The sequence below is a fragment of the Cupriavidus sp. NPDC089707 genome (genome assembly GCF_044748965.1).
Taxonomy (GTDB): domain Bacteria; phylum Pseudomonadota; class Gammaproteobacteria; order Burkholderiales; family Burkholderiaceae; genus Cupriavidus.
This window is the reverse complement of record NZ_JBIVHB010000025.1, coordinates 1-57,671: the sequence shown is the minus strand read 5'-3', so window position 1 is coordinate 57,671 and position 57,671 is coordinate 1. Positions and strand designations below refer to the sequence as shown.

Sequence of the window (57,671 nt, the reverse complement as noted above, 5' to 3'; positions counted from 1 at the left end):
CACGCCCTACTAGAGAGTATCCGGAAAGCCTCCGCGGGACTAATGCTTACCGAGTTGCTGGCACAGCATCCCGACGTTGCACGGCGGACAGCACAACGCTGGATCAGCCAATGGATCGATGATCGACAGATCATGGCGATCGGCGAAGGTCGCGCCCGTCGTTATTTCGCTGCGAAAGCGACCGAGTTTGCCGCGGCCTCCCCGGAGGAAGACCGCTTCCCGGGTTACATCCCGCTTTCCGCCGATAGCCGCGACATCGTGGCGTATATCGATCAGCCTCCGGAGGCGCGCAAGCCTGTGGGGTACCAACGCGACTTCCTTGACGCCTATCAGCCCAATGTCACACGGTACCTGTCGGAATCGCTTCGGCGTCAGTTACACAAGATGGGCAAGACGGCGCAGGCTGATGCGCCCGCTGGAACCTACAGCAGGGCCATCCTGAACCGGCTACTGATCGACCTGTCATGGGCATCGAGTCAATTGGAGGGCAACACCTATTCCCGCCTCGACACCCGGGAGCTGATCGAGCACGGGAAGGCGGCGCAAGGCAAGGCGGCCATCGAAACACAGATGATTCTCAACCACAAGACTGCCATCGAACTGCTGGTGGAGAACATCGGTACGGTAGGTTTCGACCGCTATACCTTGATGAACCTGCATAGTGCCTTGTCGGAAAACCTGTTGCCCAACCCTGCCGATGAAGGCCGTATTCGACAGCACGCCGTAGACATTGGCAGAAGTGTTTACCGACCCCTGTCAGCAGCACAGCAAATTGAGGAAGCACTAGATGTCCTGCTCGGAAAAGTGAATCAGATTGCCGATCCCTTCGAACAGTCATTCTTCGTGCTGGTGCACCTACCCTATCTGCAGCCATTCGCGGACGTGAACAAACGAACCTCGCGCCTGGTGGCCAATCTGCCGCTGTTCCGCGAAAACCTTTGTCCGCTCACATTCCTGGATGTACCGGAGCAAGCTTATAGTCGCGCCATCCTCGGCATGTATGAAATGACCCGCGTCGAATTGCTGCGCGATCTCTACGTTTGGGCTTACGAGCGCTCAACGCAAGAGTACCTGGCCATCAAGCAGGATCTGGCGGAACCCGATCCGCTACGCCTTGCTTGGCGTGATGTGATCAAACAAACGATCCGTGACGTCGTGCTGCAACCCGATCATGATGCGCTATCCGTGATTCGGCAGGCCGTCATGGCAAGAGTGCAAGAGGCTGATCGTGACAACGTGCAAGGGCTGATTGTAGACGAGCTCCGGCGCCTGCACGAGGGCGTACTGGCCCGATACGGCTTGCGACCCTCGGAGCTCGTAGCTTGGAAGGCATCGCAGTTGGCGGCGCCACCCAAGTAATTGCTTGCCGCCGCAGCGAGAATTACTGGCTGGGAAGTCCACGCTCAATGAGTGCTGCGCGCGCGTGGGCCCGAGTGGGAAGCGCAGGCCGATGTCCTGACCAGCGGCTCGGCCTACTGGCTGCGCCACACCGCCGGCTCGCACATGACCGACCGGCAGGTGGACCTGCGCTATGTCAGGGATAATTTCGGGCATGCGTCCATCTCGACGACGAGCGCGTACCTGCACAGCGAAGAGGATGCGCGGCACGAGGCCACGCAGGCGAGTCACCGGATCGGTTGGGGCATCCGCAAGAAGGTGGATTCCTGATTCAATGCAGATCCCGCTCGCGCTATTCTGGGCTGCGCCGACTATGGCAGCATGCACGGCGCATCGTCGTCCCGCTGAAAGGCGCTCGACGCGCTGGCGACTGCCACGACGGGGAAATCGGCCGCCGCATGGTTGAGTGTGGACAAGGCGAACAGAACCGCACGGGCTCGGGGCAAACCTTGCCCAGCGGCTATCGACTGAGCTTTCAAGGAGGTTCGAGCTTCTCGGACCACAACCTGGAACAGATGCGTCTGTTCCATCAGGATTAGTCCGTCGACGACATTTCGCAGGCACTGTCTGCGAAATTCACTGGCCACCCGTCTCCGCAGACATCACCTGCCATTTCCCACTGGTAACGAAATTGCCGCCCCCTGTCCGCGCTGGGCAAAACCTTCCCGTGCTGCAATGAGAAGGGCGGGAAAACAAGAAGCGGGGAAACCCCATGCCCCTCTTGTTCAGATGCTGTTTTTGGTGCAAAATTACATCAATTTTGAGGCACGGAGGTTACTATGCGCACCACTGTCACCATCGACGATGCCCTCTACGAACAGGCGCTAGAGGCGGCCGACCCTAGCATGGACAAATCAGATCTCTTTCGTGAGGCGATCAAGACTTTCGTCCGGGTACAAGCGGCCAAGCGGCTCGCGGCACTGGGTGGCGCCGCTCCAGAGATGCAAAGTGTGCCACGTCGCCGCACAGAGTCTGAAACGAAATGAGCATCCTCGTCGACACTTCCGTATGGGTGGATCATTTTAAGCACCGCAACGACGCACTGGTCGCTCTGATCGTGTCGGATCAAGCACTGACCCACCCCATGGTCTTGGTTGAATTGGCCTGTGGGACACCGCCAGCACCGCGTGCTCGGACACTCGGCGACATCGGACTGTTGCAACCTGCAAAGCAGGCGAGCCTCACCGAGGTGATGGCGTTCATCGAGCGCGAGAAATTGTATGGGCTGGGTTGCGGCCTGGTTGACGTCTCACTGCTGGCTTCCACTTTGATCACACCAGGCGCACAGCTATGGACAATGGATAGGCGTCTCGACGATTTGTCAGGGCGATTTGGTGTGGCGCATCGACCCAAGCTTCACTGAGTCGACGCCTTAGTACGGATGTTCGAGCAGTCGCTGCATATGATCGCTGCCTTGTCGGAGGAACAGCGCCGTGCTCTGCGCACGCCTTGATGAAGTGCGTCGTGTCAGCCAAAACTTCGGCTACGGCGTGGCCGATGACATGGATGCATTGCTTGCCGAGCCCAGGGTTGATGGCTGATCACGATACATTCGCCGCACTGCAAGCCGAAAACGCTCGCCTGGTCGCGCTACTGGAGGCGCATGGCATCGATTGGCGCTTGCCGCCAACGCCTGCGCCTTGCGTGCAGGAAGCCGAACCGTCGCGCCTTTCCACGGGCGAGAAAGTAGCACTGTTCCGTCGGCTATTCCGCGGCCGCACGGATGCCTATCCGATCCGATGGGAGAGCAAGTCCACCGGCAAGTCTGGCTATACGCCAGCTTGTGCCAATGAATGGCGCACCGGCGTCTGCGAAAAACCGCGCATCAAGTGCGCCGACTGCGGCAACCGATTGCTGGTCCCACTCTCGGACCAGGTCATCTACGACCATTTGGCCGGCCAGCACACAGTGGGCGTCTATCCGCTGCTGGAAGATGACACCTGTTATTTCCTCGCCGCCGATTTCGATGAGGCCGAGTGGGGGGAGGATGCCCGTGCCTTCGTGCAGTCGTGCGGTGAACTGGGTGTGCCGGTCGCGCTGGAGATTTCCCGTTCCGGCCAGGGCGCGCACGCATGGGTCTTCTTCGCGGGCAAGGTCTCGGCACGCGATGCGCGCCGCCTCGGCACAGCCATAATCAGCGACACCTGCTCGCGCACCCGGCAACTCAAACTCGCATCCTATGACCGCCTCTTTCCCAACCAGGACACGATGCCCAAAGGCGGCTTCGGCAATTTGATTGCCCTGCCGCTGCAGAAGCATCCGCGTGAGCACGGTTGCAGCGTGTTCGTCGACGCCGGTCTTCGTCCCTATCCCGACCAGTGGGCGTTTCTGACGTCCATCCAGCCGATGGCACCGCAGGACATCGAGCCAACGATCCTTCGCGCCACCGGTGATGTCCACCCGTTGGACGTCACGTTCATCGGCGACGAGGATTTGGCTACGCCTTGGAAGCGCGAAGCGCTCGCAGCAAAGACGCTGGCTGGTACTCTGCCTGAGTCGCTAACCGTGACACTGGCCAACCTGATCTATTTTGAGAAGGCGCAACTGCCGCAGCCACTGGCCAACCGCCTGATCCGTTTGGCGGCATTCCAGAACCCCGAGTTCTACCGTGCGCAAGCGATGCGGATGTCGGTGTGGGACAAGCCGCGCGTGATCGGCAACGCCGAGAACTATCCGCAGCACATTGCCCTGCCGCGCGGCTGTCTCGACGCCGCGCAAGCGCTGCTGCGCGACAACGGCATCCGCTGTGATCTGCACGACGAGCGCTGCCCGGGTGAACCCATCGATATCAGTTTCGTCGGCACGCTTCGCCTCGACCAAGAGGCCGCCATTGCCGGGATGTTGCAGCACGATACTGGCGTGCTGTGCGCACCGACCGCCTTCGGCAAGACGGTCACGGCGGCCGCGATGATTGCTCGTCGCGGCGTCAACACTCTGGTTCTGGTGCATCGCACCGAACTGCTCAAGCAATGGCAGGAGCGCCTGCAAGCCTTCTTGGGCATCCGCAAGGGCGACATCGGCACCATCGGGGGCGGCAAGGTCAAGCCTTCCGGCAAGATCGACATCGCGGTGATGCAATCCCTGTCGCGCCAAGGCGAGGTCAACGCGCTGGTCGAAAACTACGGCCATGTCATCGTCGATGAATGCCACCACGTCGGGGCCGTGTCGTTTGACGCCATTCTGAAACGGACTAAAGCAAAGTACGTGCTTGGGTTGACCGCCACCCCGATCCGCCGCGATGGCCAGCAGCCTATTATCTTCATGCAATGCGGGCCGATCCGGTACACCGCGGCAAAGGCGACCAACTCGCCTCAAGCCTTGGTAGTCATACCGCGGACGCGCCTTTCGCGAATTGAACTGCCACCCGAGTCGGGAATTCAGGATGTATTCCGGCATCTGGCCAACGATCAGGCTCGCACCGATGCCGTCGCGGCGGAAGCGCATGAAGCCTTCAAGCACGGCCGCAAAATCCTGGTGCTGACCGAACGCACCGAACATCTCGACGCCATCCGGGCCGCGTTGGAGGGGAAGATTTCCGCATTGTTCGTGCTACACGGTCGGATGTCCAAGAACCAACGCGCCGCATTGATCGCGACCCTCGATGTCCTGCCAGCCAACACACCTCACGTCTTGCTGGCGACAGGCAAGCTGGTTGGAGAAGGATTTGATCACCCTCCTCTTGACACCTTGGTGCTAGCAATGCCCGTGTCTTGGAGGGGAACTCTGCAACAATACGCCGGCCGGCTGCACCGGGAACACGCCGATAAGACTGACGTCCGGATCATCGATTTCATCGACAGCGGCCATCCGGCATTGCTGCGGATGTGGGACAAGCGCCAACGCGGGTACCGGGCCATGGGATATCGGATTGCCGTAGAGGCCGAGATGGAATGAACTGCCTGCGCTACGCCGACTAGCAGGTGGGGCCATGTTTGGTGCGCGACAACTTCACGATAGCAAAATTTCGTCCGAGCCTGCACTCACATCAGCCCGGCGGAGGCGACCCTCCGCCTGCTGGCTTCATGGCTTGTGGGTGTTCCAGCTTGGCGATTAATTGAACTTTCATTTGCATGGCGTATTCCGAAGGAAGGCTAGCGTAAGCTTTGTCTCGGCTCAGCGACACGCTCTCCCGGGCTATGCGGACATCAAATGACAAGATGACTGATTCGGCACCCCCGAACGCCGACGCGGGACGACCCACCCGCTGATCACGCAGAGCGCCTTGTTCTGTGCCACAGTTGTCCTACCGGACCAGGCTGGAGACTGTGATGGGAAACCGGCTCGCCTCAGAAACGTCGCCTTACCTCCGACAACACGCAGGGAATCCGGTCGACTGGTATCCCTGGTGCGAAGAGGCGTTTCGCCGCGCACGCGACGATGACAAGCCGGTCCTGCTTTCCGTCGGCTACGCCACATGCCATTGGTGCCACGTCATGGCGCACGAATCGTTCGAGAATCCCCGGATCGCCGGCCTGATGAACGAGCGTTTCATCAGCATCAAGGTTGACCGGCAGGAGCGTCCCGATCTCGACGACATTTACCAGAAAGTCCCCCAGATGATGGGACAGGTCGGCGGCTGGCCGCTCACGGTATTCCTGACGCCGCAAGGAGAGCCATTCTTCGGTGGCACCTACTTTCCGCCGGATGACCGCTACGGCCGCCCTGGATTCGAGCGTGTGTTGCTGAGCCTGAGCGAAGCCTGGAGGCATCGCCGCCAGGAACTGCGCGACACCATCGAGCAGTTTCGGCAGGGGTTCCGGCAGCTAGACGACGCGGACCTGAGCCGTGAAGCCGAGGAAGTCGAGGACCTGCCCGCGCAGACAGCCCTTGCCCTCGCCCGAAACACGGATCCGGCCCATGGCGGGTTGGGCGGAGCGCCCAAGTTTCCCAACGCAAGCGCTTACGATCTCGTGCTGCGCATCTATCAACGAACTGGTGAACCCGCGCTGCTTGAAGCGCTGGAGCGCACGCTCGACGGCATGGCGGCCGGCGGCATCCATGACCAGCTCGGCGGTGGGTTCGCCCGCTACAGCGTCGACGAACGCTGGACCGTGCCCCACTTCGAAAAGATGCTTTACGACAATGGCCAGCTCGTCGCACTGTACGCCAACGCCTACCGCCTGACCGGCAAGCCAGCCTGGCGCCGTGTATTCGAAGGAACCATCGCGTACATCCTGCGCGACATGACGCACCCCGATGGCAGCTTCTATGCTGGCGAAGATGCCGACAGCGAAGGCGAGGAAGGCCGCTTTTATGTCTGGACAGCGGCCGAGGTGAAGGCAGTCCTGGGCGAAGTCGAGGGGGCCCTGGCATGTCGCGCCTACGGCGTGACCGACGGCGGGAACTTTGAACCCGGCAGATCGGTGCTCCAGCGTGCGGTCACGCTGTCCCCCCTGGAGGAGGCGCGGCTCGAAGGCTGGCGCGAGCGGCTGTTGGCAGCACGCGCCCAGCGCGTGCGCCCCGGCCGTGACGACAACATTCTCACCGGCTGGAACGCCCTCATGATCCAGGGACTCTGCGCGGCTTACCAGGCAACGGGCAACGGGGCACACCTCGCCGCCGCAAGGCGTGCGGCCAGCTTTATCCAGGACAGACTCGCCCTGCCGGACGGCGGCGTGTACCGGTCCTGGAAGGACGGCACAGCCAAGGTGCCAGGGTTCCTGGAAGACTATGCCTTCCTGGTCAACGCTCTGATCGACCTCTACGAGTCCTGCTTCGACAAGCGATACCTCGATCGCGCAGTCGAACTCGTCGCATTCATCCTCGACAAGTTCTGGGAAGACGGGCTGTATTTCACGCCCCATGATGGCGAGCTATTGGTGCACAGGCCTCGCGCGCCGTACGACAGCGCCTGGCCGTCGGGCATTTCAGCCAGCGTGTTCGCCTTCTTGCGCTTGCTGGAACTCACCGGCCAGGATCGCTACCGTGACCTCGCCGAGCACGAATTCCAGCGATACCGGGCGGCCGCCACTGCGGCCCCGGCCGGCTTCGTGCACCTCCTGGCCGCCAGAGACTTCACACAGCGCGGCCCGTTCGGGATCATTCTTGCCGGCGATAAGGCGGCTGCCGCCGCCTTGGTTGAAAGCGTTCACCGCACCTACCTTCCGGCGCGCGTCCTGGCATTCGCCGAAGACGTTCCAGTCGGCCAGGGGCGGCACCCGGTCGACGGCCAGCCGGCAGCCTACGTGTGCCGGCATCGCACCTGTACCGCACCGGTAACCAGTGGCAAGGCGCTTCTTGAACGCTGCGTGGCGTGACTGCGGGCCCGCTGCTTTTACTCGCAAGTTCGATGTAGTCTAACGAATGCTGAACATCAATCGCCCTGACGTTGCCTTCCAGCATCGGTCGAAAAGCTACTTGCGGACGAAATCCGGATAGAAATCAGAGCTTCTGGACCGTGTGATTGGTCTCGCATATGGTGAGCACCAGTCGCACGATCTCTGATCCTCAACACTTGTCGCTCAAACCCCGACTACAAATGTCGGTTCCGACGGTAGCAGTTTCCCAGGATTCATCAGATTTTTTGGATCGAGCGCACGCTTGACCTGCCACATCAGTTCCAACTCCTCCTGCGACTTGTACCTGTCGAGGCTGTCGCGTTTGGCTGCGCCAATGCCGTGTTCCGCTGAAATCGAACCGTTCTCCGCGTGCACCAGGTCGTCGACAAGGTTGGACACCGCCATGTGCCACCGCGCCAGGAATGCCCCGGCATCGCGACACGCAGGGCGCAGTGGGTTGAAGTGCACATTGCCATCTCCCATATGCCCGTAGATGACCATGCGCATGGCGGGCTCCAGCGCCAGTACTGCGGCGGATGCCTTATTAATGAACTGCGCGATGCGGGACAGGGGCACCGATATATCGCACTTGATGCTGCCGCCGGCGTAGCCCTGGGCGTCCGAGATCTCCTCGCGGATGCGCCAGAACCGTTGCGCGTCGGCCAGGCTCGCAGCGACTGCGGCATCGGCCACCCAGCCATTGCCGAGACCGCACTCCAGGATCTCCATCATCGCGGCGTCCAAGTGCTCCGCTTCGCCCGCCGACGCCAGCTCGATCAGCACCATCCAGTCATGCCGCCCCGGCAGAAGCGATGGGGCGTTGCCATGGTGGGCAAGTACCAGGTCCAGCGCCGGGGCGGAAATCAGCTCGAAGGCGGTAACAGCCTGGCCTGACAGCGTGCGCGCTTCGCCCAGCAGCCTGACGGCGGCGTCCGGGCTTGCCACGGCGACGAATGCTGTCGCGGTCGAGCGCGGCTGCGGCACCAGTTTCAGCACCGCGCCGGTGATGATGCCCAGAGTACCTTCGGCGCCGACAAACAGCTGCTTCAGGTCGTAGCCTGTGTTGTCCTTGCGCAAGCCCTTCAGCGACGAAAGGACGCGGCCGTCCGGCAGCACCACCTCAAGGCCAAGCACCAGGTCACGCATGCTGCCATAGCGGAGCACCGCGGTGCCGCCGGCATTAGTCGACAGGTTGCCGCCGATCTGGCACGACCCCTCGGAGCCGATGCGCAGCGGGAACAGCCGCTTGCGCCCCTCGGCCGCCGCGCGGGCTGCGGACAGTGTGACGCCGGCTTCCACGGTCATCGTGTCGTTGACCGTGTCGACGGCAAGCACGCGGTTCATCCTGCGCAGGCTGATCACCACCGTGGTCCCGCTGTCGTCGGGCACTGCACCACCCATCAGCGAGGTATTGCCTCCTTGCGGCACCATCGGAATGCCATGCCCGTGGCACCAAGCCACTACCTGGCTCACCTGCCCGGTGGTGGCGGGCATGACGACCACCGGCGATTTGCCGCGATAGATGCCGCGGTAGTCCGTGACGAACGGTGCCGTGTCGGCGTCCGTGATCAGGCAGCCGTTGCTGCCGACGATGGCGCTGAGTGCCTGCACTAAGGCGGTCTGGGTCTCCACTGCGTTCAGTCTCCGTCGCAAAATAAAAAAAATTAGAACTTGTGGCGAACGCCCACGGCGACACCGCACATGCCCTTCTGCCCCACGGTGGGAAAGTAGCCGTTCGCGAAGCCGATCGGCGACGTATCGAAGTTGAGGCCGGCATTGCGTGCGTAGGCCGCGGTCAGGTAGATATCGGTGCGCTTGCTCAGGTCGTAATCGGCGATGAAGTTCACTTGCCACGGGTTGGGCGGCTCGATCGCCGGTGCCGCGGCCGACAGGCGCACGAGCCTGAGCCTGGCATAGGCATAGCCGAGGGTCAGGCCCAGCGCGGGCGCTGCCTGGTAGTTCACGCCGGCCCAGTAGTAGTCGTCGCGCAAGAGCGTCGTGCCATCGCCGGCGTCGGCACTGCCCCAGCGGTAGCCCGCCATGACCTTGACCGGCCCGGTGGTGTAGCTGAGCGCCCCGGCCGCCTTGCGTGCCTTGCCGGGCTGCCCGGCGACCGCTGCCGGGTTCCACTGGTCGTAGCCCAGCGCGGCGCCGAAGCCATTGGCCAAGTAAGCAACACCCGCGCCCCAGGCGGTGTTGTCACGCAGGTTGCCCGGCGTTTCGCCATTGCCGCCACTGGCCAGCGGCGTGCCGGCGATGGATCCCACGCCAGTACCGAATGAATAGTGCGCCGTCGCCGTGACGGGGCCAAAGGTGCCCGTGTACTTGAGCATGTTGTCTTCGCGGTAGTTCGGGCCAAGCTGCCAGGCGATCGGCTCGTACAGCACCGAATACCGGTTGGGCGAAAAATTGGCCAGGACATCGAACAGCGTGGTGTACTGGCGACCAAAGCTCAGCCGGCCAAGCTCGCTCTGCAAGCCCGCGTAGGCCTGGCGCCCGAACAAGCGGCCCGCGATCATGACGCCGGTGTCGAGACCGAAGCCGCTCTCCAGCACGAACAAGGCGCTCAGTCCGCCGCCCAGGTCCTCAGTCCCGCGCAGACCCCAGCGCGCTCCCGATAGTCCGCCGGTGGTCGGCATCGAGATACGCTTGCCGCCGGGCTGGTACGACAGCTGGTTGCCCACCACCGTAGGGATGCCGCGCCCCATCCGGTTGACATACTCGACCGGCATGTCGGCCACGCCATACAGCGTAACACCGGACGACTGCGCGATTGCGTGGCTGCAGAGCAGGCTCAGGATGGCAAGGTACGACCGTCTCATGGCAAATCATCTCCTTGGTCTTTGTTTTTTTTCTGTTCGCACGCGCAGCATCGGCCCGGCAGCGCGGGCATGACGCTGTGAGCAAACTGCTGCACGGAGCGTTTCCTGCGGTGTGAAGGTGGCTGGAAGCTATCCGGCCGAGCTGGCTGACAGCGTTTGCTTGACGAGCTGGGGAGAGCCGGCGCCGTTCGGGCTGCCTCCGCTCTCCGCGTTGTGGGCGTGCGCCAGCTGATGCAGGCCGAAGGCGAGATCGGTGCCGCTGCGGTATCCCATCAGGTCATCGCACTGGTTGATGGCCTTTTTGGCCAGCGCCAGGCCCAGCCGCGGGCGCTGGGCGATGCGCCGGGCCAGTGCCAGCGATGCGTCGAACAACTGCTCGCGCGGCACCAGCCGGCTCACCATGCCAAGGCGGTAGGCTTCGGCGGCCGAGAGCCGCTCCGCGGTGAAGAGAAACTCCTTGGCCCTGCGGCTGCCCAGCTCCCACGGGTGCCCGAACAGCTCCACGCCGGGAATGCCGAAATCCACCGCGGCATCGGCGAAATAGGCATCCTCGCTGGCGACGATCAGGTCGCAGGACCATGCCAACATGAGGCCGCCCATGATGCAGGCGCCTTGCACCGCGGCGATGGTAGGCTTGGGCAGGTCGCGCCAGCGCCGGCACAGGCCGACATAGAGCTCGCTCTCGCGGGCGAACCGGTTTTCCACGCCGGCCTTGCCGACGTGGTCCCACCACAGCGACTTGCGCTCAAACGAGACATGCCGGTCCGCCGTCTTGCCAAGGTCGTGCCCCGAGGAAAAGTGCGGGCCGTTGCCCCGCACGATCGCCACCGCGAGGTCGTCGTCGTAGGCGAAGCGCTCCAGCGCCCGATCCAGGTCATAGAGCAGCGCACCATTCTGTGCGTTGCGCACTTCCGGGCGATTGAGGGTAATGACGCCGACCGGGCCGATCGTCTCGAACAGAACGATTTCCGTGCTCGCTTTGGTTTCCATGATGTTCATCGTCCTTGTGCATGCGATTGGCCAGCTGCGACGTGCCGTAGGACCTCGTCGTTGTGCTCGCCCAGTGCCGGCGGTGCGGTAAAGTGCTCGGCTGCCCCGGTCTTGATGGGATTCCCGACCATGCGCGTGACCCTGCCGCCGGGCTCCTGCACTTCCACCACCATGTTGCGGCGCTTGACGGTCGGGAATGCAAAGGCTTCGTCGACGCTCTGAACCAGGGCAGCAGGCACGTCGTGGGTGCCGAACCGGTCGATCCAGTAGGCCGACGGATGCCGTGCGAATTGCGCGAGCAGGATCGCCTCGAGCTCGTCGCGGTTGCGCTGGCGCAGCGCAAGATCCGCGAAGCGGGGATCCAGCGCCAGCTCGGGCAGGTGCAAGGCTTCGCAATATGCCTTCCACCAGTGCGGCAGCGCGCTCGGCGTCGCGTAGACATAGCGGCCGTCGGCACAGACGAACGCCTGGCTGGGCGGCAGCGTGGCATGGCGTGTGCCCATGCGCGTATAGACCGTGCCGTGGGTGAGATAGTCCTGCGCCTGCCAGACCAGCAAGCTCAGCTGCGCGTCGAAAAGAGCGACTTCGACATGGCGGGGCTTGCCATCGGCGTTGCGTCCGTGCAGACCGGCCAGGATCGCTATCGCGGCCCACAGGCCCGCGCCGGTGTCGCCGATCTGGACACCCACGCGCGCCGGCGGGCCGTCGCGCTCGCCGGTCAGGCTCATGATGCCGCTCAGGGCCTGGACCAACGTATCCACGGCGGGGCGGCCGGCATATTCGCCTTCCCTCTCGAAGCCGAAGATCGAGCACAGCACGACGTCCGGCTTGCGTTCGCGCAAGGCGGCGTAGCCAATGCCGAGCCGGTCCAGCACGCCCGGGCGGAAGTTCTCGCACACCACATCGGCGCTTTCCACCAGCGCAAGGAAGGCCTCCCTGCCCTCCTCTGACTTGAGGTCCAGCACGACACTCCTCTTGTTGCGGTTGACGCTGAAGTAGAACGTGCCGACGCCTTCGTCATGGAACGGCGGAATCTGGCGTGTGGGATCGCCGCCGGGTGGTTCGATCTTGATGATGTCCGCACCGAGGTCGCCAAGGATCATGGTGGCGAATGGCCCGGAAAGAAAGTGCGTCAGGTCCAGCACGCGCAAGCCGCGCAGCGGCGGGGTAGCCGTGGTTTCGGTATCAGGCGTTCGCATGGGTCACACCCGCTTCAGGTGTGCGAGCGTGATCTCGCCATCCAGCAGGCGCCGGTTCGCAGGCACCTGCTCGGTCAGCCAGCGCACGCGTTCGGCATGCTCCGCGTTGCCGCGTGGCACGGTCTCGTCGACGCCAGCCTTGATATAGGCCACGGCGTGCGGATCGGCCTCGGCAATCTCCCTGGCCCAGGCCAACGCCACCGACTGCGCCTGACCTGGTTCGACTACGCTGTTCACAAGTCCCGCGCGATACATGTCTTCGGCACGCTGCACGCGGCCGAGCAACAGGATCTCCATGGCGAGCTTGTGGGGCACTTTTGCCGCCAGCCCGACTGCGAAACCGCGGGTCAGGCCAATGCGCGCTTCGGGGTAGCGGAACCTGGCCGACGATGCGGCGATGCACAGGTCGACCTGCTGCAACATGATCATGCCGGCACCGATGCACCAGCCTTCGACCGCCGCGATGACGGGCTTGCGGATGGGGACCGCCAGGTTGGGCGCCCAGTTGGCATTCACCGGGGGATCGCCGACATCGATGCCCGCCGTGAAGTCCTCCGCTTCGCCGGCGATCACCGCCACACGGTCCCCGCTCTCGCCGAAGCGCAGCCACGCCTGCTCGAGTCCGATCGCGACGGACCGGTTCACCGCGTTCTTTTTCCCGGGGCGCCGGATCGTGATCCGGGCCACGCCTTGCACCGATTCATAAGACACCGCTCCGTCGGACAAAGTCTCTCTCCTCATTGGTTGTAATGGATACATCGTACACATTTGGTATCCCATTTGCAAACAACTAGGAAAGCAGAATTGCGGCGGCCAGATTCTCGTTTGCACCTATAAATCCAGAAAAACCTGTAAAACATTCGATAAATGTGCAAAGCATCGTCGCCATGTGCTGCTTCAGCCAACTTCACACAACGGAATAGCACCTGATGGAATCCCTTAATTGAATCCCAAAATTTTATTATGTATCCTAAAACAAAAGCCGGGCAAAGGGAGAGGCACATGGCCACGGCGCACGCCACCCCCGGCTTCCGATATCACCCCGTATTGGAAGGACAACCTCCCGTTAGCCAGTTAGCCGGCAAGTTGAAGTTGCAGCACCAGAACGCGTGCCTGCGCGCGTGTCACAACCGGCCGTCCGCCCGGACCGCCGAAGATCGAAACCTCAGGGAACGTCATGCTCAATCCAACGCAACTAATGTCACCTGCCACACCGCTACGCTCGAACTACCGCTATACGGTACTGGCGCTGCTGCTCGTGGTCTACGCACTGAATTTCGTCGACCGGCAGATCATCGGTATCCTGGCTATCCCCATCAAGCGCGAGCTGGGGCTGACCGACACCCAGCTTGGCGCGCTCGGCGGCGTAGCGTTCGCGCTGTTCTACGCCGCACTCGGCATCCCGGTGGCCTGGCTGGCGGATCGAAAAAGCCGGAGCTGGATCGTGACGATCTCGCTCACGCTGTGGAGCCTGTTCACCGCCCTTTGCGGCACGGCGACCGGCTTCTGGCAGCTCTTCCTCTACCGGATGGGCGTCGGCGTCGGCGAAGCCGGTGGCGTCGCGCCTTCCTTTGCCCTGATCACCGATTACTTTCCCAGGCACCAGCGGGCCCGGGCCTTTGCTGTCTATTCGTTCGGGATTCCGATCGGCTCGGCGACGGGCATCATGCTCGGCGGCTGGATCGCGAATGCCGTCGACTGGCGCACGGCATTCGTGGTGGTAGGCCTGGCCGGCGTCGTGTTTGCGCCGATCTTCCGCATGGCGGTGCGCGAACCCGCGCGCGGCGGCCAGGACGAGAGCATGCCCGCGCCCCAGCCCGCCCAGCCCGGCGCCGGATTCAGCCAGATCGTCAGGTTGCTGGCCGGCAAGCGCAGCTTCTGGCTGATTGCCTTTGCCTCCTCGTTCGCTTCCATGGTGAACTACGGCCTGCTCTTCTGGCTGCCGGCATTCTTCGGCAGGAGCTTCGGGCTCGACCTGGTACAGATCTCGATGTTCTACGGGTCGCTCGTGCTGGCCGGCGGCCTGATCGGCATCTGGTGCGGCGGCTGGCTTGGCGACCGCTTTGGCGCCGCCAACCCGGCCGCCTATGTCTTGCTGCCGGCCTGTGCGTTCGTCCTGGTGGTGCCGCTCTACGCGATTGGATTGCTCAGCCAGTCGCTGACAGTGGCCTTCATCCTGCTGTTGCCGCCGAGCGCGCTGGCCTATCTCTGGATCGGCCCGGTCATCACCTCGATCCAGCACCTGGTGCCGCCGGATATGCGTGCCACGGCGTCGGCCTGTTTCCTCTTCATCAACAACCTGATCGGCATCGGGTTCGGCAGCCTGCTGTTCGGCTTCCTCGCCGACGTGCTTGGCGCCCAGTTCGGCTCGCAGTCGCTGAAGTACTCGATCCTGTTCGGACTGAGCATCTATCTCCTGGCCGCCGCCTTGTTCGTCCTGGCTTCGCGCCATATCCGCCGGGACAGTCACGGCTGAGTGGCCGCGCCGGGTGGCGTCATTGCACCAATCGGCATAGGGGGTAGCCGTGAAGGCTACGCCCCTGCCACATACATGGACGCCCCCGTTTTGTCAGGCCTTCATTGGCGATGGGTCGATGATTGAGATTGCGGCCATACATCCGGACTGTTGAGAAGGCCACTATGGCGCCTTTGTCCCTGATGGAATCTGCTGATCGGGCTCTAATCACCACCTCGCGCTCGAAGCGCCTGTGACAGGGCAGAGTATTCCGATCCCGGCCCAACCAATCTTGCCATCACGTCGTGACTGCCCGAGCAACCTCCTGGGGGGAACGTTCTTTTACTAGACCGATCGGATTACGCGACGTCTCTAAGACGACGCGTAATCCCGCCGGAACGCACGGTCTTGTGTGAGCAGTGCCCAGGCGATTCGCGCATTCCTGTTGGCCACGGCCACCACGGCGATGTTCTTGTGGCGTCTTGCCAACAGGCGACGGAGCCAGCCCGAGAACGCGTCGTTCTTGTTGGTGGCGTAACGAACGACGGCTCGTGCTCCGTGGACCATCAGCGTGCGCAAGTACGTGTCACCGCGCTTGGTAATACCGAGCAGCAGCGGCTTGCCTCCGCTCGAATGCTGCCTCGGCACCAAGCCTAGCCATGCCGCCAATTGCCGAGCGTTGCTGAAGCACTTGCCATCCCCGATCGAAGCAACAAGCGCACTGGCCGTGATCGGGCCGATCCCGGGAATCTCTGCCAGCCTCCGGCTGGAGTCATTCACGTGATGCCAAGCTTGATCTGCATCTCGAGCTCTTCGACCTGTCGATCGAGTTCCTTTAGATGATCGATCAAGCGCTGTACCAACAAACGGAACGAGCCTGGCAGTTCATTTGTGGCGTCTTCGACGAGCTGCGGCACATGTTGGGCAATGCTCGTGATACCCCGTGGGATCACGAGACCGAATTCCCCGAGCAGCCCGCGGATCTGATTCGCCTGCGCAGTGCGGGCGCGCACGAACCCCTGACGGGCGCGGTGTAGCGCAAGAACCGCTTGCTGGTCGACGTTCTTGATGGGAACGAACCGCATATTCGGCCGCGCCACGGCTTCGCAAATCGCTTCCGCATCGGCCATGTCGTTCTTATTCGTCTTCACATAGGGCTTGACGAACTGGGGAGCCATGAGTCGCACCGTGTGGCCGAGCGCCTGCAGCTTGCGTGCCCAGAAGTGGGCCCCAACCGCAGGCTTCCATGCCGACCAGACTCGGCGGAAGGTTTGCAAAGAACGTCGCCATCTGATGTCGCTTTAGCTGCTTCTTCAATACGGACTTGCCGTGCTCGTTCACGCCGTGGACCTGGAAGATATTCTTGGCGAGGTCAATGCCCACTGTAGTAACGTTCATGGTGACGCCTCCTTCGATGATGGTTGTGCTTCGACGCACTTACCACTTTGGCACATCGATGCCGTTTCGGACGGGGGCGTCCATTCCATTACCACCCGGCATGCGGGTCCGCACCGGGCGGTTCGAGAAGTTGAGGTCAAGACAGGCGAGGCACGCCCAGTCGGTCGAAGTAGCTGATAGTAAGCACGGTCTTGAGAAGCCTGTCACTATTGCGCCACCAGCGGCGGCTATTGGCCGCTACCTGTTTCGCGACCGAGGCAGGCGCCCCGAGCTTCAGCAATTCCCGATATTGGTGGTACCGCGCTTCCAGTGCTTGAGCTGGATCGCCCGTAGCCTGTGACGCAGCCATTCATCGAGCTTTCGCCAGATCTTCGGCGTTTGTGCCAGTCGGAAGTACCCTTTCCTCCCCAGCAGGTAGGTACGTAATTTCCCCACAACCTCCGGCATGCCGCGCCCGCCTGAACGGCGGGTCAGTTCCCGGATGCGCTGCTTGAACGCCGCCAGCGGTTTCGCCGCCACCTTGCGTTTGATTTCGCCCCCACGCGCCACCCACAGACTGTAACCGAGGAACTTGCGACCGAAGACGCTACCGACCGCGCTTTTGCCTTCATTGACCATCAGGTGCAATTTGGCATAGCAGCGGCGCAGCAGCGCCATCACCCGCTCACCCGCCCGCACGCTGCGAACATACACGTTCGCATCGTCGGCGTAACGCGCAAAGCAATGGCCGCGTCGTTCCAACTCCTTGCCCACCTCGTCGAGCAAGACGTTAGCCAGCAGCGGCGACAGTACGCCGCTTACAACGTTGCATACTTTTCACTCCGTCGTCTGAATCATTCGAATTTTCGCTGTCAAGAGTCCCAGGCTCTGGGTCAACCCTGAACACAACGACGATTTCATCCTTGTGGATTTCGACGCGCTTGACCAGACCCAATACGATCCTGCGCTTCGTACACCCATCGCGTCGCCATCTCCAACAACCGGTTGCTGCGCTTCGATGGCGATTCGGTCCTGTTCCGGTGGAAGGACTCTACCGAAACGGCGCCAAGCACAAGACAATGACGCTTACGGCCGACGAGTTCATGCGCCGATTCCTGCTGCATGTGCTGCCCGACGGCTTCAAACACATTCGCAGTTACGGGTGGCTCGCCAATCGCCATCGGGCAGCCCGCCTCGCCACCTGCCGCCGGCTGCTCGGGATCGTCACCCCTGCTGACGATGCACCTTCCTCGCCAGAAGACTACCGTGACTGTTACCTACGGCTCACCGGCAGGTCGCTACGTGATTGCCCCGTCTGTGGCAAGGGTCGCATGGTGTGCATCGAAACCTTTCTGCCAGGCGCGCTGCCCCCGTGCCACGCCACCCGCCCATCATGCGTGCTGATCTGCAACCTCATGCCTCGAGCACATGGCCCACGTTCCCTGGTGGCCACGTGCCCAGGCCTGTGCCTCCAGCGCGGACAGGTAGCGGCCTAAAGGGTCGAACCCCTGCGGGATCCCCAGGCGTTCGCCGCCTGGCTTGCGCCTGCCGCACAAGCGGAGTGGGTGGTCTACCTTGGCCCGCTCGCCCTGATCGGCACCGCCTTCTATGCGATTCGTGTTCCTCGGCTCATGATATATGCTCCACGCTTCCTCTCCACACTCGGTCACCCTCATGCAGTTGCGCTTCACTTCGCTCACTGTGGCCAGCTTGCGGGAGGACTTGCACCTCCAGGAGTGCGCCCATGCTGGGCGCACCAAAGCAAAACCGGCGCTCGTTCTGAGCGCCGGTTTTTTTATGCCGCAGAATCACGCCGGGACTGGCGTCATCGGTGGTGCGTCATGGAAGACGAACCAGCATCTTGCCCAGATTGCGTCCGGAGAACAGCGCCAGAAAGGCTTCGGGTGCGCACTCGAGCCCGTCCATCACGGTCTCGCGCCCCACCACATCGCCATTGGCCACCCACCGCCCCATCGCCGCGCGAAATTCGTCGAGGCGATGGCTGAAGTCGCTAACAATGAAGCCCTCGATGCGGATGCGATGGGAAATCACGCGAAATAGATTGCGCAACGCAACCGTCTCCGTGCCGTTGTACATATCGATCATGCCGCATACCGCAACCCTGGCGCCCTGCCTCGCAACGCCGAGCGCCGCATCGAGATGATCGCCGCCCACGTTGTCGAAATAGACATCGATACCCTTGGTCGCCGCGGCGGCGAGCTTCTCCTGAAGATCGCCTGGGGCTTTGTAGTCAATCACGGCATCCGCGCCGAGCGACTTCACATAGGCGCACTTCTCCGGCCCGCCGGCCGAAGCGACCACGGTCATCCCCATCAGCCGCGCGATCTGCACCACGGTCGAGCCCACGGCGCCCGCCGCGGCGGAGACGAACAAGGTTTCGCCAGGCTTGGCGGCAGCCACGGCAAGCAGGCCGAAATACGCGGTGGCCCCTATCATGCCCAGCGTATTGAGGTATGCCTGGGGTGGGACGCCGCCATGGCTCAGTTTCACGAACGCCTGCGCGGGCGCCACAAGCTCATCGCGCCAGCCGAACCGATGCGACACGAGATCGCCCGGCACCAGACCTTCCGCCTTCGATTCCAGCACCTCGCCAATCGCGGCACCGTCCAGCGGCGCGTCGAGCGCAAAGGGAGGCACATAGCTCTCGACGTCGTTCATGCGCCCGCGCATATACGGGTCCACCGACAGCCACCGGTTTCGGACCCTGACCGTGCCGCTGGTCAGCGGCGCCAGCTCGGCTGGCCGCAGCGCAAAATTGTCCAGGCTCGGCATACCCGCCGGCCGCGATTTCAGGTACCACGCTCTTGCCATCTCTGCTCCTTGGAATGAATGGGGGGCGAGCGCGCCAGCGCCCGCCATTGCCGTCTCGCTCAGGCTGCCGTGGTGATGAACTTGTTCACCAGATAGGGCTCGACAGCATCCGGCCCGCCCTCCTCGCCGTAGCCGGAATCGCGCACGCCGCCAAACGGCACTTCCGGCAAGCCCAGGCCGCTGTGGTTGATGGTGGTCATGCCCGCCTCCACCTGGGTCCCCACCGCATGGGCAATCGCTGTCGAGCGCGTATAGGCATATGAGGCGAGACCGTAGGGCAGGCGGTTGGCTTCGGCGATGGCCTCATCCAGCGTGGCGAAGCGATTGAAGATCACGACCGGCCCGAAGGGTTCCTCGTTCATGATGCGTGCCGTGGTGGGGACGTTGGCCAGCACGGTAGGCGGGAAGAAGTTGCCCTCGCCGCCCAGGCGGCTGCCGCCAGTGATCAGCTCGGCGCCATGCGCAACGGCGTCCTGCACCAGCGCCTCGAGCGCCGGCGCGCGCCGCGCATTGGCGAGCGGGCCAATCTGCGTGTCGGGGGCGAGTCCATTGCCGAGGCGCAGCGCGCGCGCAGCGGCGACAAAACCATCGAAGAAGCGATCGGCGACCCTGTCCTGCACCAGGAAGCGCGTGGGTGACGCGCACACCTGCCCGGCGTTGCGAAACTTGGTGGTGATCAGGATATCGATGGCCTTGTCGATATCGGCGTCATCGAAGATCAGCACCGGGGCATGCCCTCCCAGTTCCATGGTGGCGCGCTTCATGTGCAGGCCGGCCAGCGCAGCCAGGTGCTTGCCCACCGCCGTCGAGCCGGTAAAGGAGATCTTGCGGATGACCGGATGGGGAATCAGGTACTCCGAGATCTCGGCGGGAATGCCATAGACCAGGTTGATCACCCCGGCCGGCACCCCTGCGTCCACGAAAGCCTGCACCAGGGCGGCCGGCGACGCCGGCGTTTCCTCCGGTGCCTTGACGATCACGGAGCAGCCTGCAGCCAGTGCGGCGGCCAGCTTGCGTGCCACCTGGTTGACCGGGAAGTTCCAGGGGGTCAGCGCGAGGACCGGGCCCACCGGCAGCTTCACGGTCAGCTGCATGACCTGGGCCGACCGCGAGGGAATGACGCGCCCGAATGTGCGCCGGGCCTCCTCGGCCAGCCAATCCGTCATGTCGGCCGATGCGCCGATCTCCACCGCGGCCTGCGCCAGCGGCTTGCCCTGTTCGCGCGTCAGCAGCCAGGCGATCTGCGGCGTGCGCTCGCGCAAGAGCGCCGCAGCCTTGCGCAGGATCTCGGCGCGCTCGACCGGGGCCAACGCGCGCCAGATCCTGAAGCCTTTTTCCGCGGCGGTCGCAGCCGCCTCCAGGTCTGCGCGCGTTGCCCGCGCCACCGAGCCGATGGTCCCGCCCGTGGCCGGGTCGAGCACGGCAATGGTGGCGCCGTCGGCGGCATCCCGCCATTCTCCGTCGATCAGGAGCCGGACATCCGGATAGCTTCGTTCAAATTCCGAAACGCTCATTTGGCAATCTCCGGCGGCGCGCGGGCCGGTGCCCCGCGCCGCAAATGGGAATACGTGGAAATGGGGCCGGCGTCCGCCGCGCATGCGTGGGCGCGACGCCGGTATTCATGACAAAGCGCGATGGAGCGCCGCGCAGGCGGCGTCGAACTCCGCCCGTGCCCGCCGACTCACGTTGCGCATGCGCAGGAAGCCGTGCACCAGGTCGCCCGCCAGGCGGTACTCGCACGGCACGCCAGCGGCGGCGAGCCTGGCCGCGTATTCGGCGCCCTCATCGAGCAGCGGGTCGAAGCCGGCGCCGGCCACGAAGGCCGGCGGCATGCCGGCCAGGCTCCCCGCGCGCAGCGGTGCCGCATAAACATCAGGGGTCTCCCATGCCTCGCCGAGGTAATGGCGCAGGAACCAGATCATGGTTTCCCGCCCCAGGATGGGCGCGTCCGCGTTGCGCCGGTACGAGGGCCGCTCCACGTCCACATCCAGCGCCGGGTAGAGCAGGCACTGGAAGCAGAACGGCATGGCGCCGCCCCAGTCGCGATACTGCAGGCACAGCGCGGCGGCAAGGTTCCCGCCAGCGCTATCGCCGCCGATGGCGATGCGCCCGGGATCGAGACCGAGGCCGTCCAGATTGGCGCGCAACCACTCGGCCGCCGCCTCGCCGTCCAGCAGCGCGGTGGGATAGCGATGCTCCGGCGCCAGCGCGTACTCGACCGAGATCACTGTGCAGGGCGTGCTGGCGGCAATGTCGGCGGCAATGTCGTCGTAGCTGTCGACACTGCCGACCATCCATCCGCCGCCATGGAAGAACAGCAGCGCGCGGCGCCGGCATGGTGCCGGTGCGTCCGGCCGGTAGATGCGCAGGCGCACGGTGCGCCCGGCGTGCGTCGCGCTCCGGTCCTCCACGGCCATGCCGGGTGGGCGTGGGCCGATGCCGGCACCGGACAACTCGAGGGCCGCCCGGAAAGCCTGTGGCTGCATCTGGTGGATGACCTGCGGCAGTGCCGCTTCGAAACGCGCCAGGAAGGGCCGGATCTCTTCGTCCAGCGCCAGCTCGCTGGTCGCGGCCAGCCCGGCAGCGGGCCCGGAAACTGCCCCGCCGGCCGTCATGGCGTCAGTACGGCGCGGCCAATCAGCTTGCCGCCATGCAGTTCCGACAAGGCTTCGTTGACGCGTGCCAGGCGCACGGTGGTCACGGGAATGGCCGGAATATTCTTCTCCCGCACCAAATCCAGCAGTTCCTGCGTTTCGCGCAGGTTGCCCACATAGCTGCCCTGGATCGTGATCGCTTTGATCGCGATCAGCGGCAAGGCCCAGGGTGCGCCACCGCCAAACAGGCCGACCGTCACCAGCTTGCCGCCCTTGCGCAGGCATTCGAAGCCCAGCGTCGCGGTGTCGGGGTTACCGACAAAGTCGATCGCCGCGCTGGCCGGACCGCCTGCCGCCGCGATCACCTGCTGCACCGCATCCGGCGCGGCGGCATCCACCGTGGCCAGCGCCCCCGCCCGGGCCGCGGCCTCCCGCTTCCTGGGATCGATATCGACCACGATGGCGCCCTTTCCGCCCATGGCCTGCAGCAGCGACAGCGCCATCAGGCCCAGTCCGCCGGCGCCGAGGATCACGATTGGCGAGTCGAACACATCCTGCACCTTTTTCAGGGCGCCATACGCTGTTACCCCCGAGCAGGCATAGGGCGCGGCCGCGACCGGGTCGAGCCCCTTCAGGTCCAGCAGGTAGCGGGCATGCGGCACCATGACATGATCGGCATAGCCGCCCGCCTTTTGCACGCCGATATAGGCCGGCTGCAGGCACATATGCTCATCGCCCGCCCGGCACACCGCGCACTCGCCGCAGCCGATCCACGGATAGACCAGGCGCACGTCACCGACCTTGGCACCCACGGCGTCGGGGCCGACCGCCACCACCTCCCCGGCGGTCTCGTGGCCCATGGTGATCGGCAGCTTCATGCCACGATCCGCGAACGACAGCTTCTTGCGCCCGTGGCCCAGTTCATAGGCGCCTTCCCAGATATGCAGGTCGCTGTGGCAGATGCCCGCGCCGACGACCCTGAGCAATACCTGCGTGCCTTGCGGGGCCGGCGTCGCGGTATGCACCTCGACCAGCGGCGCGCCGAAGTCGGTAACCTGATAGCTCTTCATGGCGTTCAATCCTTGAGGTAGAGGGAGTCGATATCGAAGGACGCTGCCGCTGGCGACGATGCCCCGGCCGCGGTCGCGTGGTCGTCATCGGGACGCCCGAAGCGGAAGCCTGGATAGCCGTGCGCCTCGATGCGTTCGCACAGCTGTCGATAGCGTCCGACGCCGCCGGCATAGGGCATGAACAGACGGGGCTTGCCGGGGATATTTGCCCCCATGTACCAGGAGGTTCCCTTCGGGAAGAGCGTCGCATTGGCGAGCGTGTTCAGATGCTCGACCCACGCCTGCTCGGCGGCCGGAGTCACCTCGATGGTGTCGGCACCGGTCTCGCGCATCGTCGCGATGCAGTTGCCGATCCAGTCCACGTGCTGCTCGATCGACGTCATCATGTTGCTCAGCACCGAGGGGCTGCCCACCGACGCGACCAGGAACAGATTGGGATAGCCTGTGCTCGACAAGCCTAGGTAGGTGCGCGGCCCGGCCGCCCAGTGCTGGCGCAGCGGCAGCCCGCCCCGTCCGACGATGTCGATGGCATGGATGGCGCCGGTCATGGCGTCAAAGCCCGTGGCAAAGACAATGGCATCGACCTCGTAGGCGGCATTGCGCGTCACCACGCCGGACGGCGCGATCTCGACTATCGGCGCAGCCTGCAGGTCGACCAGCGTCACGTTGTCGCGGTTGAAAGTCTCGTAGTAGCCCGTGTCCACGCAGGGACGCTTGGCGGCAAGGGGATAGCCCTTCGGCACCAGGCATTCGGCGATGGCGGGATCGCGCACGATGCCGCGGATCTTGCGCCGCACGAACTCCGCGGCGGTCTCGTTCGCTGCGGTGTTGACGCGCAGGTCCATGAACGTCGATGCGAAGTTGAGCCCACCCTCGTGCCACTTGCGCTCGTATTCCGCCTCGCGCTCGTGCGGCGGCACCTGCAGCGCGCTGACGGTCGAGTCGATGCGGTTCACGCCTCCCGAGTTGTAGCGGGCAGTGCGGCGGCGCTCGGCATAGCCGGTCTTGATGTCACGGTCCTGCTTGTCCGTGATCGGCCGGTTCCGCGCCGGCAGGCTGAAGTTCGGGGTGCGCTGGAACACGTAAAGGTGCTCGGCCTGCTGTGCGATCAGCGGAATCGACTGGATCGCCGACGAGCCGGTGCCGATCACGGCAACGCGCTTGCCGGTGAAATCGACACCCCCGTGCGGCCAGTCGCCGGTGTGGTAGCTGGGTCCCGCGAAGGTGTCGCGCCCCTGGATGTCGGGTACGTTGCCGACCGAAAGGCAGCCAGTGGCTAGGATGAAATAGCGCGCCGAGACAAGCTGCCCTTTGTCCGTCAGCACCTGCCAGCGCCGCGCCGCCTCATCGTAGCTGGCGCTCAGCACCTGGGTGTCGAACTGGATACCGCACCGCAGATCGAAGCGGTCTGCGACATGGTTGACATATTCCAGGATCTCGGGCTGCGTGGCGAAACGCTCGGACCAGCGCCAGGCCTGCTGCAGCGCGTCGGAGAACGAGAACGAATAGTCGGCGCTTTCGATATCGCAGCGGGCGCCGGGGTACCGGTTCCAGTACCACGTCCCGCCGACATCGGCGCCACGCTCGAAGGCCATGACATCGAGGCCCAGGCCGCGCAGCTTGTGCAAGGCGTACAGCCCGGAAAATCCGGCGCCGACGATCACCACATCTTTCTCGAACCGGTCGCTGACGGCGGGCAGCGCCTCTCGCTTGCGGAGCAGGCTCATCGGTCGCCTCCTGCTTGCGTCCCCCACAAGCCCGACGCCGTCGGGCCTCCCGTGCGCCAGTGCGCTGCCGCGGCCACGCCGCCTACCGCCCATCGATGATTCATATCCTTTGTCTCCTTTGCTGCGAGGTTGGTGGAATCGGCCGGACCCGGGTGGTGGCCACCCGAGCCAGGCTCCTGTACCCCTTATTTATTTTTAGGATACCGTAAATTAATTTGGTATTCAACGCTAACATGCTCCGGGGAAACCATGGTGACCGACCAGCCACGCCTCTCCCTGGCGCAAGCGACGTTTCCGCCAGCGAACAACGGAGACGTCACTTGTCGCGCCCCGGATAATTTCGATAAAATTCCATACCACTTCAATAAACTGTATCCCGGCCAGGCAACCCACCGCCCGCCGGACCTCATCAGGAAGGCCACCACTAATGTCGTCGCTGTTGCCCACCGAAGCGTCCCAGCTGCGCGAGAAAACGTATGAGGAGCTGCAACGCCTGCTGCTCTCCGGAGAGTTTCCCGTGGGGACACCGCTCACCGAAATGAAGCTGGCGGACCGTCTCGGCGTCAGCCGCACGCCCGTGCGCGAAGCGCTGACGCGGCTGGCGGACGATGGCCTGGTCGAAACCCGGCCGAGCGGCACGCGCGTGGTCGCCGACCTGGGCAAGAAAGTCGCGGAAGTGCTGCAGATCCGCGTGCAGCTGGAACCCTTCGCGGCCGGTCTCGCCGCGCATCGCGTCAACACCGACGACCTGAACGCGCTGGCCGCCATCCAGGACCGCATCGAGATATTGATGAAAGACTGGGACAGCAATGTAGAAGCGCTGCTGGCCCTCAATCGCCAGTTCCACCGGCAGATCGTGAGTCATTGCGGCAACACCAGCCTGATCGACGTGCTCGACCGCCTGAGCCCGTTTGCCGTGTTCCCGAGAACGCTCACGCTCTACACCGAAGCCCAACGCATTCAGGCATTTGCCGAGCACCGGGACATCCTCGATGCGCTGTGGAAGCGCGACCAGGCCGGCACGGAAGCCATCACGCGCACGCACCTGATGCGTGGCGCTGCCGCCATCAAGAAGGCCATAGGCTGACGCCATCCTGGCGGCACCGGCTTGCCGCCCCGCCACCAGGATGCGCGTCGCGCCGGGCATTGCGGGCGCGCCTACTCCCCGACCTTGCGGGCCTGACGGAATGCGGCCACGATCTCGCCCAGTACCTCGGGGTCCTCGACAGTCGCGGGGATCGACCAGTCCTCCTCATCCGCGATGCGCTTCATGGTGCTACGCAGGATCTTTCCGGACCGTGTCTTGGGCAGCCGCGGCACGACCACGACGCGCTTGAACGTGGCGACCGGTCCGATGCGCTCGCGCACCAGCGCGACCAGCCCCTGCTCGACGGCGTCCGGCGTGCCTGCTGCATTGGCCTTGAGCACCACCACGCCCCACGGCATTTCACCCTTGAGCGCATCGCGCACGCCGATCACCGCGCACTCCGCCACGGCTGCGTGCGACGCGATGACTTCCTCCATGGCGCCCGTCGACAAGCGATGGCCAGCCACGTTGATGACGTCGTCCGTGCGCCCCATCACAAAGACATAGCCGTCCTCGTCGATAAAGCCAGCGTCAGCCGTGTTGTAGTATCCCGGGAACGTGCCGAGGTAGGCATCGCGAAAGCGCGCGTCCGCACGCCACAGCGTCGGCAGATTACCCGGCGGCAAAGGCAGCTTTATGGCGATGGTACCCATGCAGTTTGGCCCCAGCCGGTGGCCGTCGGCGTCCAGGATATGGAGCGTGTACCCCGGCATCGGCACGGTGGGAGACCCCGCCTTCACTGGCAAACGATCGCCGGCGACGGGATTGCCGACTATGCACCAGCCGGTCTCGGTCTGCCACCAATGGTCGATGACAGGCACCCCCAACTGCCGTTGCGCCCACTGCACCGTTTCCGGATCTGCACGCTCCCCGGCCAGGAACAAGGCACGCAATGAGTACAGGTCGTAGTGCTCGCGCTGGTTGCCATCGGGATCTTCCCGCCGGATGACACGCAACGCGGTCGGTGCGGTGAACAGTGCCGCCACGCCATATTCAGCGATGACGCGCCAGAAGGCGCCCGCGTCGGGGGTGCCAACCGGCTTGCCCTCATACAGCACCGTGGTGCAGCCGTTGAGCAAGGGGCCGTAGACAATATAGGAGTGCCCGACCACCCAGCCGACGTCGGAGGCACACCAGAACGTCTCGCCGGGGCGCACGCCGTAGAGATGTTGCATCGTCCATTGCAGGGCCACGAGATAGCCGCCGCTGTCGCGCACGACGCCCTTTGGGCTGCCGGTCGTGCCTGACGTGTACAGGATATAGAGCGGATCGGTCGCCAGCATTGGCTCGCACGCGGACCCGCCACCAGCACGTTTGATGGCCTCGGTCATAACCGCCCAGTCGTGATCGCGGCCGTCCGTCAGCTCGGCGATGGACTGGGGTCGCTGCAGTATCACGCAGGCCTCAGGCACATGGCTTGCGTGCCGGATCGCCTCATCGAGCAGGGGCTTGTAGGGCACAATCCGGCGCGTCTCGATTCCACAACTGGCACTCAGCACCACGCGGGGGGCTGCGTCATCGATCCTGACCGCGAGTTCCTTCGCGGAAAACCCGCCGAAGACGACCGAATGCACGGCCCCGATGCGCGCGCACGCAAGCATGGCGATCACCGCTTCCGGGATCATGGGCATGTAGATCAGCACGCGATCGCCCTTGCGCACACCCAGGGCCTGCAGCATGGCGCCTGCGGCGGAAACTTCGTCCTTCAGTTGCGCATAGCTGATGCTGCGTTTTTCCCCGGCGACCGGGCTGTCATAGACAATGGCAGCCTGTGCGCCACGCGTGGCGACATGCCTGTCCACGGCGTTGTAGCAAGCATTGCACCAGCCATCGACGAACCAGCGCCCATACACGCCAGCGCGGGCATCAAAGATGCGCGTGGGTGCCCGGGCCCAGTCGATGGCGTTCGCGGCGTCAGCCCAGAAGGCTTCCGGATGCGCAAGGGAATGGCGATATATCTGGGTGTAAGGATGCGTGTCGATAGCCGGGGTCACTGCGGTCTCCATGGTTAGCCTGCCGGTCTGTGGTGGGCGATGCCTGCGCGCGGGTCAGGCGCCACGCGCCAGCCAGCGCGACGCCACATCGCCCACGCGATTGAGAGCCAGCACGCTGGCGGTGATGGCCAGGCCCGGAGCCACGATCTGCCAGCCGCTGTGCGACATCGAGCGGTAGGCGCGCGCCAGCATCTGCCCCCAACTCGCCTCCGGCGGCTGCACGCCGAGGCCGAGGAAGCTGAGCCCGGCTTCAGCCAGGAAGGCGAAGGAAAGCATCAGGAACCACTGCACCAGGATCGGCCGCAGGCTGTTCGGCAGCAGGTGACGGACCACGATGGCGGCCTCCCCCATTCCCATCAGCCTTGCCGCCTCGACGTAGGATTGCTGGCGTATCAGGATGACCTGCGCGCGCAACAGCCGCGCCAGGCGCGGGGAGTACACCAGACCGATGGCACACATCGCATGTCCGAGGCCCGGCCCAATGATGCCGACCACCGCCAGCGCAAGAATGGTCGCCGGGAACGCCAGCATCGCATCGACGATGCGCATCAGGACGGCATCCACGGCACCGCCCATGCCGCCGGCCACCAGCCCGACCGGCAGCCCGATCAACAGCGCGACGGCGCCGGCCGCGCAAGCACCGGACATCGAAGTGCGTGCGCCATACATCAGGCGGCTGAGGATGTCGCGACCAACATCGTCGGTCCCGAGCGGATAGGTCCACGATGGCGTCCGCAGGATGTTCGCCAAGTCCTGCGCATAGGGATCGTGGGGCGCGAGCACCGGCGCCGCAGCCGCCACCGCGGCCAGCAGGATGACGAATCCGAGCGCCATCCAATGGCCCCAGCCGAGCAGGGCGGGCACCCCGTCGCGCGTGCGGCCAGGTCGGAAAAAGGGTCGGGAGACTACGGCATCGGCTTTGGGCATGTCATCGGGTCCGGGGATCGAGGAAGCTGTAGAGCACGTCGATGAACAGGTTCGTGAGGAGGACCAGTACCGCGAGCGCCAACACGACGCCCTGCACCACCGGGATGTCCCGGTTCTGGACAGCGGCTACCGCGAGGCTTCCTATCCCCGGTATGGCAAAAAGGATTTCGACCACGACGCTTGCGCCCAGCAGGTGCTGGAAGATGAGGCCGACCACGGTCGACAGCGGTATCGCCGCATTGCGCAAGGCGTGCTTCAGGACGATGGTGCGCTCGGGCAGGCCACGCGATCGCAGCGCGGCGGTATGCTGCGATTCCAGCGCCGCGATCACCGCCGACCGGGTATGGATCATCAGTTCGCCGGCACCGGCGCAACCCAGCGCCAGCATCGGCAGCATCAGGGCATGGAGGAAGCCGGCGAATCCTTCCGCAGGCGGCCGGAATCCGGTGGCGGGAAACCACTTCAGCCCGATCGAAAACACCAGCACGAGAAACAGGCCGAGCACGAAGCCTGGCACCGAGATCATGACGGCCGCCGCCGCACTGACGATGCGGTCTGGCAGCCGCCCGGCAAACGCTCCCGCGAGGATCCCGCCGGCGAGCCCGACGCCACAGCTCACCAGCATCGCGGCACCGACCAGCAGCAGCGTGACCGGCAAGCGCTGCGCCACCGACAGCGCAACGGATTGGCCGTCGAACAGAGAATGCCCCAAGTCGCCTTGCACCACAGTGCGCAGCCAGACGGCGTATTGCTGCCACGCCGGCAGGTCCAGCCCGAGGTCGCGGCGGATCTGCTCGACCAGTTGGGGGGTGGCCGACTCACCGGCGATGACCACCGCCGGATCGCCGGGAATCAGCCGGCTCAGTCCGAATACCAGCAAGCTGAGCACGAGCAGGAGCGGCGCCATCGCCGTCAGCCTGCGCAGGATCGTACCGGTCATGGGGTCTCCCGGCAGGATCGGGCTACGTGGACAATCTGCTTGTGCATGCCAGCCTCAACGGGAAAGGGAGACACCATCGAACCGCGGCTTGGACAGCAGGTTGGGCACGAAGCCATGTACCCGCTTGTCGTAGGCGACGATGCCTGCCTGGAAGTACAAGGGAATGTTGAATGCCTCCTCGAAGAGGATGCGGTTCACCGTGGCGTAGGCCTTGGCGCGCCGGGCCAGATCGGTCGTCGATTCGCCCTGCGCCATGGCGGCCAGCAGCGCGGGCGATGCATGCTTGCCGACGTTGGTGAAGCCGTTGCGGGCGAACTGGCTGGCATACGTCATGGCGGGATCGATGCGGCCGGTCCAACGGTTGTTCAGCACCGGCACTTCGCCATTGAGATAGCGGCTGATGGCCTGCGCGGTTTCGCTCGGCAGCAATTCGACCCGGACATTAATCTTCGCCAGCTGTGCCTGGATGACCTCGGCACGGCGTTCGTTGATGGCTCCGGCCTCGAACGCCATCTTGAAGGCAAAGCCGTCGGGCAGGCCCGCTTCGGCGAGCAGGCGCCGGGCCTGCCCGACATCGTATGGCGGCTGGTTCGCGATTTCCGGCGTATAGGCCCACTCGCTTGATGGCATCGGCGACCAGGCCGGTTCGCCGTGCCCTTGCTGTACCGCCGCGATCAGGGCATGGCGGTCGATGGCCATGCTAAGCGCGCGGCGCACCTTGACCTGGTCGAACGGCGGCTTCGCCATGTTGATGTACATCTCAAAGTAAGCCAGCGACTTGGAGACGACGGTCTGCAGGTTGCCCTGCTGTTGCAGCGTCGGCAGGGAGGCCGGGTCGACGTCGTAGATCAGGTCGACATCGCCGGAGCGCAGTGCATTCAGCCGGGTCTCGGGATCCGGCATCAGGCGGAAGAGGATGCCATCGAGCCGGGGCTCGCCCGCTACATGGTATTTGTCGAACTTCGCCACCCGGATCCGGTCGCCCGACACCCACTCCACGAAGCGGTAAGGACCGGCCCCGACCGGATTTCGTGCAAACCCACGTGGATCACGCTCCAGTGCGGTCGGGGACACCATCATCCCGGCACGGTCCGCCAGGGCCATCAACACGCTGGCGGAGGGATATTTCAGGTGCAGCGTGACCTCGTGCGCGCCGCTGGCCTCCACCGACGACACGGCCGCGAGGTCGGCAGCAATGGTGGCCTTGCCGGACACCAGCCGGTCGAGGTTGAACTTCACCGCCGCGCTATCCAGCGGTGTGCCGTCCTGGAAGGTTGCGCCTTCCACCAGCGCGAGCCGCAGCGTCGTCCCATCCACCCATCGCCATGAAGCTGCCAGGCCGGGGGTTGGCTGCAGCGTTTCGGGATCAAAGTTGAGCAGGGTGGCGAAGATCGTCCACAGGATGACGTGCTCGCTGCCTTCAGTGCCGTTGTGCGGATCGAGCGTGCCGGGGTTCTGCGCGCGGAACGCGACCCGCAGCGTGTTCCCGGCCGCAGCATCGGTTGCGGCATCGGTGGCGGTCTTGCCACAGGCAGACAACAAGGCGGCCAGGCACAGGGCGCACGCGGCCAGGTAGCCGGAAAAGCGGAAGGCGGAAGATTGGCTCATTGGAAATCGGTACGACTGGTATGGGGTGGCAAAGGTGATGACGGACGCGCGACAGGGGTCTCGGGATCAAGTCCCTGCGCTATCTGTCGGATCGGTACGGCGAGGCGTTCTGAGAAGTGGCAGGCCACCATGCCGTCGCCATCGGCCGGGCGCAGCAGCGGCCGCTCTTCCGCGCAGCGCGCCTCGGCAAACGGGCAGCGCGTGCGGAACTGGCATCCGCTTGGCGGCCGCAGCGGGCTTGGCAGCTCGCCGCGCAAGCGGTAGCGCGGGCTGGCTTCGCCAGCCAGATAGCCTTGCGGCGATGCGCCCAGCAACGCAGCCGTGTAGGGGTGGCGCGGACGCGTCATGAGGCGTTGCGCCGGCCCCCGCTCCAGGACCGTCCCCAGGTAGAGCACGATCACCTGATCTGCCAGGTTCGAGACGAAGGCGAGGTCGTGCGAAACCAGCAGGCACGAGGCGCCTGCTTCCCGTGTCAGCGCCGCCAGCTGCATGCCGACACCCGCCTGCACGGAGACATCGAGCGCCGAGGTCGGTTCGTCGGCCACCAGCACGGCCGGGTCGCCCAGCAGCGCCCGCGCGATGGCGACCCGCTGGTTCTGCCCGCCGGACATCTGCCCTGGGCGCTGGTCCCAGACCCGCTCGGGCAGTCCCACCGCGCGGATCAACTGCCGCGCGCGCGGTACGCGCCGCGATATCGTCACGCCCCCACCCCGCCAGCAAGGACTGGCGCACGGTAAAGCGCGGGTCGAGCGAGCCGGCTGGGTCCTGCCAGATCATCTGCAGGCGGCGCGAGCGGCGCAGTGCCAGTCGCGCGCGCCGGCCGATGCGGCACAGATCCATGCCGCCGAGCAGGATCTGTCCGCCATCAGGCGCTACCAGGCCCATGATGGCTCTGGCGATCGTCGATTTTCCCGAGCCGGATTCGCCCACCAGGCCGACGATGCTGCCCGGCTCGATCGTGAACGACACGCCGTTCACGGCGCGCACGCGGGACGCGGCCTGCCACGGCAAGGTCTTGCGCGCGGGGAAGCTGACGTGGAGATCGCAGACCTCCAGACGGTTTTCAGTTCGCTGGTTCATCGTCTTGTCGCGCTTGCGGGCGCCGCGGAATCGCATCGATCAGGCTGCGGGTGTAGGGATGGGTGGGGTTGCCGATCACCGCGCGGGTCGGACCCGCCTCAACGGCTCTGCCCGCATGCATCACGATGACGCGATCGCACAGCTCCGCCACCGCGCTCAGGTCGTGCGAGATAAAGATCAGCGAGGCACCGCGCTGGCGCCGCAGCTCGCCCAGCAAGGACAGGATCTGCGCCTGGATCGACACGTCAAGCGCACTGGTCGGCTCATCGGCAATCAGCAGCTCCGGCTCACACGCCAGCGAGAGCGCGATCATCACGCGCTGTGCCATGCCGCCCGATAAGGTGTGGGGAAACTCGCGCAGTCGCGTCTCCGGTTCCGGAATACCGACGGCATCGAGCAGCGCCACGGCGCGCTCCACCGCGGCGGCCGTCCCGAGACGCTGCCGCCACCGCAGCGTCTCCACCAGCTGCGAGCCGATCGTGAAGACCGGATCCAGTGCGGCCTTCGGGTTCTGGAAGATGTAGGAAACAGGCGCGCGCAGCGCTGCGAGGGTATTGCGGTCGCCTGCAAGCAGCGAGTGACCCTGCAGGCGGATATCGCCAGACACACGCGCCGAGGGTGGCAGCAAGCCGGCAATGGCCTTGGCGGTGACGGATTTGCCGCTTCCGATTTCTCCCACGATGCCCACCGATTCACCACGTGCGACGTCGAAGTCGATGCCCTTCACGGCGCTGTCCTGCGGCTCCTTGCCCGTTCGGGGGAACGTCACGGCCAGATCTTTGACGCGCAACCAGATTGTCATGCGCCGCACTCCGCCCCAGCGAAAACTGGGCCGGCGTAGTCACGCCTGACGCCGAACCACGGCTTGCCCGTGTACCACGTGGGCCTGCCTGCATAACAAAGTTGATGCACCGAATTCAACATGTGCCGCTCCTGCCAGTCTCCTTTCCAGCGAAGTATTCACTTTATTCTTTTGGTATCCCATTTTCAACATCGGGATACTACTTAGTCAAAGCAAGGCCTCTGAAAGCTCATAGTCTTGTCTCGCGACATCGATTGGCCCAGCCGAATTGCGTTCCGCCTCCCACCGCCTGGGCAGCAGGACAAATCGTCCTTTGGCTTCGGGATTCCTGAATCGCACGCAGGGACCAAGGGTTATCAGACCCCTGGCCCTGCCCGGTGCTTCATGACAGGTTGCCCCGCAAGCGGCTCAAAGATAGCCCTTGCCATCCAAGTAGGCCATGCGCCACTTCACGATATTGACCCGCTCGAAAAGCCCTGCATTGGCAAAAGGGTCTTGAGCGATGAACTGTTCGGCCGCCTTACGAGTGTCGACATCGATGAGATAGACGCCGCCACCAGCGTTGCTGCCGTCTTCGTTCAGTTTTGCGCCACACGCGAGCAATTTGGCCTTGTGTTCATCCAGGAAGCGTAAATGCTCTGCGCGCAGTTGCTCGCGGATGTGTTGGTGAGCCGGTTTATCGAAGCTTTCAATGAAATACGGCACGGTTCCTACTCCTATCAAATAGCCTGAACTTGGCTTCGTATCTGCTATTGCGGGACCGGTTTGAAAAAATGATCCCGTCGTCAGCGGATTAAATTCCTAAAACACATTGCCTTTCACATCGCCAGCCATTGCCGCCGCACACAGAGCCGATGACTGCGTGAGGATGTGATCCGCGAAGAAATGCGCGGTAGCGATCTTGGCGTCGCGGAAAGCGGGATCCTCGGCGCGCTTGGCGTCGGCGGCCAGCATCGCGCGGCCGAACTGCCAGCCGGACAGCACAATGCCGCACAGCTTCAGGTAAGGCACGCTGCCGGCAAAGACGGCGTTCGGGTCGGACTTGGCATTGGCCACCACAAATTCGACGACGGCTTCCAGCGCGGCACGGCCCTTGGCCAGTTGCGCCTGCACCGCGGTGAACGCCGCACCGCCGTGCTTGCCCAGCGCAGCTTCAGTCTCGGCGATCTGGGCGCAGATCGCGCGCGCCACGGCGCCGCCGTCGCGCACGGTCTTGCGGCCGATCAGGTCGTTGGCCTGGATCGCGGTGGTGCCTTCGTAGATCGGCAGGATGCGGGCGTCGCGGTAGTGCTGCGCCGCGCCGGTCTCCTCGATAAAGCCCATGCCGCCATGCACCTGCACGCCCAGGCTGGTAACGTCGATCGACAGCTCGGTGCTCCAGCCCTTCACCACCGGCACCAGGAACTCATAAAAGGCCTGGTTCTGCTTGCGCACGGCCTCGTCGGGATGCTGGTGCGCCGCGTCGCTGGCGGCCGCGGCCACGTAGGCCACGGCGCGTGCGCCCTCGGTCAGCCCGCGCATGGTCATCAGCATGCGCTTGACGTCGGGGTGGTGGATGATGGTCACCGCGTCGCGCGCCGAGCCATCGACCGGGCGGCTCTGCACGCGTTCGCGCGCATAGGCCACCGCCTGCTGGTACGCGCGCTCGGACACCGCGATGCCCTGCATGCCGACCGAGAAGCGTGCCGAGTTCATCATGATGAACATGTATTCGAGGCCACGGTTCTCTTCGCCGACCAGCGTGCCGATGGCGCCGCCATGGTCACCGAACTGCAGCACGGCCGTGGGGCTGGCCTTGATGCCCAGCTTGTGCTCGATCGACACGCAATGCACGTCGTTGCGCGCACCGGTGCTGCCGTCGGCGTTGACCATGAACTTTGGCACGATGAACAGCGAGATGCCCTTGACGCCCTCCGGCGCATTGGGCGTGCGGGCCAGCACGAGATGGACGATATTCTTCGCCATGTCGTGTTCGCCGTACGTGATGAAGATCTTGGTGCCGAACACCTTGTAGGTGCCATCGCCCTGCGGCTCGGCGCGGGTGCGCACCGCGGCCAGGTCCGAACCGGCTTGCGGCTCGGTCAGGTTCATGGTCCCGGTCCACTCGCCCGAAATCAGCTTGGGCAGGAAGGTGGCCTTCTGCGCATCCGAGCCGGCCGTCAGCAGCGCCTCGATGGCACCATCGGTCAGCATCGGACAAAGCGCGAACGACAGGTTCGCCGAATGCAGCATCTCGTGGCAAGCGGTGGCGATCAGCTTGGCCAGGCCCTGGCCGCCAAACTCCTGCGGATGCAGCACGCCCTGCCAGCCGCCCTCGCCGAACTGGCGGAATGCTTCCTTGAAGCCGGGCGTGGTGGTGACCACACCATCCTTCCAGCGGCTCGGATCCAAGTCGCCGACGCGATTTAGTGGGGCCACCATTTGTTCGCTGAACCTGGCAGCCTCCTCCAGGACCGCGGACGCGGTTTCCCTTGAGGCCTCTTCAAACCCAGCCAGCTTGTTGAGATCGTCAAGGCCGGCGAGTGCGTCCATGACAAAGAGCATTTCGTTGAGAGGAGCACGGTACGTCATTGGTGAGCGTCCTTTAGATGAGCAAATCGGCAGCGAGTGCGAGCGAGTCAGGCCCTGATCGCGCCCCTGAACCAACGAGCACATCGCACATAGAGTACTGGCGCTCCCGACATCTTCATGGCAGCGGATGCGCAGGGCACTTCCGAATGGCTTCGTAGCGCATCGCGTAGTGCCACCCCAGGTCAGCCATCGGCCCGGCTTTGCGGCCGGTTTCAACGGCATCGGCGGCCGCCGCGTTGCCTTGCCGGGCACGCTCAGCGATCCCGAACATGATGGCCGCCAGGCGGAACAGGTTGTAGGCGATATAGAAATCCCAATGCTCGATGCCCGGGGTACCGTTGGCATCGAGATACCACTGCATATACGTGTCCTCGCCCGGGATGCCGAGGCCAGCGAGGTCTAGGCCGGCGACGCCGCGCCACAGCGACGACGGGATGTGCCAGCTCAGGCAGTGGTAGGCGAAGTCGACCAGTGGATGCCCCAGCGCAGACAACTCCCAGTCCAGCACCCCAATGACCTTCGGTTCGGTCGGGTGGAAGACCAGGTTGTCGAGGCGGAAGTCGCCGTGGACGAGGCGGGTCTCTTCGAGCGCCGGGATGTTTCGCGGTAGCCAGTTCATCAGGGCTTGCATGGCGGAGTGGTCCGCGGCGCCGGTTGCGCGGCACTGACGCGTCCACCCGGCAATCTGACGCGCCAGGTAATCCCCGCTCGGGCTGTAGTCGGCAAGTCCGGCCGCGTGGACATCGACGCGATGCAGCGCCGCGATCACGCGATTCATTTCCGCGTAGATCGCGCTGCGCTCCTCGCGCTGCATGCCTGGCAGCGACTGGTCCACCAGCACCCTGCCATCCAGGTACTCCATCAGGTAGAACGGGCTGCCAACTACGGACAGGTCTTCGCTATAGAGGTACACGCTGGGGACGGGCACGTCGCTGCCCTCCAGTGCGCGCATCACCCGATACTCCCGGTCGATGGCATGCGCATTGGCCTGGACCTGCCCGGCCGGCTTCATGCGCAGGACATAGCGCTGCCTGCCAGACGAGATCAGGAACGTCGGATTGGACTGGCCGCCGGTCAGGCGGGTGGCAGTGAGCAATGCCTGGTCAATCAGCCCGCGCGCATGCAGCAGCCTTGCCAGCGCATCCCAGTCGCGCTGATTCGTTTCGTTCATCGGTCTCTCCTTCTAGCTTGTGTGCGGGATCGCGTGCCGCCAGCCCGATGCCGCATCACAGCGTGCTGACGAGATGCCCGCCGTCGACGGGCAGCACGGCACCGGTGATGTAGGCGGAAGCCTCTGACGCCAGCAGCAGCAATGCGCCGTTCAGCTCGGAGGGCTGTCCCAGGCGCCGCTGGGGGATCCGCCGGATCATGGCTTGCCCGCCGTCGGTCTCGAAGAAATCGCGGTTGATGTCGGTGGCGAAATACCCCGGAGCCAGGGCGTTGACGCGGATGCCATGCCGAGCCCATTCCAGAGCGAGCGCCCGCGTCAGCTGGATCAGCCCGGCTTTCGCGGCGGTGTACGCGGCAACCTGTTGCGCGACCCGCAGCCCGAGAATGGAAGCGATATTGACAATGCTGCCGCGCCGGTCCGCATCACGCATCTGCTGGGCGGCGTACTGCGCGACGCGCCAGGCGCCGCTCAGGTTGGTATCGATCACCCGCGCCCAATCCTGCTCGGTCGTTTCCAGCGCGGGTCCGGTGGTGGCAATGCCGGCACTGTTGATGACAATCTCGACGGTGCCCAGCGCCTGCTCAGCCTCGAAGAATGCGCCAGAGACAGAATCGGCGTCGCACACATCCAGCGGCACCACGCATCCCTTGCCGCCCGCTGCGCGGATCTCCGCCAGCATGCGCTCGCCTTCTGCCAGCCGCCTGCCTGCGAGCGCCACTCGGCAGCCCGCGTTGGCCAGTGTCAGCGCGAAGTGGCGGCCAAGCCCGCCGAATGCGCCGGTCACAAGTGCCACTTTGCCGTCGAGATCCGAGAAGACAGGAGCGGGACGAGCGTCCGGTAGAGGGGCGGAATGAGGGGCGGAAGCCATATTTGCAGTCTCCTTCGACGCGGTTGTCGGAGCGGAGATCTTCCGTGACGTGGCATCGTCGGCCGCTTCCGATGGGCAGGCAAAGGTTAAGCCACCGCGGACGAAACGCCAGCCACCCGAACGGGGAGGCCACCAGCGCGCCGCGAGGCGTCGCGAGCGGTGGCACCCCCCCCGCGGGCCACCCTCGCAAGGCCTGGCAGCTCCCCTATCGGGGGGCTGGAAAGCCGTGCGTTGGCGCTTACGCTGCGAGGCATCCGGCGCCCCTGGCACGAGCATGCGCGACAAGATTCCCATGCTCGCGTGAGGGACCGCCGCCACAGCGATCAAGGAGTCTCTCCGTGTCACGGCCTACCCCTATTTCACGCACGCCATCCGCATACGCTTATCCGCTACTGATTAAGCAGCTCCTGCACGCGCCGCTGGCGATCAACCCGGAGCAGGAAATCGTTTACCGCACCCAGGTCCGGCACAGCTACTGGACCATGCGTCACCGCGTCGGCCAACTGGCCAGTGGCATGCAGTCACTGGGCATCGAGGCCGGCGATACAGTGGCGGTGATGGACTGGGACAGCCATCGCTACCTCGAAGCCTACTTCAGCATCCCCATGATGGGAGCGGTGCTGATGACGGTCAATGTGCGGCTCTCGCCCGAGCAGATCGCCTATACACTGAATCACGCGGGCGTCAAGCTGCTGATCGTCCATGCCGATTTCCTGCCCGTGCTTGAATCGATCCGCGCTCAGCTTGAAACCGTCGAGCACTTTGTCCTGATCGGGGAGGACGCCCTCGCGATCGAGAGCGCGCCGTTGCCCGACGGCTTCGCAGCCGAGTACGAAGCGCTGCTGGCCACATCGCCGCCTGACTACGCCTTTCCTGACTTCGACGAGAACGCGCGCGCGACGACCTTCTACACTACCGGCACCACCGGCTTGCCTAAAGGCGTGTACTTCAGCCATCGGCAGATCGTGCTCCATACGCTTGCGACCATGGCGGCGCTGACCGGCGCCCCCAGCCAGGGGCGCGTGCATCGGGACGATGTCTACATGCCGCTGACGCCAATGTTCCATGTGCACGCCTGGGGGATGCCCTACGTGGCAACTGCCCTCGGCATCAGGCAGGTCTATCCGGGGCGCTACGCTGCCGATCACCTCCTTCGGCTGATCCGGAGCGAGCGCGTCACGTTCTCCCACGGCGTCCCCACGCTGCTGCACATGATCCTGTCGCATCCGGAGTCGGCCGGGGTCGACCTGAGCGGCCTGAAGATCATCGTGGGCGGGTCAGCACTGCCGCGCGGCCTGGCCCAGGCCGCCATCGACCGCGGCATCGACGTATTCACCGGCTACGGCATGTCGGAGACCTGTCCCATCCTCACGCTGGCGCAGGTCAAGACGACGCTGCTTGGCGATGCCGCCACCGAGCTTGATGTGCGTACCAAAACTGGCTTGCCCATTCCCCTGGTAGACCTGCGCATCGTCGATGACGACATGCGCGACATCGCGCACGACGGCAAGGCCAGCGGCGAAATCGTGGTCCGTGCGCCGTGGCTCACGCAAGGCTATCTTGGCGACGCCGCGGCGTCTGAGCACCTGTGGGCCGGTGGCTACCTCCATACCAACGACATCGGCTCGATCGACAGCGATGGCTACCTGCAGGTCACGGACCGCATCAAGGATGTCATCAAGAGCGGCGGCGAGTGGGTGTCGTCGCTGGAGCTCGAAGACCTGATCTCGCGCCATGCCGCCGTCAGCGAGGTGGCCGTGATCGGCATCAAGGATGCGCGCTGGGGTGAACGCCCCCTGCCGCTGATCGTGCTCCGGCCTGGACAGTCGGCCGAAGCCGCCGACATCCAGGAGCATCTGCGCGACTTCGTCCGCCGCGGCGCGATCTCAAAGTACGCGGTGCCGGAACGGGTGCTGTTTGTCGACGCGATCGAGAAGACCAGTGTCGGCAAGATCAACAAGCGCCTGCTGCGCGAGCAGTACCAGGCCGCCTAAAGAAAATCTGCTTCAGGAGACAAGCCATGCAAGATTCCACCCATACCGAGCGCATCCGGCGCCATCCCAGGTTCCGCGAACTGGTCCGCCGTCGTTCCCGCCTGTCGCGCGGGCTGCTCGTCCTGGTCCTGGCGCCCTATCTTGCCCTGATGATTGCCGTTGCGATGCAGCCGCAGCGCCTCGCTCAGCCGCTTCATGCCGGCACCTGGCTCAATTTTGGCATCGTCCTTGCTGTCGGGATCGTGGTGCTGGGGTGGCTCTGCACGTGGTTCTATGTGCACCGGGCGAACGGCACGCTTGAGACGATGGTGCGGCAGATTGTGTCGGAGGCCGCCCAATGAATCTCCAGGCCATTGCAATGTTCCTGCTCTTTGTCGCACTGACACTGGGCATCACGTACTGGGCCTCGTTGCGGACCCGGACCGCCAACGACTTCTTTACCGCCGGCGGCGGCATCACCGGCATGCAGAACGGCCTGGCCGTGGCTGGCGACTATATGTCGGCCGCCACCCTGCTCGGCGTGGTCAGCCTGGTCTATGCGCGCGGCTTCGACGGGCTCCTGTATATCGTCGGGTTCTTTATCGGCTGGCCGGTCATGCTGTTCCTGATGGCCGAACGGCTGCGCAATCTCGGCAAGTTCACCTTCGTGGACATCATCTCGGACCGGCTCGATCCGGTCAGCACGCGCTGCATCGCAGCGGCCAGCAGCCTGGTGGTCGTGATGCTCTACCTGATCGTGCAGATGGTGGGCGCCGGCGAACTGGTGCAGCTGCTGTTCGGCATCGACTATGCCTATGCCGTGGTCGGGGTCGGTGCGTTGATGATGATCTATGTGACCGTGGGCGGCATGCTCGCCACCACCTGGGTCCAGATCATCAAGGCGGTGCTGCTGCTGTTCGGTGGCTCGCTGCTGATGCTGCTGTCCCTGGCGCACTTCGGCTTCAGCTTCGAAACCCTGGCCGCCCGGGCAGTCGCGGTACACCGCAGCGGCCCGGCCCTGCTCGCGCCCGGCACGCTGTTCGCCGATCCGGTCTCGGCGTTCTCGCTGTGCGTGGCCACCGTCCTCGGCCTGTCGGGACTGCCGCATATCCTTATGCGCTTCTTTACGGTGCCGAATGCGTGCGAGGCACGCAAGAGCGTGCTGGTGGCCAGCACCTGCATTGGCTATATGTTCCTCGCCATGTTCGCCATCGGCCTCGCGGCGATCGTGATTGTCGGCACCGATGCCCGTTTCTTTGAAGCCGGCCAGGTCGGCGGGAAACTGCTCGGCGGCGGCAACATGGTCGCCATGCACCTTGCCAGCGCGACCGGCGGCAACCTCTTTCTGGGGTTCTTGGCGGCCGTCGCCTTTGCCACAATCCTCGCCGTGGTCTCGGGATTGACGCTGGCAGGCGCGTCCGCGATCTCGCACGACATCTACGCCAATGTGCTGCGCCGCGGCACCGCGACCGAGGCGGCGGAGATCGCCGTGACCAAGCGGGCCACGCTGGTCATCGGCGTGGTCGCGGTGCTGCTCGGCATCGGCTTCAGGGGGCAGAACCTCGCGTTCCTGGTCGCGCTTGCCTTCAATGTGGCGGCCTCCGCGAATTTCCCGGTGCTGGTGCTCTCGATGTACTGGCGGGGCCTGACCAGCCGCGGCGCGGTATGGGGCGTGGCGGCGGGCCTGGTGTCCTCGGTCGCGCTGGTGATCCTTTCGCCTGCCGTCTGGAAGAACGTGCTGGGGCATCCCGAGGCAGTCTTTCCGTACGATCACCCGGCGCTGTTCACGGTCCCGTTTGCGTTCCTGGTCACGTATCTGTGCTCTCGCTTCGACAAGAGCTCGAGGGCGCAGGCCGAGCGCCAGGCTTTCGATGCGCGCCTGGTGCGCGCACAGACTGGCCATGGGGCATCGGCAGCATCGAGCCACTAACGGCCAGCGCACGGTTATGCGCGGGCCAGGCCTACGCCACGGCATCCGACAACGCGGCATACAACGCCGCGTTGTCCCAGTAGGCGCGCATGAATGCGATCCTGGCATCTTGGTCCACGCGGGCGATGAAGACGTGTGGCAGCGAGAAGGAGCGTCCTTGGTTCGCGATCCCCAACACATCCTTGGCCTGCGTTCCGGTAATGGTGACTTCGGCAATGACGGTGCGCTGGTCGTCGGCGGCATAGATCGCGGTGACGGAATTACCCAGATCCGGGAAGCCATCGATCAGCGCGCTCCAGATCGTTATCCCGGTTTCGCCGGCCGGCCCCTCCAGCATCATGGGGACATAGTCGATCCGCGCCCCTGCGGAAAACAGTGCCAGCATGCCGTTCAGGTCATGCTCACGATAACGCGCGAAAAACGCCTGGACGGTCTCGGTCTGGCTCATCATGGATCTCCTGGGAAATTGGTCATGGCGAGGGCTCGCCAGCACCGCCCGCGGTGAGTCGCGGCGCGCGTGCCTGCCCTCCCGTCCATCATCTCCCTTCGCCAATCCCTGTCAATGCCCCTCCCCGAACGGGGGGCTGTGAACGTGTGGCTGTCCCAGCCTCGGTAGCCGGGACGATATGACCGTTGCCTCGCTCGCGCAGCTAGCGCAGGCGCTCAAAGGCAAGCGCGATCTCTTCAATCGCAGCGCGTATCCGGGCGCTGTGGCGCAGATCCTTGTGGGTCACCAGCCACACCTCGTATGGCGCGTCGCGGCTGCGTTCCGGCCATAGCCGGATCAGGCCGTCGCCCTCGCCCATGTAGACGGGGATCTCGCCGAGGCCCAGTCCCGCCCTGATGGCGGTGCGCAGCATCAGGCTGGAGTTGACTGCCGCCACGATGCGCCCGCCCGAGATTGGCTCTCCCACCAGCATTGGTTCCCGTGAGGCCAGCACGTAAGGCTGATACACCACCAGGTCGTGGCCAGCGAAGGCCGTCCCCGCCTGGGGTTCTCCGTGTGCCCTCAGATAGCCAGGCGACGCATACAGGCCCATCGGCCACTGCGCCAGGCGCCGCGCGATCAGGTCGGGATTGTCGGGCCTGGCCGTGCGGATCGCGATATCGGCTTCCCGCCTGGCCAGGTTCAGCATCTGGGTCGACGCATGAATCTGCACCGCGACGGCCGGATACTTGGCGTGCAGCCCCACAAGGGCAGGCATCAGGAAATCCATGGCCAGAGAATCTGTCGTGGTAATCCTCACCTCCCCCGCAAGGCGATCGTCGAGGCCTTGCGTCAGCCTTTGAAAGTCATTAGCCGACTGCTCCATGCGTTGCGCCGCGTCGAGCACGCTCTCGCCCGCCATGGTCAGCACATAGCCGCCGGACGTGCGCAGGAATAGGGTAGCCCCGACCACGCTTTCCAGTGCCGCAAGACGTCGGCCGACGGTGGCCTGGTCCACGTCCAGCACACGCGCCGCCGCGCGCAGCGTCCCTTCCCGATACAACGCGAGAAATACCCGCGCGTCGTCCCAGTTCATATTGCCCTCAATATATCTTCTATACGCCCTATAAAAGCCCGATGCGATTCTGCATGGCAGGCATGAAAACCTGCATCACATCATCAAACTGCTGCTGCCTATACTCCCTCAACCGCGACGGCAATCCCCATGACGAACGTCCTCGCCGGCATTAAAAAGCTAATCAGGAAAATCCATGCATTCGCCTTCGCATCATCTCCCCGATACCATGACGGCCATCGAAATCACGCATCCCGGCGGCCCGGAAGTACTGGTTCCCACGCGACGTCCGGTGCCCACGCCTGGCCCGGGCGAACTGCTGATCCGCCACCTGGCGGCGGGCATCAATGGCCCCGACGTGTTTCAGCGCAAAGGCCTGTACGATCCCCCTCCCGGCGCCTCCGATATCCCGGGCCTCGAGGTTGCTGGAGAGGTGGCAGCAATTGGCCCAGGCGTCACCAGATTCAAGGTCGGCGACCTCGTCTGCGCCCTGATTCCGGGGGGTGGGTACGCCGAGTATAGTGTCGCCAACGAGCACAATACGTTGCACCTGCCCGAGGGCTTGGAGCTGGTGGAAGCCGCCGCGATGCCCGAGACGTTCATGACCGTCTGGCTGAACCTGTTCCAGCGGGGCAAATTCACCAGGGGCGACACCGTCCTGATCCATGGCGGCGCCTCCGGGATCGGTACCACGGCCACCATGCTCAGCAAGGCTTTTGGGGCGGCCAAGATCATCACCACCGTTGCCTCGGACGTGCAACGCGACGCCAGCCTGGCCCTCGGCGCTGATTACGCGGTCAATTACCTGGAAGAGGATTTTGTCGAAGCCGTCATGCGCGTCACCGATGGCAAGGGTGTCGATGTCGTTGTCGATATCATCGCCGGCGATTATGTCCCCCGGAATTACGCCGCTGCGGCCATTAACGGGCGCATCGTGCAGATTGGCGTGATCAAGGGCGTTGCCAAGGAAGTCGACCTGTTCCCGATGTTGACCAAGCGCCTCACCCATATCGGCTCGACCTTGCGCTCGCGCACGCCTGAGGAAAAGGCCGAGATCATCCGCGAGCTCGAGGCGCAGGTCTGGCCGCTGATGGCATCGGGGGCGATCAAGCCGGTGATCTACCAGATCTTTGCGCTGGAGCAGGCGCGAGCAGCCCATGAGCTGATGGACTCCGGCACCCACATCGGCAAGATCATGCTGAAAATGGGCCAGTAACTGCAACACCAAGGCGGCCCGGGCCGGGCACTGACGATGCCATCCGTGCCCGGCCTGCGACACCGAGGCAGGCCCGCGCCACGCCCGCGCTGGGGTGGATGGCAGAACAAGGTGGTCACGGCCGCGACCGCTGCAAGCAGAATCAGTGCTCCGCCGATCCAGTACGTTGCCGTCATCAGTCCGAGCCGCTGCGTCAGGATGCCGGCAATGATTGCCGGGACACTCAGCGCCAGATAGCCAATCACGAAGGATGCGGCCATCAGGGCCGATCGTTCCTCGGGCGCCGCCAGCGGCGCTACCGCACGCAGGGCACTCACCCGCAAGACCCGCCCCAAACCCAAATCCGGCGATGGTCTTGCTGGCGAAGAAGATGCCGACGCCCCGCAGTCCGGCCCCTAGCAAGGTCACGCCGAGGCCAGTCATCAGGCACAACGCCCCCGCCATCATCGACTGCCGTGCCGTCCGGGAACGTCCGGCCAGCACCGCGGCCGCCGCGCTGATGCTCAGCACGAAGACCAGCAAGGCGCCCGTCAACGGTGCCTGCGAGCCCGTGACGCTAGGGGCGAGCGTTAGCCCGAGGGAGAGATAGAAGCCGTTCATCGACCAGACTGCGACTTTGATCGACGAGGACAAGATGAGCGCCATCCTAGCCTGAGCCGGGACACGAATGGTTAGCCGCAACGACTCCAGCGCGCCGGCACAGCGCGGTATGGTCTCCGGCAAGCGCAGCACCAGGCCGCCTGCAGCAGCGTGATCCCAAGCGGCACGGCGTATGCCGAACGTAGCGGGAACGGCAGATACTGCATGAGAATGCCACTGAGCAGCGCGCCCGGCGGTGGCAACGCCCTAGATGATGCGCGCCAGCATTAGGGTAGCGACACTGTTGGCAACAAGGAACAGCAGGATCGCCACGGCCTGCAGCGCCATCGCAGCGAGAATGACCGGACGCCGGTCGAGATAGAACAGTGCGTCGGTGGTCAGCAAGGCAGCCAGCAGGCTCAGCGCGTAGACGCCGAAGATAACCGTCAGCAAAATGACGAAGAACCCCCATTGCTCGCGGTAGAGTGCATAGATCGGGGTCGGCACACTCGCTGCCGCCATGAACGTAACCAGGATCGGGCCCTGTAGGGTGAATGCGCGCCCTGAGCCCATGCGGCCGGCAGAACGCAGGTATGGCTGGGAAGGACATGAGAGGGAATGATTGTTCGCGATCGGGCTTCGCGCCCGCAGCTAAGTCCGCGTCGCGCTTCGTTCCGTGACCCTGGGCAGGTCCCGGCCGAGACCGCTGCGGACAGCCTGGATGCGGGAATTCACTTTCAGCTTCTCAAAGATATTCTTCAGGTGCCACTTCACCGTTTCCGGGGCGACGCGGATGGCCCGGGCGATTTCCTTGTTGGACAGCCCTCTGGCCACGTAGTCCAGGATTTCCACCTCGCGGGCGCTCAGCCTGCTGGCAGCCAGTGGCTCCGCCAGGTATTCCTCGGAGGCACCGCGCACGACATCCGCCGCGCTGGCCGGCGCATCCAAGCCGGCGCATAGCCCGTCCACATACCAAGGCTCGACCTCGGCCGGCAGCGCCTCCTGCTGTCGCAGGTCGTCAAGGATGTCCCGGGCCACCGGCCCGGCGTCGAGAAACACGCGCTGCAGGCCGTTCTTCTGGCCATACTCAACCGCAGCCTGCATCGCCTGCACGGCCTGCGCGCGCTGTCCGGCACTTTGTAGCGCGACAGCAAGCGCTACAGAGACCTGGGTGCCAAGATACTGCATGCCCGCGGCACGCAGTTCTGCATGCACGCCCTGCAGAATTGGCACGGCTTCCGCAGGCCGGCCACGTGCGACCAGCAGACGGCAATGCGCCACCTGGAAGCGCTGCCAGGTTTCTAGATAGCTGCCCTGCAAGGTAGCTGGCAGCTGCCCTGCCAGCGCTTCCAGCTCGTGGCCAATCCGCGTGGCGCGGCCCAGGTCGCCGGAGCGGATACTGATCCGGATCGCCTCGGCCTTGCACGCGACCTCCATGCGCAGCCATTGGCGGCTCCTGGCAACGGCTTCCGCGTCTTCCACGATCCGGTAGGCTTCGTCTTGCTTTCCAGCCAGCAGCCGCAGCCGCGCCAGCGTCACGCAGAAACCAACCAGGGGACCCAGCGAGCAGGACTGCAGCGCCATCTCGAGCCGCCCTTCCAGCAGATCCGCAACCCGATCCAGATCATTCCATTCATAGTGGATGGCAGCCAGGTATCCGACCGGGAGTACCGATGCGGCAGACTGCGGGCCGGCGCGCTCGCTGGATTCGCGCAGCACGTCCTCCAGGGTCTGGACTGCCTCGCCCAGCCGGCCTTCCACGAACAGGCTGAGCCCGACCATGCTCTGCCGGTACACCGTTGCATAGATGGGCGAGTCCCCGCCGATGCCGAAGGTAAGCGTGCGCCGCAGGCGCTCGACCTCGTCGAAGCCGGACGCATAGCTGAGCCCGAAAATCAGCGTCGTCAGCCCGATGCCCTCCGCCCAGGAGCCGGCTGCAGGGCCAAGCTCAAGGACCTTGCGACCCAACTCCAGCGAGCGTTGGCTCTCATCCGACAGGCCCGCGATCAGCGCCTTGACCGCCTGCAACTCGACGCGCACGGCCTCGATCAGGGGCAGCCGCCCGGTTCCGATGTCATCCTCGACCGCCTGCCATGTCGCTTTCGCGGCAACGGTCTGCATCGTCAGCGCGAGCGCCCAGGCATGCGCCAAGCGCAAGCGCAGCCGGCCGTGCACCGCCTCGGCGGGCAGTTTCGCGACCCAGCTCAGGACCGTACGGACATCGCTGGCCTCCACCAGATTCATTGCGCATTGCTCAACCCAGCCGGCGGCGCGATCGACATCGCCGGCTGCCAGGGCGTGCCTGACGGCTTCCGCCCAGAGCGATTGCGCCGCAAACCATTCACTGGCCCGGCGATGCAGCCCGGCAACTTCGTGCGGTCTCTCCCGCACCAGTCGCTTTCTCAGGTATTCGGCAAACAGCGCGTGATAGCGGTACCACTGGCCTTCGGCGTCCAGCGGCCTGACGAACATATTTCGTGCCATCAGCCACTCGAAACTGGCATGCGCCACGGTCGAGCCGGCCACCGCATCGCACAAGGGCACCGACATCCTGTCCAGCACCGCGGTCTGAAGGAGAAAAGCCTGCAGCGGCTCGGGGACGTGAACAAACACGTTCTCGTTCAGATACGCTTCAATGCTGCGCCTGGCAAACGGCAAGCGCTCGGCGAAAGCGTCGGCCTGCTCGTTCGCGCTCAATGCAAATGACGCCAGCTGCAAGCCGGCCACCCAGCCTTCCGTCGCCTGCAGCAGTGCCTCGGTCTGCACAGAGCTCAGGGCACGGCCGGAAACGGCCGAGAAAAACGCCTGCGTTTCCGCGCTGTCAAAGCGCAGCGCTTCCGCGTCCAGCTTCAGCAATTGGCCCCTGGCCTCGAAGTAGCTCAGCGGAAACGCCGGCTCGCTGCGCCCCGCGACGAGCAGATGCAGGTTCTCCGGCGCATAGCGCAGCAGCCGGAACACCGCCTCATGGATGGCAGGCGATACCAGTCGATCGAAATCATCCAGCACCAGCACCATCGGGCGGGGCAGCGCCGAGACCGCATTGAGCAGCTCGCCAAACATCGCGTCTGCAGGCGCCAGCGGATCCGGCTCCAGGCGGCACGGGATCGGCTCGCCGGCCTCCCTGCAAGCGTCCCTTGCCGCAGCGAGCAGGTAGGCACCGAACTGAAAGAGATCGTCGTCGTCGCGGTCGATGCTCAGCCAGCCAACGGCGCAGCCTTCCTGCGCCATGACCTTCGTCCATTCACTCAACAACGACGTCTTGCCAAAGCCGGCCGGGGCTACCAGCACCGTAAGCTTACGCTCCATGCCGGGGCGCAATTGCCCGATGGCACGCTCACGATGGATATAGTGGCGTGTTCGCGGCGGCGCCAGCTTTGTAAGGATCAAGGCTGGCCGCCATTGGGGCAGCTGCGCCGCAGCAACGGGCGCTGTCGGAGTCATCCGGGAGGCTTCTTGACTACGCGGGGACACACTAGACGATCACATCCCATTCGTCCGCCTGCTCCCGGCGCACCATCTCGGCGGCGGACTCAGGCTTGATGGTTCGATAGCGATGCGACGCGGCGGTGATGACATCGATCATGGCATCAATCATTTCCTGCGGGTCGTGCTGGTTATTCAGCGGACGCTTCACGCGTGGTCGCATTGCTTGCTTTCCGTCTTCCCACCATTGGTCCATGCTTTCCATGCCGGTATCGTTGAACCCCGTGCGGTAGGCACCGGGATTCACCGTTGCGACCTGGATCCCGTAAGGCTTCAGCTCCTCGCGCATCGATGCGCACAGCGCCTCGACCGCATGCTTAGATGCCGCATACGCCGCCACCCAGGGAACCTTGACGAGACCGGCGACGGAGGACGTCCACACGATCTTGCCGCTGCCGCGCTCGATCATCTGCCTGGCAAACCCCTGCGCCAACTCGAGCGCCGCGAACACATTGGTCTCGAAGACCCGCCGCACAAGCGCGATGGGAATCTCCGCCACCGGCCCCGCTTCCATGATGCCGGCATTGTTGAACAGCACATCGATCTCATGTTGGAACGCGCGCTGCCGGTCGATCGCATCCAAGACATCGAGCTTGATTACCGTCAGCCGGACGCCCTCAAGCTCGGCCGCATTGCGTAGCTCCGTCACCTGCGGCCAGATCTGCGCCCCGGCAATAACGTTATGACCGCCGCGCGCGAGCCCCAGCGCCACACCTTTGCCAAAGCCGCTCCCGGCGCCGGTTACCAATACGGTCTTCCCCATCGCTACGCTCCTGAAGTCGCAGACCAGCCGGGAGGCGGTTAGCCGTTACTGCTTCAGCGCTGCCAGCAGCAGGTCAGCCACCGAGCGCTGTGTACTGCCCGGCAATCACGCCGGCATCTTCCACCGCAAACGACCACCACGGTTTCTGCGCCTTGGTGTACTCGGCGCTACGGCAAGCATTTCGGTCAGTGGCCGGCATAGCAAATAGCTACATCGAGCTTGACCTTGCTGGGTTTCAGAGTCGCACCCAGCCGGCTCATAAAGCTCCCCTTCGGCATCACTCCCAATCGACGGATCCTGCCATCCGCAAGCCATGAGGATTATTAGGCGCATAGCCGCCTTTCGGGTTCACAGAGTCGACGTGATCGCGCTGCCCGTCAGCCATCTTGACAAAGTGAACAGTCTCGCCCAACAAGAGGCCTGTAGCCCGATCCATATCGGGATACTTCTAAAGCCCCCCAGAACAAGAGGATCTTCTTGCCACTCATGCTTAGCTCTCCTTCACTAGGATCAGCCGACCAGATTCGGGTACGACTGTAATAGATGATCGTCGAAACGCAAGTCAAGCCACAAGGGCATGGGATACCGTCAGAGGGGGGGAAAGCGGGGGGGCCTCGACGATGCCATTTCGTCGATGGTGCCGAGCATCGTTTGTGCTGTGCCGAAAGCTCGGGGACTAAAGCAGAACGCCAGCTTCGGCATTGCGCCTCCATCGCTGAAGACCTGGACTGGACCCTGACTGGCCCCCCCCACTTAGGGAGGCTCCTTGCAAACGCGGCAAAAATGCGCGGATCATTGCGTTGGTGAAGCTTGCTTCTTCAATCTGATGACGAATCTCGCCTTCCCAAAAGCACTGTGGCGGCGACCGATGGCGCGCCCAACGCCGTTCACGAGTCTGCCTTCGATTTCGCTTCAGCGATGCCGAAATTGCTGACGTAGTCACCTACATCCGCAGCGCCTGAGGAAACCGAGGCGCGCCGGTGGCGGGCAATCGCGTCACCCGACTGCACCGCGAACTACGGGCAGAGCCTGGCCCGGCAGGTGCGAGATGAATTCAACCAAGGAGCCTGCAATGCCGACAATCTCACGACGTTCGTTCGTCCAGTCCATCGGTGCTGCAACATTCGCGCCGGGTGTGTTGCTCGCCCAGGACGTGGCTGCGGCTGAAAGCTCCGCTCCACCCCACGACGCCGGAGCGAACTACGCCGATTACAAGCATATCCAGGTTACACAGACCTACGGCGTCGCCACCGTTACTTTGAACTACCCGCCGTTCAACCTACTTGATGAGGTACTGTCGGAGGAGTTCGACCGGCTGACCCGACAACTGGAACAGGATGCGAGCGTACGCGTCATCATCCTGCAGAGCGCCCTACCGAAGTTATTTATCGCGCACTCCGGCCCGCACCGTGTCGGCTCGGCGCCGAAGGCGACTTCAAATACACGCACCTTCCGCCTGACCCAGATGCTCGGGGAGCGCCTGCGTAACATGCCCAAGGCTGTGATCGCCAAGGTCGAAGGCATCGCCCGTGGCGGCGGCTGCGAGATCGCGCTGGCCGCGGACATGTGTTTCGCCGCGCTCGACAAGGCTGTGTTCGGCCAGCCGGAAGTCGTCTGCGGACTCGTTCCCGGCGGCGGCAACACACAGCGCCTGCCACGGCGCATGGGACGCGCACGCGCGCTCGAGGTGCTGTTGGTCGGCGAAGACTTCACGGCGGAACTGGCCGACCACTACGGCTATATCAATAGTGCGCTGCCGGCCGGGGAACTGGGGCCATTCGTGGACAAGCTAGCACGCCGCATTGCGACCTTTCCCCCCACCACGATCGCCCACATGAAAGCGGCCGTGGACATGGGATCGGACACCTCCTTCTCCGAAGGGTTGTTGGTGGAAGCGCGCGAGGCCGATCTTTGCGTAGCCAACGAGGCGATACAGGCGCGCGTGAAGGCGATACTCAAAGCCGGCGCCGAGACCTACGAAGGCGAACTGCACTTCCCTGAACTGTCCGCGAAGCTGCCGCCCGCCGAGTAAGCAATCGACCTGCCTCCGAACGAGGGTTACCCGCAAGTGGCGCGAAGGCGTTTAATACGAGCGGGAAGTAAGGGACACAGCAAGGCGCCGGAATGCATAGCCCATGCTGGTGATTGGGGGATTTCCCTCATTTTATGTAGAAGCCGATGGAACTGAGCTCTAAAACCCATTTTCCTTTAGAAGGAAGCCTATCATGACGTCCCAAACAGACAGCAAGCAGCCGACGCCTGACCCAGCCGAGCGCAAGGCGTTCTTTCCTTCGCCCTACTCGCTTTCGCAATTTACGTCGCCGAAGTCTAACCTCGCGGATGCCGACTATCCGGACGCTTATCAGGGAGGTCGCTGGAAAGTATTACTAGTCGCGGCAGATGAGCGCTATCTCCTGACTGGAGACGGTACCTTCTTTTCGACTGGTAACCATCCCGTCGAGACCCTCCTGCCGATGTATCACCTGGACCGCGCAGGCTTCGAGTTCGACATTGCCACCTTATCGGGCAATCCGACCAAATTTGAATGGTGGGCATTCCCTTCTGAAGACGCCGAGATAAAGGCTCTCTACGCGAAGTACGAGCAGAAATTCCAGCAGCCGCTTAAGCTTGCTGACGTGGTAAAGTCCTTGGAAAAGGATGCGAACTACATTGCCGTTTTCATCCCTGGAGGACATGGTGCCCTGATGGGGCTACCCTTCAGCGCGGACATGAAGGCGACCCTTCAGTGGGCTATGCAAAACGATCGGTACATCATCACGCTGTGTCACGGGCCTGCCGCCTTACTTTCCGCCAGCGTCGACGAACCCAACGGTGGAGATCTTTTTCGCGGCTACCGCATCTGCGCATTCCCAGATGCCATGGACAAGCAGACGCCGGACATTGGCTATATGCCCGGTCCATTGCGTTGGTTCTTCGGCGAGAAACTTGCGGCTATGGGAGTCGAGATCGTAAACACTAAAATTGATGGAAGCACGTTTCGGGACCGGAAACTTCTCACGGGAGACAGTCCCTTTGCAGGCAACAATCTTGGCAAGCTGGCTGCGCGCGCGTTACTGGACGAAGTGCAGAATGCAGATGTGCGCTAGTTCTCACACCATCAGAGATCGTGTCTGCTCGGGCGCTTTATTAGCACTGCCTGCATAGACATGGATTCGCCTCTTGCGGCGCGGGATGTCTCATACGTCCCGCACTGCAAGGCTTTCCGGTGGAACCTGAATTTGATTATTCAGTTCTGCAACTAAAATGGCAGCCCGCCTCGACGCCATTCTCGCTATCGAAAAAGCAAGCCGGCTGAACGCCTTTCCCGATGTATGGGCGACGATTTCCGGCGGCACGTCTGACATTGGCGTGCATGTATCCCAGACGCTGGAGCAGTTTCAGCTGCGCCTCCAACGCACATGCTGATCTCCGACGCGTTGGACGAGCCGCTCCGAGCCCGCCTTGACGATCTCTTCAGCAACCGAGCAGGACGCACAATTGAAGCATTGAAGCGGGAATCAAAACGGCCAAGGCCCCGCGAGGCGCCAAGCTTCCTCGAGCACATCCAGGCCATGAACGAGCTGGCCGAACCTACCGCCGCGGCCAAGAATTCGCTTGCTCCGCAAGCGCATTGGGCAAGCAAAAAGCTCATACGGTTGCTGGGCGCAGTTACAGTAAAGCGCAACGCATAGTGGCAGATTTTGTTAATAAATGGGCAGCCTTTGCCAATGCAAGGAGCTGGCCGTGAGAATACGATTTAATATCCAACAACACGAGAGACTTCGAGATGGCAATCAGCAGAGTGGGCATCGTGGGTGCCGGCACCATGGGCAATGGCATCGCCCAGGCCTGCGCGGTAGTCGGCCTGAACGTGGTGATGGTCGACATCAGCGACGCCGCCGTGCAGAAGGGCGTAGCCACCGTGGCGGGCAGCCTGGACCGGCTGATCAAGAAGGAAAAGCTGACCGAGGCGCAGAAGGCGGACGCACTGGCGCGCATCAAGGGCAGCACGTCGTATGACGACCTCAAGGCCACCGACATCGTGATCGAGGCCGCCACCGAGAACTACGACCTGAAGGTCAAGATCCTCAAGCAGATCGACGGCATCGTCGGCGAGAACGTGATTATCGCGTCCAACACCTCGTCGATCTCGATCACCAAGCTGGCCGCGTTGACCTCGCGCGCCGACCGCTTCATCGGCATGCACTTCTTTAACCCGGTGCCGGTGATGGCGCTGGTCGAACTGATCCGCGGCCTGCAGACCAGCGACGCCACCCACGCCGACGTGGAAGCGCTGGCCAGGGAACTGGGCAAGTACCCGATCACGGTCAAGAACAGCCCGGGCTTCGTCGTCAACCGCATCCTGTGCCCGATGATCAATGAAGCCTTCTGCGTGCTGGGCGAAGGCCTGGCCTCGCCGGAAGAGATCGACGAGGGCATGAAGCTGGGCTGCAACCATCCGATCGGCCCGCTGGCGCTGGCCGACATGATCGGCCTGGACACCATGCTGGCCGTGATGGAAGTGCTGTACACCGAATTCGCCGATCCGAAGTACCGTCCGGCGATGCTGATGCGCGAGATGGTGGCCGCCGGCTACCTCGGCCGCAAGACCGGCCGCGGTGTGTACGTCTACAGCAAGTAATCGTTACTTGCTCCCTCTACCGGAGATACAAAGCATGACGCGTGAAGTCGTAGTGGTGAGCGGTGTCCGTACCGCGATCGGAACCTTTGGCGGCAGCCTGAAGGATGTGGCGCCGGCAGAACTGGGCGCGCTGGTCGTGCGCGAGGCGCTGGCCCGTGCGCAGGTGTCCGGCGACGACGTTGGCCACGTGGTGTTCGGCAACGTGATCCAGACCGAGCCGCGTGACATGTACCTGGGCCGCGTCGCCGCGGTCAACGGTGGCGTTTCGGTCAACGCGCCCGCGCTGGCCGTGAACCGCCTGTGCGGCTCGGGCCTGCAGGCGATCGTCAGCGCCGCGCAGACCATCCTGCTGGGCGATGCCGACGTGGCCATCGGTGGCGGGGCCGAAAGCATGAGCCGCGCGCCGTACCTGGCGCCGGCGGCCCGCTGGGGCGCCCGCATGGGCGATGCCGGCCTGGTCGACATGATGCTGGGCGCGCTGCACGACCCGTTCCACCGCATCCACATGGGCGTTACGGCCGAGAATGTGGCCAAGGAATACGACATCTCGCGCACGCAGCAGGACGAGGCCGCGCTGGAATCGCACCGCCGCGCGTCCGCCGCGATCAAGGCCGGCTATTTCAAGGACCAGATCGTCCCGGTGGTGAGCAAGGGCCGCAAGGGCGATGTGACGTTCGACACTGACGAGCACGTGCGCCATGACGCCACCATCGACGACATGACCAAGCTCAAGCCGGTCTTCGTCAAGGAAAACGGCACCGTCACGGCCGGCAATGCCTCGGGCCTGAACGACGCCGCCGCCGCGGTGGTGATGATGGAGCGTGCCGAGGCCGAGCGCCGCGGCCTGAAGCCGCTGGCGCGCCTCGTGTCGTACGGCCATGCCGGCGTCGATCCCAAGACCATGGGCATCGGCCCGGTGCCGGCGACCAGGATCGCGCTGGAACGCGCCGGCCTGCAGGTATCCGACCTGGACGTGATCGAGGCCAACGAAGCCTTCGCCGCGCAGGCCTGCGCCGTGACCAAGGCACTCGGCCTGGATCCGGCCAAGGTCAACCCGAACGGCTCGGGCATCTCGCTGGGCCACCCGATTGGCGCCACCGGTGCGCTGATCACGGTGAAGGCGCTGTACGAACTGCAACGCGTGCAGGGCCGCTACGCGCTGGTGACGATGTGCATCGGCGGCGGGCAGGGCATTGCCGCCATCTTTGAGCGGATCTGAGGTCTTGCCTCGCCGAGCCTTACATGCTGGCATTGCCTCAGCCTACTATTTTCAGCAGCACATACTTAATGACGAGCCGATAACCACATCAGATTGCCACCATGCCAAGTCCAACCAAATCCTTCCGGGAGCGTTCAATTGCCTTTGTCAAACTCCAAAAAGAGGTTCGTGCAACAACTGAGCGAGTGCATGGCCATGCCATCAACAGCGTGAGCAACGGTGATGCAAACTATCTGGCGCACGTTTCGGCTCTGATCGACGCCCTAATCGACCGGTCCGACGCTCGTGGACGGGTCATATGTTTTGCGTCGGCAGCGGAGTTCGGATTGTCACTACGTCGCCAAGGGGAACGTTGCAGACAGGCTGCAATGCAGACCGGATCTGACTCCATCATGGTCCTTTACTGGGCAGCCGTTCGTCGTATGCATAAACATGACAGCAGCGTAGCCAAAATTTCTGAGATGAGCGAGCTGTTGTCAAGCAGCAGTCTGGCCAATACCGCCCCCGCCGTCAATGGGAAACGCGAAGCCGACGCAAAGTGGCTCCATTCTGAGCGCTGCAGCCTGTGCGAGAAACTCCATGGCGATTCGCGCTGTGCCAATGGTCACAACGCACTTCGCCCACTCTCCGGGAAACAGTTCCGCAGCGTTGGCGATGGCCTATTGAGGTTTACAAAAAACATGACAACGGATTCGGGGCTGGCGCGTTTTATCTCTAACGGGTTGATTGGAGATACGCGCCGTGTCGAAGAAGCCGTTAGACGATGCAACGAAGAAGCGCTTGCGAGCTGGTCGGATGCTGTTGGCTGGCAAGCGAGCAGCCGAGGTAGCATTGGCCGTAGGGGTAGCCCGACAAACGGTGTACACGTGGAAAGCTCTGCTCGATGAAGGCGGAATTGATGCGCTACGGGCTGTGCCAGGTCGAGGCCGCCCAGCCAAGCTCGAGCCGGAGCAATTGGCCGAGTTGCGCGGGGTGTTGCTGCAAAGCCCGACTGCGCATGGCTTTGGCACCGAGCTATGGACACTCAAGCGCGTCGGTTCGCTCATCAAGCGCACGTATGGCGTCGAGTTCAGCCAAACGCAAATCTGGCGCATTCTTGGGGCGTTGGGTTTCAGCGCGCAAAAGCCAGATCGTCGCGCGATCGAGCGAGACGAAGACGCGGTGCGCCACTGGAAGCGCCACACCTGGCCCGCGCTTAAAAAAAAGCCCAGCGCGAAGGCCGATTGATTGTCTTTATCGACGAGACTGGCATCAGCGAGCGGCCCACGCGTGTGCGCACCTGGGCGCCGAAGGGGCAAACACCTATTATCCAGTTTCATTTCAACTGGAACCATGTGTCGGCCATCGCCGGCCTCAGTCGCACCAACTACCTGTTTCGGCTGTACGAAGGCAGCGTGAAGAAAGAACAGGTGGTCGAGTTTCTTAAGGCGCTCAAAGCGCATCTGAAGCAGCCGTTGCTGATCATCTGGGATGGGGCCAGGTCCCATCACGCCGCAATGGTCCGCGAATACCTGGATTCTCTCGAGGGACATATTCATATGACCTTCCTGCCACCGTACTGCCCCGAGCTCAACCCAGTTGAGTACCTCTGGGCATGGCTCAAGCGTCATGCGATTGCGAACTTCTGCCCCGACAACCTCAATGAGTTGCATACCGTCGCCCGCAACAAGCTCAAAAGCGCTCAACACCGGCCTTCGATCATCGCCGCGTGCTGGGTTCAGGCAACGTTGTGGTGATGTCATGATTTACGGAAAGATCAATAATTTCTGAGGCACAGGTATATCAATGCAGTGAGTGCGAGGCGATCTGGACACAATACAGGCATCGATCGGACCCATTCGCGATGTGGTCCATTAAAAATAGACAGTAGTGCTGGAAAGGCTGGTAAGCATGCCATCTACGGCTGCCGCGCCTATCGGCGCAAACATGGCGCGCCGCAAACCTCTCTTTTGGCCGCGCAGACACCAACGGCTCCCGCAGATGACGCCATCGAATTCTACGGAGGCATCATGCGGGTCAACAGCGCTTTCGTTCTCTCTACGGCAATAGAATCCCATTCACTCTGACTCTACCGCCCCCAAGACTGGGTCAATCGAAATCAGGTAAAACAACCAACAGAATGAGCGCCCTCACCTGTCGGATGTGAGACGCAAGATAGAGACCTTCTTTCGAAGAATGCGCTGCTTGACCTGAATCGCCGACGCAGCGGATAGACTGTACCCGATTCTCGCGTGCTCAGCGCCTCCGCAATGCCAGCAACGCGAAAGGCGTCGGTAAGACTTCGGCACGGCACGCTGCGCCAAAGCAGTTACCAGCGCCGGTCACGTTCACCGTACAGCCGGCATGCCGACGGTCCTAACCGATCCCAGTACGGCGAACACGCGGCAGCCTCGCGTCCATTGATAGCAAGGGCGGTCACTGGCTTGAGCCCGCCCTTTCCCACCGCTTCAGCGTGCGCTCATTTCCGGTACCTCGCGGCTGGCGGCGCCGACGAACAGCTGGCGCGGACGGCCGATCTTGTATTCCGGATCGGTGATCATCTCTTCCCACTGCGAGATCCAGCCCGGGGTGCGG

Annotated in this window: 43 protein-coding genes and 5 pseudogenes; 20 read left to right on the top strand and 28 right to left on the bottom strand. The window is 63.9% G+C overall.

Annotated elements, in window-relative coordinates:
- Positions 1-42 precede the first annotated feature (42 nt).
- The 6 genes and pseudogenes from ACIP1U_RS27535 (at position 43) to ACIP1U_RS27510 (ending at position 7,655) form a co-directional block, all read left to right on the top strand.
- A complete protein-coding gene (locus tag ACIP1U_RS27535; RefSeq protein WP_400321978.1) occupies positions 43-1,359 on the top strand; it encodes a Fic family protein in 1,317 nt (438 codons plus the stop codon).
- A 54-nt stretch (positions 1,360-1,413) separates the two neighbouring features.
- A pseudogene (locus tag ACIP1U_RS27530) lies at positions 1,414-1,668 on the top strand (tyrosine-type recombinase/integrase); the annotation flags it as partial.
- 509 nt (positions 1,669-2,177) lie between these two features.
- On the top strand, positions 2,178-2,384 hold the full coding sequence (locus tag ACIP1U_RS27525; RefSeq protein WP_400321977.1) for a type II toxin-antitoxin system VapB family antitoxin: 207 nt from the start codon (positions 2,178-2,180) through the stop codon (positions 2,382-2,384).
- Entirely contained in the window at positions 2,381-2,761 is a 381-nt protein-coding gene (locus ACIP1U_RS27520; protein WP_400321976.1) for a type II toxin-antitoxin system VapC family toxin, read from the top strand. The genes ACIP1U_RS27525 and ACIP1U_RS27520 overlap by 4 nt, the downstream gene beginning before the upstream one ends.
- A gap of 170 nt (positions 2,762-2,931) precedes the next feature.
- Entirely contained in the window at positions 2,932-5,292 is a 2,361-nt protein-coding gene (locus ACIP1U_RS27515; RefSeq protein WP_400321975.1) for a TOTE conflict system archaeo-eukaryotic primase domain-containing protein, read from the top strand.
- Between the two features lie 374 nt (positions 5,293-5,666).
- Positions 5,667-7,655: a thioredoxin domain-containing protein gene (locus ACIP1U_RS27510; protein WP_400321974.1), complete on the top strand. Its 1,989-nt coding sequence runs from the start codon at positions 5,667-5,669 to the stop codon at positions 7,653-7,655.
- A gap of 204 nt (positions 7,656-7,859) precedes the next feature.
- Here ACIP1U_RS27510 and ACIP1U_RS27505 read toward each other — a convergent pair whose 3' ends face one another.
- The 5 genes from ACIP1U_RS27505 to ACIP1U_RS27485 form a co-directional block, all read right to left on the bottom strand.
- Positions 7,860-9,308 carry an FAD-binding oxidoreductase gene (locus ACIP1U_RS27505; protein ID WP_400321973.1) on the bottom strand — a complete coding sequence of 483 codons (1,449 nt, stop codon included), beginning with the start codon at positions 9,306-9,308 and terminating at the stop codon, positions 7,860-7,862.
- Positions 9,309-9,340: 32 nt separating this feature from the next.
- Positions 9,341-10,498 (bottom strand): porin, encoded by a 1,158-nt coding sequence (locus ACIP1U_RS27500; RefSeq protein WP_400321971.1) that lies wholly within the window; start codon positions 10,496-10,498, stop codon positions 9,341-9,343.
- 129 nt (positions 10,499-10,627) lie between these two features.
- Entirely contained in the window at positions 10,628-11,488 is an 861-nt protein-coding gene (locus tag ACIP1U_RS27495; RefSeq protein WP_400321969.1) for an enoyl-CoA hydratase, read from the bottom strand.
- 5 nt (positions 11,489-11,493) lie between these two features.
- On the bottom strand, positions 11,494-12,687 hold the full coding sequence (locus ACIP1U_RS27490; protein ID WP_400321967.1) for a CaiB/BaiF CoA transferase family protein: 1,194 nt from the start codon (positions 12,685-12,687) through the stop codon (positions 11,494-11,496).
- Positions 12,688-12,690: 3 nt separating this feature from the next.
- Entirely contained in the window at positions 12,691-13,413 is a 723-nt protein-coding gene (locus tag ACIP1U_RS27485) for an enoyl-CoA hydratase/isomerase family protein (protein WP_400321965.1), read from the bottom strand.
- A gap of 472 nt (positions 13,414-13,885) precedes the next feature.
- Here ACIP1U_RS27485 and ACIP1U_RS27480 point away from each other — a divergent pair, with 472 nt between their 5' ends.
- Positions 13,886-15,163 carry a spinster family MFS transporter gene (locus ACIP1U_RS27480; protein WP_400321963.1) on the top strand — a complete coding sequence of 426 codons (1,278 nt, stop codon included), beginning with the start codon at positions 13,886-13,888 and terminating at the stop codon, positions 15,161-15,163.
- Between the two features lie 351 nt (positions 15,164-15,514).
- Here ACIP1U_RS27480 and ACIP1U_RS27475 read toward each other — a convergent pair.
- Together ACIP1U_RS27475 and ACIP1U_RS27470 are read right to left on the bottom strand one after the other, a co-directional pair.
- Positions 15,515-16,540: pseudogene (locus ACIP1U_RS27475) on the bottom strand (IS110 family transposase).
- Positions 16,541-16,676: 136 nt separating this feature from the next.
- A pseudogene (locus ACIP1U_RS27470) lies at positions 16,677-17,335 on the bottom strand (group II intron maturase-specific domain-containing protein); the annotation flags it as partial.
- Between the two features lie 156 nt (positions 17,336-17,491).
- Between ACIP1U_RS27470 and ACIP1U_RS27465 the strand changes: the two are divergent.
- Positions 17,492-17,913 (top strand): annotated as a pseudogene (locus ACIP1U_RS27465) (transposase); the annotation flags it as partial.
- Positions 17,914-18,358: 445 nt separating this feature from the next.
- Here the strand turns inward: ACIP1U_RS27465 and ACIP1U_RS27460 are convergent.
- The 5 genes from ACIP1U_RS27460 to ACIP1U_RS27440 form a co-directional block, all read right to left on the bottom strand.
- Positions 18,359-19,351, bottom strand: coding sequence for an NADP-dependent oxidoreductase (locus ACIP1U_RS27460; protein WP_400321961.1), 993 nt, complete (start codon positions 19,349-19,351; stop codon positions 18,359-18,361).
- A 59-nt stretch (positions 19,352-19,410) separates the two neighbouring features.
- Entirely contained in the window at positions 19,411-20,865 is a 1,455-nt protein-coding gene (locus tag ACIP1U_RS27455; RefSeq protein WP_400321959.1) for an NAD-dependent succinate-semialdehyde dehydrogenase, read from the bottom strand.
- 105 nt (positions 20,866-20,970) lie between these two features.
- Entirely contained in the window at positions 20,971-21,966 is a 996-nt protein-coding gene (locus tag ACIP1U_RS27450) for an alpha/beta hydrolase (RefSeq protein ID WP_400321958.1), read from the bottom strand.
- Positions 21,963-23,015 carry an alcohol dehydrogenase gene (locus ACIP1U_RS27445; RefSeq protein WP_400321956.1) on the bottom strand — a complete coding sequence of 351 codons (1,053 nt, stop codon included), beginning with the start codon at positions 23,013-23,015 and terminating at the stop codon, positions 21,963-21,965. The genes ACIP1U_RS27450 and ACIP1U_RS27445 overlap by 4 nt, the downstream gene beginning before the upstream one ends.
- A 5-nt stretch (positions 23,016-23,020) precedes the next feature.
- The gene (locus tag ACIP1U_RS27440) at positions 23,021-24,742 is read right to left on the bottom strand and encodes a flavin-containing monooxygenase (RefSeq protein ID WP_400321955.1); all 1,722 of its coding nucleotides are present in this window, start codon (positions 24,740-24,742) and stop codon (positions 23,021-23,023) included.
- A gap of 427 nt (positions 24,743-25,169) precedes the next feature.
- Between ACIP1U_RS27440 and ACIP1U_RS27435 the strand changes: the two genes are divergently transcribed.
- Positions 25,170-25,829 (top strand): GntR family transcriptional regulator, encoded by a 660-nt coding sequence (locus ACIP1U_RS27435; RefSeq protein WP_400321953.1) that lies wholly within the window; start codon positions 25,170-25,172, stop codon positions 25,827-25,829.
- Positions 25,830-25,900: 71 nt separating this feature from the next.
- On the opposite strand, the gene ACIP1U_RS27430 is transcribed toward ACIP1U_RS27435, so the two are convergent.
- The 11 genes and pseudogenes from ACIP1U_RS27430 to ACIP1U_RS27380 all read right to left on the bottom strand — a co-directional run bounded on the left by ACIP1U_RS27430 (position 25,901) and on the right by ACIP1U_RS27380 (position 37,790).
- Positions 25,901-27,823 carry a propionyl-CoA synthetase gene (locus ACIP1U_RS27430; protein WP_400321951.1) on the bottom strand — a complete coding sequence of 641 codons (1,923 nt, stop codon included), beginning with the start codon at positions 27,821-27,823 and terminating at the stop codon, positions 25,901-25,903.
- 54 nt (positions 27,824-27,877) lie between these two features.
- Positions 27,878-28,750, bottom strand: coding sequence for an ABC transporter permease (locus ACIP1U_RS27425; protein WP_400321949.1), 873 nt, complete (start codon positions 28,748-28,750; stop codon positions 27,878-27,880).
- A gap of 1 nt (position 28,751) precedes the next feature.
- Positions 28,752-29,690: an ABC transporter permease gene (locus tag ACIP1U_RS27420; protein WP_400321947.1), complete on the bottom strand. Its 939-nt coding sequence runs from the start codon at positions 29,688-29,690 to the stop codon at positions 28,752-28,754.
- A 54-nt stretch (positions 29,691-29,744) separates the two neighbouring features.
- Positions 29,745-31,298, bottom strand: a complete 1,554-nt coding sequence (locus ACIP1U_RS27415) for an ABC transporter substrate-binding protein (protein ID WP_400321945.1) — start codon at positions 31,296-31,298, stop codon at positions 29,745-29,747.
- On the bottom strand, positions 31,295-31,789 hold the full coding sequence (locus tag ACIP1U_RS27410; protein WP_400322017.1) for an oligopeptide/dipeptide ABC transporter ATP-binding protein: 495 nt from the start codon (positions 31,787-31,789) through the stop codon (positions 31,295-31,297). Before ACIP1U_RS27410 ends, ACIP1U_RS27415 begins: the two co-directional genes overlap by 4 nt.
- Before the next feature lie 93 nt (positions 31,790-31,882).
- A pseudogene (locus tag ACIP1U_RS27405) lies at positions 31,883-32,378 on the bottom strand (ATP-binding cassette domain-containing protein); the annotation flags it as partial.
- Positions 32,362-33,180 carry an ABC transporter ATP-binding protein gene (locus ACIP1U_RS27400; protein ID WP_400321943.1) on the bottom strand — a complete coding sequence of 273 codons (819 nt, stop codon included), beginning with the start codon at positions 33,178-33,180 and terminating at the stop codon, positions 32,362-32,364. The pseudogene ACIP1U_RS27405 and the gene ACIP1U_RS27400, both read right to left, overlap by 17 nt.
- A 408-nt stretch (positions 33,181-33,588) precedes the next feature.
- On the bottom strand, positions 33,589-33,885 hold the full coding sequence (locus ACIP1U_RS27395) for a YciI family protein (protein ID WP_400321941.1): 297 nt from the start codon (positions 33,883-33,885) through the stop codon (positions 33,589-33,591).
- Between the two features lie 96 nt (positions 33,886-33,981).
- Complete coding sequence (locus ACIP1U_RS27390) at positions 33,982-35,751, bottom strand: acyl-CoA dehydrogenase (RefSeq protein ID WP_400321939.1); 1,770 nt, start codon at positions 35,749-35,751, stop codon at positions 33,982-33,984.
- A 115-nt stretch (positions 35,752-35,866) separates the two neighbouring features.
- On the bottom strand, positions 35,867-36,922 hold the full coding sequence (locus tag ACIP1U_RS27385; protein WP_400321937.1) for a phosphotransferase: 1,056 nt from the start codon (positions 36,920-36,922) through the stop codon (positions 35,867-35,869).
- 55 nt (positions 36,923-36,977) lie between these two features.
- Positions 36,978-37,790: an SDR family NAD(P)-dependent oxidoreductase gene (locus ACIP1U_RS27380; RefSeq protein ID WP_400321934.1), complete on the bottom strand. Its 813-nt coding sequence runs from the start codon at positions 37,788-37,790 to the stop codon at positions 36,978-36,980.
- Between the two features lie 338 nt (positions 37,791-38,128).
- Here ACIP1U_RS27380 and ACIP1U_RS27375 point away from each other — a divergent pair, with 338 nt between their 5' ends.
- The 3 genes from ACIP1U_RS27375 to actP are packed head-to-tail and all read left to right on the top strand — an operon-like array spanning position 38,129 to position 41,693.
- Positions 38,129-39,784 carry a fatty acid--CoA ligase gene (locus tag ACIP1U_RS27375; RefSeq protein WP_400321932.1) on the top strand — a complete coding sequence of 552 codons (1,656 nt, stop codon included), beginning with the start codon at positions 38,129-38,131 and terminating at the stop codon, positions 39,782-39,784.
- Between the two features lie 26 nt (positions 39,785-39,810).
- The gene (locus ACIP1U_RS27370; protein ID WP_400321930.1) at positions 39,811-40,125 is read left to right on the top strand and encodes a DUF485 domain-containing protein; all 315 of its coding nucleotides are present in this window, start codon (positions 39,811-39,813) and stop codon (positions 40,123-40,125) included.
- Positions 40,122-41,693, top strand: coding sequence for a cation/acetate symporter ActP (gene actP, locus ACIP1U_RS27365; RefSeq protein ID WP_400321928.1), 1,572 nt, complete (start codon positions 40,122-40,124; stop codon positions 41,691-41,693). The genes ACIP1U_RS27370 and actP overlap by 4 nt, the downstream gene beginning before the upstream one ends.
- Positions 41,694-41,724: 31 nt before the next feature.
- On the opposite strand, the gene ACIP1U_RS27360 is transcribed toward actP, so the two are convergent.
- Both ACIP1U_RS27360 and ACIP1U_RS27355 read right to left on the bottom strand, forming a co-directional pair.
- A complete protein-coding gene (locus tag ACIP1U_RS27360; RefSeq protein WP_400321926.1) occupies positions 41,725-42,141 on the bottom strand; it encodes a nuclear transport factor 2 family protein in 417 nt (138 codons plus the stop codon).
- A gap of 202 nt (positions 42,142-42,343) precedes the next feature.
- On the bottom strand, positions 42,344-43,216 hold the full coding sequence (locus tag ACIP1U_RS27355) for a LysR family transcriptional regulator (RefSeq protein WP_400321924.1): 873 nt from the start codon (positions 43,214-43,216) through the stop codon (positions 42,344-42,346).
- Positions 43,217-43,391: 175 nt separating this feature from the next.
- Between ACIP1U_RS27355 and ACIP1U_RS27350 the strand changes: the two genes are divergently transcribed.
- Positions 43,392-44,411 carry an NAD(P)H-quinone oxidoreductase gene (locus ACIP1U_RS27350; RefSeq protein ID WP_400321922.1) on the top strand — a complete coding sequence of 340 codons (1,020 nt, stop codon included), beginning with the start codon at positions 43,392-43,394 and terminating at the stop codon, positions 44,409-44,411.
- Positions 44,412-45,257: 846 nt separating this feature from the next.
- Here ACIP1U_RS27350 and ACIP1U_RS27345 read toward each other — a convergent pair.
- From ACIP1U_RS27345 to ACIP1U_RS27335, 3 genes are all read right to left on the bottom strand, one after another.
- Positions 45,258-45,512 (bottom strand): hypothetical protein, encoded by a 255-nt coding sequence (locus ACIP1U_RS27345; RefSeq protein WP_400321919.1) that lies wholly within the window; start codon positions 45,510-45,512, stop codon positions 45,258-45,260.
- Positions 45,513-45,641: 129 nt separating this feature from the next.
- Entirely contained in the window at positions 45,642-48,377 is a 2,736-nt protein-coding gene (locus ACIP1U_RS27340; protein WP_400321917.1) for a LuxR C-terminal-related transcriptional regulator, read from the bottom strand.
- Positions 48,378-48,462: 85 nt separating this feature from the next.
- A complete protein-coding gene (locus tag ACIP1U_RS27335) occupies positions 48,463-49,236 on the bottom strand; it encodes an SDR family oxidoreductase (protein WP_400321916.1) in 774 nt (257 codons plus the stop codon).
- A 1,072-nt stretch (positions 49,237-50,308) separates the two neighbouring features.
- Between ACIP1U_RS27335 and ACIP1U_RS27330 the strand changes: the two genes are divergently transcribed.
- The 7 genes from ACIP1U_RS27330 (at position 50,309) to ACIP1U_RS27300 (ending at position 56,833) form a co-directional block, all read left to right on the top strand.
- Complete coding sequence (locus ACIP1U_RS27330) at positions 50,309-51,268, top strand: enoyl-CoA hydratase/isomerase family protein (protein ID WP_400321915.1); 960 nt, start codon at positions 50,309-50,311, stop codon at positions 51,266-51,268.
- Between the two features lie 193 nt (positions 51,269-51,461).
- A complete protein-coding gene (hchA, locus tag ACIP1U_RS27325) occupies positions 51,462-52,343 on the top strand; it encodes a glyoxalase III HchA (RefSeq protein ID WP_400321914.1) in 882 nt (293 codons plus the stop codon).
- A 157-nt stretch (positions 52,344-52,500) separates the two neighbouring features.
- Positions 52,501-52,662: a hypothetical protein gene (locus ACIP1U_RS27320; RefSeq protein WP_400321913.1), complete on the top strand. Its 162-nt coding sequence runs from the start codon at positions 52,501-52,503 to the stop codon at positions 52,660-52,662.
- Positions 52,656-52,928, top strand: a complete 273-nt coding sequence (locus ACIP1U_RS27315; protein ID WP_400321911.1) for a hypothetical protein — start codon at positions 52,656-52,658, stop codon at positions 52,926-52,928. Before ACIP1U_RS27320 ends, ACIP1U_RS27315 begins: the two co-directional genes overlap by 7 nt.
- A 95-nt stretch (positions 52,929-53,023) precedes the next feature.
- Positions 53,024-53,878, top strand: coding sequence for a 3-hydroxybutyryl-CoA dehydrogenase (locus ACIP1U_RS27310; protein WP_400321909.1), 855 nt, complete (start codon positions 53,024-53,026; stop codon positions 53,876-53,878).
- 34 nt (positions 53,879-53,912) lie between these two features.
- Positions 53,913-55,097 carry a beta-ketothiolase BktB gene (gene bktB, locus ACIP1U_RS27305; RefSeq protein ID WP_400321907.1) on the top strand — a complete coding sequence of 395 codons (1,185 nt, stop codon included), beginning with the start codon at positions 53,913-53,915 and terminating at the stop codon, positions 55,095-55,097.
- Between the two features lie 741 nt (positions 55,098-55,838).
- A protein-coding gene (locus ACIP1U_RS27300) for an IS630 family transposase (RefSeq protein ID WP_400321905.1) occupies positions 55,839-56,833 on the top strand; the annotation gives its coding sequence in 2 pieces (ribosomal slippage) (positions 55,839-56,304 and positions 56,304-56,833; 996 coding nt in all).
- Positions 56,834-57,671: the final 838 nt, after the last annotated feature.

Excerpts from the sequence above, each read along its gene's own strand:
- ACIP1U_RS27335 (WP_400321916.1), bottom strand. The coding sequence starts at position 49,236 with ATGGGGAAGACCGTATTGGTAACCGGCGCCGGGAGCGGCTTTGGCAAA.
- ACIP1U_RS27490 (WP_400321967.1), bottom strand. The coding sequence starts at position 12,687 with ATGCGAACGCCTGATACCGAAACCACGGCTACCCCGCCGCTGCGCGGC.
- actP (WP_400321928.1), top strand. The coding sequence starts at position 40,122 with ATGAATCTCCAGGCCATTGCAATGTTCCTGCTCTTTGTCGCACTGACA.
- ACIP1U_RS27355 (WP_400321924.1), bottom strand. The coding sequence starts at position 43,216 with ATGAACTGGGACGACGCGCGGGTATTTCTCGCGTTGTATCGGGAAGGG.
- ACIP1U_RS27455 (WP_400321959.1), bottom strand. The coding sequence starts at position 20,865 with ATGAGCGTTTCGGAATTTGAACGAAGCTATCCGGATGTCCGGCTCCTG.
- ACIP1U_RS27520 (WP_400321976.1), top strand. The coding sequence starts at position 2,381 with ATGAGCATCCTCGTCGACACTTCCGTATGGGTGGATCATTTTAAGCAC.
- ACIP1U_RS27415 (WP_400321945.1), bottom strand. The coding sequence starts at position 31,298 with ATGAGCCAATCTTCCGCCTTCCGCTTTTCCGGCTACCTGGCCGCGTGC.
- ACIP1U_RS27440 (WP_400321955.1), bottom strand. The coding sequence starts at position 24,742 with ATGAGCCTGCTCCGCAAGCGAGAGGCGCTGCCCGCCGTCAGCGACCGG.
- ACIP1U_RS27385 (WP_400321937.1), bottom strand. The coding sequence starts at position 36,922 with ATGAACGAAACGAATCAGCGCGACTGGGATGCGCTGGCAAGGCTGCTG.
- bktB (WP_400321907.1), top strand. The coding sequence starts at position 53,913 with ATGACGCGTGAAGTCGTAGTGGTGAGCGGTGTCCGTACCGCGATCGGA.
- ACIP1U_RS27435 (WP_400321953.1), top strand. The coding sequence starts at position 25,170 with ATGTCGTCGCTGTTGCCCACCGAAGCGTCCCAGCTGCGCGAGAAAACG.
- ACIP1U_RS27515 (WP_400321975.1), top strand. The coding sequence starts at position 2,932 with ATGGCTGATCACGATACATTCGCCGCACTGCAAGCCGAAAACGCTCGC.
- ACIP1U_RS27320 (WP_400321913.1), top strand. The coding sequence starts at position 52,501 with ATGGCAGCCCGCCTCGACGCCATTCTCGCTATCGAAAAAGCAAGCCGG.
- ACIP1U_RS27460 (WP_400321961.1), bottom strand. The coding sequence starts at position 19,351 with ATGGCAAGAGCGTGGTACCTGAAATCGCGGCCGGCGGGTATGCCGAGC.
- ACIP1U_RS27410 (WP_400322017.1), bottom strand. The coding sequence starts at position 31,789 with ATGCAGCTGGCGGCGCTGACACGGGAAGCAGGCGCCTCGTGCCTGCTG.
- ACIP1U_RS27310 (WP_400321909.1), top strand. The coding sequence starts at position 53,024 with ATGGCAATCAGCAGAGTGGGCATCGTGGGTGCCGGCACCATGGGCAAT.
- ACIP1U_RS27510 (WP_400321974.1), top strand. The coding sequence starts at position 5,667 with ATGGGAAACCGGCTCGCCTCAGAAACGTCGCCTTACCTCCGACAACAC.
- ACIP1U_RS27380 (WP_400321934.1), bottom strand. The coding sequence starts at position 37,790 with ATGGCTTCCGCCCCTCATTCCGCCCCTCTACCGGACGCTCGTCCCGCT.
- ACIP1U_RS27450 (WP_400321958.1), bottom strand. The coding sequence starts at position 21,966 with ATGACGGCCGGCGGGGCAGTTTCCGGGCCCGCTGCCGGGCTGGCCGCG.
- ACIP1U_RS27425 (WP_400321949.1), bottom strand. The coding sequence starts at position 28,750 with ATGCCCAAAGCCGATGCCGTAGTCTCCCGACCCTTTTTCCGACCTGGC.
- ACIP1U_RS27420 (WP_400321947.1), bottom strand. The coding sequence starts at position 29,690 with ATGACCGGTACGATCCTGCGCAGGCTGACGGCGATGGCGCCGCTCCTG.
- ACIP1U_RS27315 (WP_400321911.1), top strand. The coding sequence starts at position 52,656 with ATGCTGATCTCCGACGCGTTGGACGAGCCGCTCCGAGCCCGCCTTGAC.
- ACIP1U_RS27390 (WP_400321939.1), bottom strand. The coding sequence starts at position 35,751 with ATGACGTACCGTGCTCCTCTCAACGAAATGCTCTTTGTCATGGACGCA.
- ACIP1U_RS27400 (WP_400321943.1), bottom strand. The coding sequence starts at position 33,180 with ATGACAATCTGGTTGCGCGTCAAAGATCTGGCCGTGACGTTCCCCCGA.
- ACIP1U_RS27495 (WP_400321969.1), bottom strand. The coding sequence starts at position 11,488 with ATGGAAACCAAAGCGAGCACGGAAATCGTTCTGTTCGAGACGATCGGC.
- ACIP1U_RS27535 (WP_400321978.1), top strand. The coding sequence starts at position 43 with ATGCTTACCGAGTTGCTGGCACAGCATCCCGACGTTGCACGGCGGACA.
- ACIP1U_RS27525 (WP_400321977.1), top strand. The coding sequence starts at position 2,178 with ATGCGCACCACTGTCACCATCGACGATGCCCTCTACGAACAGGCGCTA.
- ACIP1U_RS27350 (WP_400321922.1), top strand. The coding sequence starts at position 43,392 with ATGCATTCGCCTTCGCATCATCTCCCCGATACCATGACGGCCATCGAA.
- ACIP1U_RS27500 (WP_400321971.1), bottom strand. The coding sequence starts at position 10,498 with ATGAGACGGTCGTACCTTGCCATCCTGAGCCTGCTCTGCAGCCACGCA.
- ACIP1U_RS27445 (WP_400321956.1), bottom strand. The coding sequence starts at position 23,015 with ATGAAGAGCTATCAGGTTACCGACTTCGGCGCGCCGCTGGTCGAGGTG.
- hchA (WP_400321914.1), top strand. The coding sequence starts at position 51,462 with ATGACGTCCCAAACAGACAGCAAGCAGCCGACGCCTGACCCAGCCGAG.
- ACIP1U_RS27480 (WP_400321963.1), top strand. The coding sequence starts at position 13,886 with ATGTCACCTGCCACACCGCTACGCTCGAACTACCGCTATACGGTACTG.
- ACIP1U_RS27370 (WP_400321930.1), top strand. The coding sequence starts at position 39,811 with ATGCAAGATTCCACCCATACCGAGCGCATCCGGCGCCATCCCAGGTTC.
- ACIP1U_RS27360 (WP_400321926.1), bottom strand. The coding sequence starts at position 42,141 with ATGAGCCAGACCGAGACCGTCCAGGCGTTTTTCGCGCGTTATCGTGAG.
- ACIP1U_RS27330 (WP_400321915.1), top strand. The coding sequence starts at position 50,309 with ATGCCGACAATCTCACGACGTTCGTTCGTCCAGTCCATCGGTGCTGCA.
- ACIP1U_RS27345 (WP_400321919.1), bottom strand. The coding sequence starts at position 45,512 with ATGGCGGCAGCGAGTGTGCCGACCCCGATCTATGCACTCTACCGCGAG.